A 57,671-nucleotide genomic window follows, 5' to 3' on the forward strand; every position below is an offset into this window, starting at 1 on the left:
CGAGTTCCGGCGCGCAGACGGCGGCTCGGTCTGGGCCCTGCTCAGCTCGCGGCAGATCGAACTGGCCGGGGAGCCTTGCGTGCTCTCGTGGTTCTACGACATCACCGAACGCCGCGCCGCCATGGCCGCGATGCAGCAGGCGCGCCAGATCGCCGAAGACGCGACGAAGATGAAGTCGGACTTCCTCGCCAACATGAGCCACGAGATCCGCACGCCGATGAACGCCATCATCGGCATGTCGCACCTCGCGCTCAAAACCGAACTGAGCCCCCGGCAGCGCGACTACATCCAGAAGATCCAGCAGTCGGGCCAGCACTTGCTGGGCATCATCAACGACATCCTCGACTTCTCGAAAATCGAAGCAGGGAAACTGGCCGTCGAGCACACCGAATTTGAACTGGTGAAGGTGCTCGACAATGTCGCCAACCTCATCTCCGACAAAGCCGCCGCCAAGGGGCTGGAGCTGGTGTTCGACATCGACAAGGCCGCACCGGAAGTCCTGGTCGGCGACCCGCTGCGGCTTGGCCAGATCCTCATCAATTACGCCAACAACGCGGTCAAATTCACCGAGCAAGGCGAAATCGATGTCATCGTGCGCATGCTCGAAATCACCGATGAAGCGGCCCTGCTGCGCTTTGCGGTGCGGGATACCGGCATCGGGCTGAGCCAAGAGCAAGTCGGGCGCCTGTTCCAGTCGTTCCAGCAAGCCGATACCTCGACCACCCGCAAGTACGGCGGCACCGGTCTGGGCCTGGCCATCTGCAAGAGCCTGGTCGAGCTGATGGGCGGCGAGGTCGGCGTCGAGAGCGAACCGGGCAAGGGCAGCACCTTCTGGTTCACCGCCCGGCTCGCCCGAGGCCACGCCGGCGCACGCAAGCTGGTGCCGGAGCCGGACCTGCGCGGCCGCCGGGTCCTGGTGGTGGACGACAACGCCAATGCGCGCAGCGTTCTGAGCGAACAACTCCAGTCCATGACCTTCATCGTCGCGCAGGCGCCCAGCGGCGCCGATGCACTGGAAGAAGCAGGTTCGGCCAACGCGCGCGGCGAGCCCTTCGACATCGTGTTCCTCGACTGGCGCATGCCCGGCATGGACGGCATCGAAACCGCGCGGCGGCTGCGCAGCATGGCGCTGGCGCCCATGCCGCGCCTGATCATGGTGACCGCGTATGGCCGCGACGAAGTGCTGAAGGAGGCCGATGACGTCGGGCTCGACGACATCCTGATCAAGCCGGTCAACCCGTCGATGCTCTTCGATGCCGCAATCCGCTCGCTCGGCGGCAGCGAGCGCACCGCCCCTGCCAGCGTGGCCCCCAATTCATCACGCTACGATCAGCTGGCCACCCGCCGCGGCGCGCGACTCCTGCTGGTGGAAGACAACGAACTGAATCAGGAAGTGGCCACCGAACTGCTGCAGGATGCCGGCTTCATGGTGGATCTGGCCGAAGACGGCTCGATTGCACTGAAAAAACTCGCCGAACAGCGCTACGACCTGGTGCTGATGGACATGCAGATGCCCGTCATGGACGGCATCACCGCAACCCTGGAGATCCGCAAGAACCCGGCCCTTGCGGGCCTGCCCGTCCTGGCCATGACCGCCAATGCCATGCAGGGTGACCGCGAGCGTTGCCTCGCGGCGGGCATGAACGACCACATCGCCAAGCCGATCGAACCCGAAGCGCTCTGGGCCGCGCTGCTGCAGTGGGTTGCGCCGCGTCACGACGCGCCGGCGTCGGCGCCCTCGCCTGCGACCGCCGCCACCCCGCCCGACACCACTGGTCTGCCGCGGATTGCCAATCTGGATGTCGAGGCGGGATTGCGTCGTGTGCTCGGAAAACGCGCGCTCTACGAAAACATGCTGCGCAAGTTCGCAAGCGGCCAGCGCGATGCCTGCGCGCAAATCAGCGCCGCCCTCGACCAAGGCGATAGCGCAACCGCCGAACGCCTTGCGCACACCACCAAGGGCGTCGCCGGCAACATTGGCGCAAGCGTGATCCAGGCCAAGGCCGCCGACATCGAAGCCGCCATCCGAGGCGGGCAGGCGCGGGCGCAGATCGACGAGCTGCTCGCCAGCCTGGCCCCTGAACTCGAAGCGATGATCCTGGCGCTGAACGCCGCGCTGCCGCCCGACGCAGAGGGCACAGCGTACACCGCGCACAGTGCCGACCAGTTGGCGCCGGTGCTTGCACGGCTGGCCGCGCTGCTGGCCGATGACGACTCGGAAGCCTGTGACCTGTTTGACGCCCACGCCGGGCTGCTCAAGCAAGGGCTTGGCGAAAACGTGCGTGAAATCGAGGCCGGCATCCGGGATTTCGATTTCGAGGCAGCCCTGAAGGCGCTGCGTCACGCAGCCGAAAGCACCAACATCAGCCTGATCACAGGAGAAAAACCATGAGCGACACCCTCGCGGCTGACACCCGCCAGACCGTGCTGGTGGTAGACGACACGCCCGACAACCTGACACTGATGAGCGCCCTGCTCAAGGACACCTACAAGGTCAAGATCGCCAACAACGGCGAGAAGGCGCTCAAGATTGCCGAGTCCATCTCGCCACCCGACCTGATCCTGCTCGACATCATGATGCCGGGCATGGACGGCTACGAAGTCTGCACACAGCTCAAGGCCAAGCCCGCCACGCGTGACATCCCGGTCATCTTCCTCACCGCCAAGACCGAGATCGAAGACGAGAAGCGCGGCCTCGAACTGGGGGCGGTCGACTACATCACCAAACCGATCAGCCCGCCGATCGTGCTGGCACGCGTGCATACCCACCTGGTGGTCAAGGCCAGCGCCGATTTTCTGAAAGACAAGAACGCCTTCCTTGAAGCTGAGGTCCAGCGCCGCACCCGTGAAGTGCAGGCCATCCAGGACGTCACCATCATGGCGATGGCCTCACTGGCAGAGACGCGCGACAACGAAACCGGCAATCACATCCGCCGCACGCAGTTTTATGTGGACGCGCTGGCGCGCCACCTGCAGACGCATCCCCGCTTTGCCGCAGAACTCGACGACAAGACGATCGATGTGATCTTCAAATCGGCCCCGCTGCACGACATCGGCAAGGTCGGCATCCCCGATCGCATCCTGCTCAAGCCCGGTCGATTCGAACCGGAAGAGTTCGAGATCATGAAGACGCACCCGGCGCTGGGGCGCGACGCCATCGTGCACGCGGAACAGCAGTTGGGCATGGAAGTGCCCTTCCTCGCCCATGCCAAGGACATCGCGTATTGCCACCAGGAAAAGTGGGACGGCAGCGGCTACCCGCAGGGCCTGGCGGGCGACGCGATCCCACTCTCAGCCCGGCTGATGGCGCTGGCCGACGTGTATGACGCGCTGATCAGCCGCCGCGTCTACAAGCCCGCCATGCCGCATGAAAAGGCGGTGCAGATCATCCAGGAAGGCCGCGGCACGCACTTTGACCCGGATATCGTCGATGCCTTCCTGCAACTGCAGGATCGCTTCCAGGAGATCGCGCATCGCTTTTCCGACAGCGACGCCGATATCGCAGAAAAGGCCGAGCAACTGGCCCGCGCGGTGGGCAGCTGAACGGCACCGGGCGCACTGCGGACTAATCCGGGTCGTCGCGGTGCGGCGCCCGCCTGGGCACCACCAGGGTTACCGTGGTGCCCAGGCCCACGGCGCTCTGCAGATCAACCGTACCGCCAAGCAAGCCGGTGACGATGGTGTGCACGATGTGCATGCCCAGCCCGCTGCCGCCGCGCCCCATCTTGGTCGTGTAGAACGGATCGAACACCCGCCGCAGCGCCGCTTCGCTGATGCCCTGGCCATCGTCGCGCACCTCGATCAGCACGGCATCGGCGCCCTCAGGCGCAACCCGGATGCGGACCTCGCCCGCGGCACGATCCTCAAACCCGTGCAGGATCGAGTTATTGACCAGGTTGGTCAGCACCTGCCCCAGCGGGCCGGGATAGCTGTCGAGCACCACGTCCACTTCAATCGAGGTTTCCACCGTGTAGGGCGTCATCCGCAGACTCGGCCTGAGCATCAGCAAGGTCTCGTCAATCACCTCCGAGACGCGGAACTCACGCCGCCGGGTGGCCGCACGATCCACCGCCACCTGCTTGAAACTGGCCACCAGCTCGGCCGCGCGGGTCAGATTGCGCAGCAGGATGTCGCTCGCCTGCTCGGCGGTGCTCAGGTACTCGTTCAGGCTGGAGCGTCGCAAACCCTGAGCAAGATCGCGCAGCAGGGTGCGGGTGGCGTCCGACAGCGTGGTCGTCACGGTCAGGCAATTGCCGATCGGCGTGTTCAATTCGTGCGAAACACCGGCCACGATGCTGCCCAGCGCCGCCATTTTCTCTGACTGGACCAGGTTGTCTTTCGCGCGTTCAAGCCGCTCCAGCGCTTCAGAGACCTCACGGTTGGCGTCGCGCAACTGCGCGGTCCGCTCCTCAACCCGCTGCTCAAGCGTGGCATTGAGTTCGATCACCGCGCGCTCGTTGCGGCGGATCTCGGTGACATCAACCAGCGAGAGGATCAGCAGCTCCTGCTCGCCATCGCTCACCACCCGCCCCGAGATCGAACACAACAGCGTCTCGCCCCCCTTGCGGCACAGCAGCGCCTCACGCCCATTGCTTTCGCCAAAGCGCGCCAGTTCGCCCAGCAGGCTTTCGCGGTCCGCCAGATTGGCCCACAGCCCAATCTCGGCGCCGTTTCGCCCCAGCACCTCGTCGAGCTCATAGCCGAACTGGCGGCACCAGACTTCGTTGCAGTCGAGCATGCGGTAGTCAGACGTTCGGCTCACCGAAAGCGCCACCGGCGAGGCGTGAAAGAGCTGGCTGAACAACTGCTGGCTGCGGCGCAAATCGCCTTCGGCACGCAAGCGTGCGAATTCCTGCCCGATCCGCTCGGCAACCACTTGCACCAGCGAATGGGCGGTTTCGGCGTATTCGAGCGCATGCGCGAACGCCACCATCAGGGTATCGCCGCCGGCTTCGCCTTCATGACTCACCGGCGCCAGGATCACGCTTTGCGGCCGCAGCTTGAGCACGGCCGCCAGGGCGTCTGCCTCGTGCGGCGTTGGCGTCAGTTGCATGAAGCGCCGCTGGCCGATGGCCGCAAACAAGGCCGGCGCCTCCAGGGTGAGCGCGGTCTCGTGCTCGGCGCCTGCCGGGTAGCCGATCAGGCGCACGGCATCCCCATCCTGAACGCTGACCAGCATGGCGGCACCGGCGCCGACGCCCTCCGCCGCAGCGTCAAGCAGGCTCCGCAGGCCGCCGGAGCTACCCGCCGCCGCCAGGCGCTGAAGGGTTCGCTGGGCGCGCCTGACCTCGGTTTCGTCGCGCACCACGGCAACCATGCAGGCTTCACCGTTGATTTCCGTCAGGCGGGCGCTGACAACCCCTTCAATCAAGATCCCATCGCTGCGCCGGATTGAAATCGGCAAGCGCTCGGCGCGGCCGTCCTGCAGCACGCGCCGGGCAAGCTCCTCGCGCTGCTCAGGCTGTTCGAGGATGCCCAGCGCACGTGATGTGCGCCCGATCGCCTGCTCGCGCGGGATCCCGGTGATCCGCTCGAAGGCCTCGTTGGCGTCGTAGATCAGCCCGTCCGAGGCGCGCGAGAGGGTGACGTAGTCCGGCACCGCGAGGAAGGCGGCCGAAAAGCGCTGCTCGGATTCGCGCAAGGCGCGCTCGGCCTCCACCCGTTGCGTCATGTCATGGAAGCACAGCGCCACCACGCCCTGGTAATGGCGAAAGATGAACAGATCGAGCACGCATGTGCGGTCCCAGACCTCGTACTCGAATGCGGGGAATTCGCGGCTGCCGCCCGCTTCGGCCACCTGGGCGGTTGCGCGCGCCAGCGCCTCACTTTCGAAGCCAGGAAAGGCCAGCTCCAGCGCGCGCCCCAGCACACCATCGTGCGGCGCCCCAAGGACCTTCGCCACAAGGGGATTGGCGGCAATCACCACGCGCTGCCCGTCCGCTTCGACCCGCACCTCGACCACCCCCATCGGGGCGCCCTCGAGCAAGGTGCGAACGCGCTCCGCGCTGGCGCGCACGTCCGCTTCACGCGCACGCAATCGCTTGAAGATCGCGTCGAGCGTTTCGCCAATTTCGGCGAACTCGCGCACGCGAGTAGAGGGCAACCCGCCGACTTCGCCGCCATCGGCGATCGCGCGGGCACGCGAGGCCACCAGCGCCATGCGGTGCGCCATGCGCCGGGCCGAACGCCCGCCCATCATCAGGAGCACGATCGCCGCCATCACGAGGCCAACAACCGTTATCGCCGCCGCCGTGTAGAGCGGGCCGAACACCGCATAGGTGGGCTGGCCGATGAGGGCTACCCAACCAAGTTCCGGAATCGGCACCGCGCTGCCAAAGTAGTCGATGCCGTCAAGCGCAAACGCGCCGGTCGCGAGCCGCCCCTTGAGGCCGCTGCGCACCATCTCAAGGTTGCTCAGGTTGATCTGCTCGGCCGCCTTGTGTTGATCGGGGTGGGCGATGATGCGGCCGGCGCGGTCAACCAGCACTGCCAGCACGCCGCCCTCATCGCGCAACGCTGACACGCTGCCAGAGAGCCGGCCCAGGTCGATCTCCGCCACCAGCACCTGGCCGTCAACCGGCAGCGCCAGCGCAACCGAGATCTTGCCGCTGACCGGCGAGAGGAAGGTTTCCGACCAGACGGGTTTGTCGCGGGCGAGCGCCTGTTTGACGAAGGGGCGCTCAAGCTGCGAGAGGCCGATGTAGTTGTCGCGGAATGCCTGCTTGCCCGCGGGAAGCCCGACGCTGGCAACGAGGCCCTCGTAGTCGATCAGCAGCAGTGCGTCAGACCCTCCTTCGGTGGCCGCCAGCGCATCGAGCATCGCGCTGATCTGGTTGAGCTTGGCGTCGTTGCGCACCATCGTCGCCGCGGTATCGAGCGCCAGCTGCGGTGCCGCAAAGAAACTGAGCACCTGCTCGGTCACCGCAGTGGCCAGCACCCGATCGCGGTCACGCAAGATGCGCTCGAACGAAGGCAGCAGGTACCCGAGCAAGCCCAGGATCAGCAAGAGCAGTGGCACCAGCCCCGCGAGCGCGAACTGCCACGAGAGCAGGCCACGCAGGGTCACCGACAGTTTCATGGACCGAGCACCACCTCGAAATGTCCGTCGCGCACCACGGTGATGACAATCGCGCGCTTGGCATCACCAAAGCGGTCGATCATCAGCGGCCCCTGCGACAGCTCAAAGCGCCCCAGACGCAACAGCGTCTGCTTGAGGTGCTCGCCGCCCTTCTGCGCCTGCAAACCAATCAGCACCAGACGCGCGGCGTCATAACCGCAGACCGCGGCATAGCCAGGTTCTTCGCCGAAACGCTGCAAATAGCGCCGTTTGAATTCGGCATAGGTGGCCGCCGTGCTGTTGCGGTCAAAGTACTGCGACACCAGCATGCCATCGACCGCCCTGCCGCCCATTTCGATCAGCTTCTCCGAACCACCCCATTCGGAAGTCGCCAGTTGAACCGAGGGGGTGCGCTTGCGGATCTGCTGCGCGATAAGGGCGGTGTCGACTGCGTTCGTCACCAGGATGACGAGTTCGGGAGATTTGGCCAGCGCCGCATCCGCCAGTTCGCCAAAGTGAATTTCGGGGCGCGAGGTGAAGGTGCTGACCGAAAGCAGCTGCCCGCCGCCCTGCAGGAAGGGGGTGGCGAAGGCCTTGAACCAGCTTTCGGAGTAAGCCCGGTTGTTCAGATCGTAGATCACGGCCGCACGCTTGAAACCGCGCGCCAGGTAGTAGCCGGCGTTGCGGGCTGCGTTATCGCGGGTGGCTGCCACCACACGGAAGAAGTAGTCGTCGCGCTGGCTCAGTTCGTCGGTGGTGGAAGTCGGGCTCACCATGACCACCTTGCGCTCGCTCACGCGCGCAACCGTCGTGACCGACATGGCGCTGGTGGTATGCCCGACGATCGCGTCGACCGGCAGGGCAAGCAACTCATCGACCGCCTTGAGGGCGAGCTTCGGATCCTGCTCGTCGTTGCGTACCAGCAGTTCGACCGGGCGCCCCTTTACGCCACCGGCGGCGTTGATCTCTTCAACCGCAATCGTTGCGCCGTTGCGTCCGCCAATACCCAGATCCGCCACACGGCCTGAAAGGCCACCGACGAAGCCGAGCCTGACCGGTTCAGGCTTGCCGCAAGCGCCAACACCGCCAAGCAGGACGAGCATGGCAACACAGGCCGCAAAACGCATCGACAACACCATTGGCTTTGCCTCCGTTCTGCCCGTGCCATAACGTCAACGGCGCCCCACAACAAGACTTGAAACCCCCGGCGCCGCGCGCCGCAGGGCTTGCGCCAAAGCAATGCGCGGTGGGCGCAGCAGCGCGATCATGCCACCACGAGCGGCGCGGCGCCACGAGTGCCCGCACCCACGGTACACGGATGGAGACCCAAATGTTCCACAAGATACTTGTCGCAATCGATGGCAGTCAGGCTTCGGCCAACACGCTGGAGGTGGCAGCCCAGATGGCCATCACTCACGATGCGCTGCTGATCGTCGCGCATGCGCTGGACGAAGGTTTGCTGCCCGCCCGCCATGGCGGCGAAGCGCTGATCCCCAAAGTAGACGCCAAGCGCGTCTGGAAGGCAGAAGGCGAAGCCGTGCTGGCCGAAGCGCGCGCAAAGCTCGATCGCCCCGGCTTGCGGCTGGAGACCCTGCTGCTCGAATCCGAGAACGAACGCGCGGATGATCAGATCGCCCACGCGGTCATCGCCAACGGGGTTGATCTGGTGGTGATCGGCTCGCATGGCCGGCGCGGCATCCAGCGCTGGGTGCTGGGTTCAGTGGCCGAGCGCGTTGCGCGCAAGGTCGAATGTTCGGTCTTCGTGGTGCGGGCGCAGCACTGAGCCGCGCCCGCCGGCAAAGCGGTCAGCGCGTCAGCTGGCCGCTCCAGCCACCCCCGAGCGCCTGGTAGACGTTCACCAGTGCAAGCAGACGCTCACGCCGCGCAGTCACGAGTTGCCGTTCGGCCGTCAAGCGCTCGCGCTCGGCGTCGAGCAGATCGAGCCGGCTCGTCTGCCCCGCCTGGAAGGTCTTGACCGCGAGCTCATGCACCTTGACCCGGCTATCGCGCAGATTCACCGTTGCGGCCAGCGCTTCACGCGCGCCGCGTGCGGCCGACAGTGAAGAGAGCGCATCGGCATACGCCTGGCGGGCGGTCTGGCGATAGGCCAGCTCGGCCTGATCACGCTGTGCGGTGGCTTGATCTACATCCGCCGAAATGCGCGCCAGCCCAACCAGGGGCTGCGCCACCATGCCGGCGACGTTCCAGGTGTTTGCCGCGCTGGAGATCAGGTCTGACAGGGAGCCGGTCTCACCGCCGAGAAAGCCGGTCAGGCTGATGGTGGGAAACCACCGCGCCCGGGCCGCTTCCACGTTGGCACTGGCCGCAGCAAGCTGGGCCTCGGCCACGCGCACATCCGGGCGACGCTGGAGCAGCTCGGAGTGCAGGCCGGCAGGCACCTCCGGCACCTGGGCCAGCGCTTCAACCTCGGCGCCGCGATCAGGCTGGCGCTCGGCCAGCTCACGCGGGCTGCGCCCCAGCAGCAGCGACAAGGACACTTCCGCCTGTTCGCGCGCGGCACGAATCACCGGCAAGGCGGCCGCAACGCTGGCGCGTTCTGCCTCAACCAGCGCGTAGGCGTAGGGGCCGATCACCCCGGCGTCGAGACGCCGCTTCTGCAAGACCAGCAACTCGTCGCGGGTGGCCAGGGTGCGGGTGTAGAGCGCCTCATCGGCATCAAGCGCACGCAAGGAAAAGTAGGCGCGCGCCGTTTGCGCCGCCACCGCAATGCGGGTGACTTCCTGGCCGTACTCGCTGGCGGCAAGGTTTTGCGCGGCCACTTCACGTTCGGCGGCGAGGCGACCGAACAGATCGATCTCGTAGGCGACGGTGAAACCGCCGGTGAAGTTATTGCTGATCTTGGGCTGGCCCGGCTGCCGCGTATCGTCCGAAACGCTCTTGCGGGCACCGGCCACCGTCAGATCAACCGTCGGCAGCAGGTTGGTGCGCGCCGCATCCAGCGCACCGCGCGACTGCCGTACCCGGGCTGCGGCCAGTTGCACATCACTGTTGTGGGCAAGCGCTTCGGCCACGTAGGTGTCGAGCACCGGATCGCCAAAGCTCTGCCACCACTGGTTGATGGCGGCCGGCGCGGTTTGCTGCGCCGGCTTGGGCAGATCCATCTGCGGCGGCGCCTTGGGGGCGCCTGCGCAGGCGGCCAGCACCAGGGCTGCGCCCAGCGTCAGCGCAAAGCGGCCGTGGCGAGTCATTTCAGCATTCATGTTTCGTTCAGTCATGGCTCTTCCCTTCCTGCTGAAGTTCAGCAAGCGGGTGGTGCGGGGGGGCAATCAGCTCATCATCAGGCGTGCGCAGACGCCGGTCGATCACCAGTTTGTAGAACAGCGGCACGAAGAAGATTGCAAGGAAGGTCGCTGCGAGCATGCCGCCCATCACGCCGGTACCCACACTCTGCCGGGCTCCCGCGCCGGCGCCGGACGATATGGCCAGCGGCAGCACACCGAGGATGAAGGCGAGCGAGGTCATGATGATCGGGCGGAAGCGCAGGCGCGCCGCTTCGATCGCCGCCGCTGCGGGCGGATAGCCTTCCTGGTTCTTGAGCAAGGCGTACTCGACGATCAGGATCGCGTTCTTCGCGGCCAACCCCAACAGCGTCACCAGACCGATCTGGAAATAGACGTCGTTGGTGAAGCCACGCAGCCACACCGCGGCCAGCGCGCCAAAGGTGCCAAAGGGCAAGGCGAGCAGCACAGAGATCGGCAGCGACCACTTCTCGTACAGCGCAGCGAGGATCAGGAACACCATCACCACCGCCATGCCCAGCGCGAGGCCGGAACTGCCGGACGAGCGCTTTTCCTGGAAGGATGAGCCAGTCCAGTCGTAGCTGAACTCGGGCGGCAGCACTTCCTTGGCGATGCGCTCGACTTCAGCGATCGCCTGGCCCGAGCTGTAGCCCGGCGCAGCATTGCCCAGCAGCTTCACCGCCGGCAGGTTGTTGTAGCGTTCCAGCAAATCGGGGCCTGCTGTGTAGTCGATGTGGGCAAAAGCCGACAGCGGCACCATCCCGCCCTTGCTGCTCTTCACATAGATGCGACCGATGTCGTCGGGCCGTTTGCGATAGCTCGAATCGGCGGACATCAAGACCTGCCAGGCACGGCCAGACTTGTTGAAGTCATTGACGTAGTAAGTGCCCAGCGAAGCTGCCAGGGTGTTGAAGGCCTCATCAAGATTCACGCCCAGCGCCTTGGCCTTGTTGCGGTCCACATCCACGTACAACTGTGGCGAGTTGGCGCGCCAGAGGGTCTGCACCCCGGCCAGCACCTTGCTCTGCGAGGCTGCCGCCTGGAAGGCGCCCACCACCTCGGCCATCTTCTTCGAGCCACCTTCGCCGCGGTTCTGGATGTAGAACTCGAAACCGCCCGTGCTGCCGAGGCCGAAGATCGCCGGTGGCGGGAAGGCCAGCACCAGCGCTTCCTTGATCCCGGCCGTCTTGGCGTATAGCTCGCCGACCAGCGCGGTCACCGGCACCTTGCGCTCGTCCCAGTGCTTCTGGGTCACGAAGAGGGTTGCGGCGCTGTTCTTGTAGCCGCCGCCGATGAAGTCGAAACCGGTGAAGGCCACGACGTCCTGGTTGGCAGGGTTCGATTGCACCGCTTCGATCACCTGCTTGACTACCTTGTCGGTGCGCTCGAGCGAGGCGCCGTCCGGCAGGAACACGGCCGAGATGTAGAAGCCCTGGTCTTCGTCCGGCACCAGCGAGCCCGGCGTGAACTTCCACAAGCCGGCAGTGACCACCACCATGCCGATGAAGAGCAAGGCACCGATGGTGGAACGCTTGATGATCCAGGTCACACCACCGATGTAGCGGCCGGTGGCACGATGGAACCAGTCGTTGAAGCGCAGGAAAAAGCGGTGCGTCTGCTTGTGTTCGTGCTTGAGGATCAGCACGCACAATGCAGGCGTCATTGTCAGCGCGATGATGCCGGAGAGCGTCACCGAAATCGAAATCGTGATCGCGAACTGGCGGAACAACTCGCCGGTCAGCCCACCGAGGAAGGCAATCGGCACGAACACCGAACACAGCACCAGCACGATCGCGATGACCGGGCCGGTCACCTCCTTCATCGCCTGGATCGCTGCCTCGCGGGCGTGCAGCCCCTCTTCATGCATGATCCGCTCGACGTTTTCGAGCACCACGATTGCATCGTCAACCACGATACCGATCGACAAGACCATGCCGAACAGCGTGAGCGTGTTGATCGAGTAGCCCAGCAGATGCAGCCCGGCGAAGGTACCGATCAGCGAGACAGGCACGGCGAGGGTCGGAATCAGCGTGGCGCGCCAGTTCTGCAGGAACAGGAAGACCACCAGGAAGACCAGCACCATGGCCTCGGCAAGGGTCTTGAGTACCTCGCGGATCGACACCTCGACAAAGCGCGTGGTGTCGTAAGGCACGCTGTAGGTAAAGCCCTCGGGGAAGCGCTCGGACATGCCGGCGAGCGTCTTCTTCACCTCATCGGCAACGTCAAGCGCGTTGGCGCCCGGCTGCAGGAAGATGCCGACCAGGGTAGCGGGCTTGCCATTGATGCGGCCGATGAAGTCGTAGTCCTTCGCCCCGAGCTCTACCCGTGCCACCTCCTTGAGGCGCAGCGCAGAGCCATCCGGATTGGCCCGCACAATGATGTTCTCGAACTCTTCAACGCTGGAGAGACGGCCCTTGGTGGTGACGGTGTAGACCATCTCCTGCCCTCCCGCAGTGGGCGCCTGCCCCACCTTGCCGGCCGCGAACTGCGCGTTCTGCTCATTCAAGGCCGCGGCGATATCCGCCACCGTCACCTTCATCTGCGTCATGCGATCCGGGCGGATCCACACGCGCATGGCGTAGTCCTTGGCGCCGAAGATCTGCACATTGGTCGTGCCGGGGATGCGCTTGAGCGCATCGAGCACGTTCAGCGTGACGTAGTTGGAGGTGTAGAGGTCGTCGTAGCGCCCATCAGGCGAGTAGAAGGCCAGCACCTGCAGGAAGGACGACGAGCCCTTCTCCACCGTCACGCCCTGGCGACGCACTTCCAGCGGCAGCTTTGCTTCGACCTGCTTGACGCGGTTATTGACGTTGAGCGCAGCCTGATCGACATCGGTGCCGATCTCGAAGGTCACCGCAATCGTCATCACGCCGCTGGATGTGGAGGTCGACTGCATGTACATCATGCCTTCGACACCGTTGATGGCGTTCTCGACGGTGGCGGCAACGGTCTGCTCCAGCACTTCGGCCGAAGCGCCGGGGTAGACCGCAGTCACCTGCACCACAGGCGGTGCGATTTCGGGGTACTGCGCAATCGGCAATACACGCATGGCCGCCAAGCCCGCCAGAACCATGAAGATGGAAATGACGAAGGCGAAGATCGGCCTGTCTATGAAGAAACGGGAAAACATGGATCAGCGCCTCCGGCTTATTGCTTCGGCGCTTGCGGCGCGGATTGGGCGGCGGGCGCTGCCGCGCCCACCTTGACCGGCGCACCGGGGAAGAAGATGCGGGCGGTGCCATCGACGATCACCTGGTCACCCGGCTTGAGGCCATCGCGAATCACCCAGGCGTTGGCCAGATCACCGTCGAGCTTCACCCACTCACCCACCTGCACCGGACGCGGCTGCGCAATCGTTGCGCCTTCCTTGCCTTGCCCCACGACATACACAAACTTGCCATTCGGCGAATCGAGCACTGCACGCTGCGGCAAGACCACCGCCTGCGGCCGCGTTGCGCCACTGAGGATCACGCGCACGAACTGGCCCGGCGCCAACTTGCCGTCGGCATTCGCAATGCTGGCCCGGGCGGCAAAGCTGCCGGTGTTCGCATCGGCCTTGTAATCGCGGAAATCGACGCGCCCCACACGATCGAGCATCGCGCCGTCAGAAAGCTTGAGCTTCACCGCAAAGCCTTCCTTGGGCAGCACCAGCTTGCCATTGGCCGCTTCGTCACGCAGGCGCAGCGCTTCTTCCTCGCCCACGCCGTAATTGACATGGGCCGGATCGGTTTGCGCCAGCGTCGCCAGCAAGCTGTCGCCACCAGCCGCGACGAGGCCGCCTTCAACCTTGAGCGCACGGCCGGCAACGCCACCGAGCGGCGCGCGGACTTCGGTGTAGCCCAGATCGATGCGCGCCGTGGTCAGGTCTGCCTCGGCCGACTTCACGGCGGCGCGCGCCAATTCGAAGGCCGATGCCGCGTCGTCGCCTTCCTTCTGGCTGACAGCCTGCTCGGCCGCCAGGGGCTTGATCCGGTTGTATTCGCGCTCGGCCTGCTTGAGCCGGGCCTGCGCCTGCGCCAGTGCGGCTTCGGCGGCCGCCACGCGGGCACGGAAGGGCGCCGGATCGATCAGGAACATCGCCTGCCCGGCCTTGAGGACGCTGCCTTCCTCGTAAAGCCGCTTCTCGATGATGCCGGTAACCCGCGCACGCACCTCGATCTCGCGCGAACCTGCAACCTGACCGACGTACTCGAAATCCACCGGCACGTCGCGCAAGGCAACGGTGCTGACGACCACGTTGGCCGGCGGCATTCCGCCGTGCCCCTGTGGCCCGCCCTGCTTGCCGCAGGCCAAGAGAACCATCGAAAGGGCTGCAAGCGCGATGGCGTTGCGAGCCGGCAAGGGACTGATCCGGGAGCGATGCATGTTTGAATCCTCTGCGTGGGGAGCGCGTGCCCCGGCCAGGCGCCGGGACATCATGAATTGACAACGAATGCGAATTTTAGATACATACACGAATGTTTGTAAATCGGTAATCGTGTCATTCTGTGCCGCGCCCGTCACTTCAGCGCATAGCCTGAGTCCGCCGCGTTACAGAGCGCCAAGCCTTACAATAGTTGGAATCATGGTCAGACGAACGAAAGAACAAGCCGAAGCCACGCGCGAGCAGTTGCTCGACGCTGCCGAAGCCCTTTTTTGCAACACCGGCGTCGCCTCGACCACGCTGGACCTGATCGCGCGTGCCGCGGGGGTCACACGCGGGGCGGTGTACTGGCATTTCAAGAACAAGGCTGAGATCTTCGAGGCGGTGTGCGATCGCGCCACCTCGCCGATGGGAACGATGCTCGACACGCTCGCCAATGACCCGGGCGACGATCCGCTGGGTGCGCTCGAGCGCCAGGCCGGAGACATCCTCATCCTGGTTGCGACCGACGCGCGCATTCGATCAGTGCTCGAAATCCTCTTTCGCGGCTTTGACGGCGGGCCGGAGTTTGCCGAGTACCTCGCCCGCGAAGAACAGAACAAAAGGCAGTGCCGCTGCCAGATCCAGTCGATTCTCGAAGTCGCCGTGGCACGAAATCAGTTGCCGCCCCACGTCAAACCCGCGGATGCCGCCGTCGCGGTCACCGCCTTCGTCGGCGGATTGATGCACGACTGGGTGATCGATCAGGACTACGACCTCGCCAACATGGCACGCTGGCTCACAAAGATCTTCTTCAACGGGCTCAGACACGGCTAAGCCGGCGTCGCTCGCCCTACCCCCTCCCCGCTTGCAGCAGCTTGCAACCTGAAGGCTCTGGCTACTCTGCTGCGCACCCTGAAAGTGCCGCACTCGGCAAAGCCCTTGCTGCGCCCCTATCGCGCGTGAGGACAAGGCTTGCTGCATGTTTTCAGAACATGCGGGGCATCCGCAGCCCGTGCGTTGCAAGCAGCGCCTCGAACCGGCCACTGCGATCGAAGATCGCAAACTCGTACTCCGACAGAACAGGGCCGCCCACAAAATCGCCCTGCAGATCGAAAGCGTGACCCGTACGACCAATGAGAACGCCGCAGCCTCGAGCAAGCCTGCCAAAGACGCACGCAACCTTGATACGCTTGCGCCAGGGCTGCTGGCAGCGCCGCCGCAATTGAGGGGCTGATCCAGCGGGCCGCCCTGACCCCGCTGCGCGAAATTCCAGTGCCCGGCGACGTGCGAAGTGCCGCGTCCACGCTAGAATCGCGCACGCTTCACCGGGGCGGACTGCCTCCTCTGCGCAAAGCCTGAGCCTTGCACCCGCAGCGGCCGCAAGTCAGGCCCACCGAACCCCTGCCGGGGTGGTGAAATTGGTAAACACAGCGGACTTAAAGAATTGAGCACCGGGCGGTGAAAGCCCCCGCGTGAATCCCTTCAAATTCGGCGAAACCCCTGGCCCGCGCGCCGAGGCAACGCCGAGCCAAGCCCGGAAACGGGAAGGTGTAGAGACTAGACGGAGGGCACCTAAGGCGGACAACCGCTACGGTGAAGGCATAGTCCAGCGCACGAACCGGCCACTGGGCCGGGCATCGAAAGATGTGGTGTGACGAAAATCCGCCGGAGTAATCCTTGCCGGTTCGAGTCCGGTCCCCGGCACCAGCTATCGCGCCCCGAACGCCACATGCCCCCGCAGCAGTGTCGCGCGCACACCGCGCTTCCGCTTTCGAGGTGCGCCCCAAAAATGTGCGCGGCACACCCACTGGGCTTTGGGGCGAGAACGGATGGCGGCGCCAAAACGAGCGGCGCTGTCAGCAATGCTCCCTCGGTTGTCCGCAGCAGCGCGCGTTCGCGTGGCGACGGCAAGAAATGCGGATAGACGCGGTCACAGGAAGGAACACGGGCATCACGCCCTGACGGGCGCAAACAGCCCTGCACGCAAACCGAAGGTACGGTCTGAACCAGGCCGACACTCAGCCGGCGACGTGCGAAATCCGCGTGCGCAGCGCCGGCTCAGCTTCAAACGGACGTTCGCCGTCGTGCTGTGTAATCGCGTTGAGGGCCCGTTCCGGGTTGTCCGCATCGCGTTGCAACGCAACGCCAACCGCAAGAACGTCAATCACAACGAGCTGAAGAATGCGCACGATCATCGAGACGAATGTCTGGCCATCCTCAACATGATCGAGCCCGATACAGACGGTCGCCTTGCGCGCCAGCGGGCTCTTGCTCGCGGTGATCGCAATCACGTCGGCGCCCGCAGCCAGCGCCGCGTCCACAGCACGCAAGAGGTCGGACGGGCGCCCCGAGGTCGATACGGCAAGCACCACATCGCCGGGCCCGAGGCACTCGGCCGACTGCAACTGCAGGTGCGCGTCGGAGTAGGAAACACACGGCACGCGGAAGCGGAAGAACTTCAGTTGCGCATCGAGCGCAACGACGGCGGAATTGCCGATCGCGTAGAACTCCAGGCGCTTCGCATGCCGCAGCAGGCTGGTCGCCTCTTCGATTGCCGCAACGTTGATCGAATCGCGAAAACGCAGGATCGCCGACGCGGTGTTCTCCATCACTTTGGCACTGATGTCGGGGGCGGAATCACCGTCCTTGACCTGGCTGTGACGGACCGGCACCGTGCCGGTCAGCCCGGAAGCAAGCTTGAGTTTGAAATCTGACAAGCCCTGGAATCCAAGCGAGCGGCAGAATCGGATCACCGTCGGCTGGCTCACCTCCGCCTGGCGCGCGATCTCGATGATCGGGTCGTTGAGCACCGCGCGGGGCCGGGCAAGCACGAGTTGCGCAACCCGCTGCTCAGCCTTTGAGAGCGAGTCTCCCGCCGCGCGGATACTGTCGAGGAGCGAGCTTTCTCCTTCGCCACGGCCGCGCAAGGTATCCGCAAGGATCGCCGACACGCCATGAAAGGCCGGATACGGCGCCGTAATCACGTAGGTGGGAATCGCGGCCAGGTACTCGGCGAATCGCCCCTTGGCTTCGAATCGTGCGCGGAACGGCGAATGTTCAAAGCGCGCACCAAGGCGCGGAACAATTCCGCCGCCGATGTAGATGCCACCGAGCGCCCCCAGTGTCACCGCGAGATTCGATGCCACCGTGCCCAGCATGGAACAGAAGCAGTCAAGGGTTTCCACGCAAACCGGGTCCGTTCCCGCAACCGCAGCCTCTACCACATCCTTGGCTTGGCGCGGCAAGGGTGCCACGCCCGCACGCTCGCACAGGGCACGATAGGTGAGTTCGATGCCCGGCCCTGAGATCAGTCGCTCACCCGACACATGCGGGAGTCGCTTCATGCAGTAGCGCAGAACATCCAGTTCGCGCTCGTCGTTCGGAGCAAAACTGGTGTGCCCGCCTTCGCTTCCGAGCGTGACCCAGCGGTCTTCCGTCGGAATGAGCGCGGACACGCCGAGTCCGGTGCCAGGCCCGAGCAAGCCAATCACCGAGTTCGGTTGCGGTGATCCCCCGCCAATCTGCACCCGCTGATCCGCGTTCAGATGCCGCAAGGCCATGGCCAGCGCGGTGAAGTCGTTCACCACAAGCAGCGTGGAAAAATCGAGCCGTTGCCTGACCTCCTCAATCGAGAACGACCAATTCCGGTTAGTCATCCGTACAAGATCGCCGCCAATCGGGTTGGCGATTGCGATACCCGCGTGACTGACCCGCTTGAGCCCGACGCGCTTCAGATAAGCGCGCATCACGTCGGCCAATCCGGCATAGTCATCGCAGCGGAGGACTTCAATCGCGTCGAAGTGCCCGGGCGCCACCTCAAGCGCAAAGCGCGCATTGGTCGCGCCGACATCGGCAAGCAAGCGCGGACCATCAGCGAAAAACTTGCCGCGGCTCAAAACCGGCAGAAAGCCAGCAACCGAGGCTGCCATTTGCCCCCCGGCTTTGCGATGAATCACGAAACTTCCCGGCCAGCGGCAGCCTCAAGCAAGCGGTACCAATCGCTCCGCTCAAGCTTGAGTTGCGCAGCCGCAGCAGCCAATCGGATGCGCTCCAGCTTCACGGTCTCGATGACCGGGATCGGCTGCGCGGGATGCCGCATGACCCACGCGAGCGCAAGCTGGTCCGCAGTGACATTCGTGCGCTCAGCCAATTCACTCAGCACCGAAGTGACGTAAGGCATCCGGTCACCGGCGAGGCTTGGCGCAAGGTGTTCCGACAAGGCTGAATGGTCATCCAAGACCCCTGTAGCCATCGGCGATATCCGCATCTTCTGGCACTGCGTCAGCACCCCGTCACTGATCGGTGACAGATTCGACAATGAAAACGGGATCTGATTGACCAGCAACGGAAACGGGAGGCGCGACTGCAGCAGTTCGAGTTCGCAGGTACGGAAGTGCGCCACACCGAAACCACGTACCTTCCCCGACTGTTTCAAGGCGCAGAACACCTCTGCAAGCTCATCGGCGTCCATCAACGGATCTGGCCGATGGATCAACAGGGCGTCGAGATGATCGGTATTCAGCGCGCGGAGGGAATTCTCAACCTGCGCGACAAGGTGCGCACGGGAGGCATCGTAGTGACGCGTCGACCCTTCACCCAGTCTGGGTCGCAGCCCACACTTGGTTACGATCTGCAAGCGAGCGCGCAGCGACGTTGAAGAGCGGAAGGCTTCGCCAAGCAGACCCTCTGTGCCGTGATCGCCGTATACATCGGCTGTGTCAACGGTCGACAAGCCGCTTTCAATTGCGCCCTCAAGGAAGGCGACCAGCTCGCCACCACGGAGACCCGACTCCGCAAAGCGACGAGTGCCCAGCACAAGCTGCGAAAACTGTGCGCCGCGAAACGCGTTCATTCTGGCGACTCACCAGCAAGCAAATACGGACCCGCCAGAACCGCCGGAAAACACGTCGCCATAGAAGGGCTGCAGCAATCAGTTAGTGGGTCGCACGGTCACGTTGAACGGTTTCAAGTCAAAGCTTGCCAACCGCAAAACAGATAAAGGAGACCCGGCCGGGTAACCGGTCGGGCCTCGATACTGCGTATTACTTTGCCTGACGGGCAGCGATCGCTTCGGCCTTCGACGTGTAGATCGTCTTGTCGCCGGAGTTCACCCACACCTGCTTGATGGTATTGCCATCAAAGCGCATGTCTTTGCCGCCTTGTTCCTTGGTATCACCCTTGTGAATGATGTAGTTCACAAAGCCGCTCTTGCCGAAGGCTGCGTGCGGAACATGCCAATAGACGCCAGCATCGTCGGTTTTGCCAGCCGGCTTGAGCGGGCCAAACCAATCCACACCGTCAATCGGGGTGCCCGGTTGCCCAGGGTTACCGATCCAGGCGTGCAGGCCCCAGCCGGTGTAGTTGCCATCCGGGCGGAAATAGTTGATTGCGATCATGCCTTCGGCGGGATCGGAAGCTTCTGCCGCAAACGAGGGCAGCGCCGATGCTGTCAAGGCCAAAGCAGCAACAGCCTTCAAAAAGAAACGTTTTGTAGTCATGGGTTGTCCTCCGGTAAAAAAATCGCAGGGTGATTCAATACGCCGAACGCCGTGCCCCAGCATCGGGCGTCGCCCCTCACGCTGAGCGGGACGCCCTTGTCATTAGATTCAATTAACCCTTTACGCCGCCCGCGGTCAGGCCACCCACCATCCAGCGCTGGCTAAGCACGAAGACCAAGGTGATCGGCATCCCCGAAAGGATTGCAGCCGCCGCAAAGTCGCCCCACAAGTACTTCTGCTCGTAAAGGAACAGCTTGGAGCCCACTGCCAGCGTCAGGTTGGCTTCCTGGTGCAACAGCACGGACGCGACCGGGTATTCAATGATCGCCCCGATGAACGCCAACAGGAACACCACCATCAGGATCGGCTTTGCCATCGGCAAGAGCACATACTTGAAGGCCTGCCAATGGGTCGCACCATCAACCACCGCAGCCTCTTCGATCTCGACCGGGATCGTGTCGTAGTAACCCTTGATCGTCCACACGTGCAAGGCGATGCCCCCTGCATAAGCGAGGATCAGGGCCCAGTGACTATCGACGCCAAGCACCTTCACATAGCTGCCCAGGTAATCAAAGATCGAAAAGATTGCGATCAGCGCCAGAACCGTCGGGAACATCTGCATCAAGAGAAGTGCCGTCATCCAGTGCTTCTTTCCGCGGAACTTCATCCGCGCAAAAGCGTAGGCCGCCGTCGTGGACAGCAGAACCGCAATGAATGCCGAGATCAACGCAACCTTGATCGAATTCCACAACCACAGCAGCACGGGGAACGGCGGCGTCACCAAGGAGCCATCCTCGGCTTGATACGAGATCCCTAGTGCAAGCTTCCAGTGCTCAAAACTGATCTGATCTGGAATCAGGCTGCCAACCGCAAAGTTACCGGGGCGGAGCGAGATAGACAGAATCATCAAGAACGGGAACATGCACAGCGAGATGAATGCAATCAGGCCCAAGTGCGCTGCCACAACCCGCCACCTGTGGGACTTGTCGAGAACGATAGCCATACAACCAACCTTTCAATACCGATGCAACCGCTTTGGCCGCTAGAGAATTCAGTCCAACTGCTTCGAGACGCCGCGCACTCGGCGCGGCCCACTGATCAGCGTGCTTCCTGCTGGTTAACCTTTGTCATTCGAAGGTTAACAATCGAGAGGATCGCAACCATCACGAAAATTACCGTCGAGATTGCCGCAGCCAAGCCGAATTGCTGGCCCGAATCGCCAAACGCAATGCGGTAGGTATAAGAAACAAGAATGTCTGTTTCACCCGCCGGGATCTTCGTATCGAGGAAGTCCGGGCGCCCGTTGGTCAGCAGGCTGATCAGCACGAAGTTGTTGAAGTTGAAAGCAAATGACGAAATCAACAGCGGCATCAACGGCTTCAGGATCAAAGGCATGGTGATCTTGAAGAAGTTCGTCAACGGGCCGGCTCCGGCCAGCGCAGAGGCCTCATACAAGTCGGCCGGAATTGATTTGATCAAGCCTTGGCAGAGCACCATCATGTACGGATAACCGAGCCAAGTATTGACGATCAGGATCATTACTTTGGCGAGATTCGGGTCAGTAAACCAGGGCGGCTTGACACCAAACAATTGATCAAGGATCAGATTGATCTCACCAAAGTTATTGTTGAACAAACCTTTGAAGACGAGGATCGAGATGAAGCCCGGCACCGCATACGGCAGGAACAAGAACATCCGATAAACGTTTCTTCCGGCAATCGCCTCCCAATTCAACAGGACGGCGAGGAACATTCCAACGGCCGCTGTCAGCAGCACCGACATGAACGAGAAAGTCACGTTCCATGCAAAGATCCGCAGGAACGGTTGCTGGATCGACTCGTCTCCAAGCACGCGGCGGAAGTTATCGAAACCAACGCCAACCTTGAAACCCGGGGCAAGCTGCTCGCCTTGCGCGGTTTCGTAAAAGCCTGTGGTGAAATTGGGGCGGACGATCTGCTGCGTCTGGACGTTCGTCAGCGAACCATCCGGGTTCTTCGAGTAGAGTTTCTTGACCGGCGCGAATTCACGCAGCCCTGACATGGTCAACTCGCCCCCATCCGGCAGCTTCACGACGACCGCACGCATGGGGTCGCGCAGCGGAATGATATCGCGCAATTCCAAGGCACCGCCCAAAGGCTCAGCAGCATGGGCCGGCGTCGCCAGAGCCACAACACGCTCGGTTTTCTTCAGGGCCAAGGGGCCCGTAATGTAGGCCTGACCAGCTTCTTCGTTCTGCAATTTCAGACGGTATTCGCTGCCCTCGCGGTGCACGGTCATGGCGAACAACAGGCCTTCAGTCTGGTACGTCTCATCAAGCAGGTATTTGGTCGCGCGATCGAATTCAAGAAGGTTCTTGGAGCTGTAATTGGTGAAGCCAATCGCGATGGTATAGACCATCGGGAAGACGACAAATATCAACGCCCCAGCAACACCGGGGAAGAGATAGCGGTACGAATAGGCGCCTGGCGCCGTATAGACGTACACCATCAGCGCAACGACCAGCAGCGCGACACCGGCCACCACCGTCTGTCCCGACACGTACAACAAGAAAACGAGATAAAGACCTGCGAGCGCCACGAGCGCAAGAAGCGCAGGGCCAATCCACTTTGTCTGACGGTCGTTCACGACACAAATCCCCTACGTGCGAACCCGGCACCCACCTCAAGCCAGCAAAAGGAAGCTTGGGAGGGGTGTCTGTCCGATTGAAACCAACATTGACCGCGCTGCACCGCCTGACAACTTCCGCACCGAAGTGCCAGGCGGGAGCGGGCTAACCAGGCGGGCCGAGAAGGCCCGCCGACATGCAACTTACTTCGTCACGATCCGCTTGGCAGCAGCGTCGAGACCATCCTTCGGAGTCTGACGACCCTGAGTGATGTTCTGCAGCGCCGAAGCCATCGATGCCCAGAAGCGGCCCATCTCCGGGTTGTTCGGCATCGGAGCACCGTTCTTGGCGGACTCCATCACAGCCTTGATGTTCGCATCGGCAGACAGTTCCTTGTAGAAGGCCTTGTCAGCAGGCACGCCCATCGGCACGTCCGCGTTACAGGTCTTCAGACCTTGCTGGCTGAGCATGTAGTTCTCGATGAACTCAACAGCGAGTTCCTTGTTCGGGCTTGCCTTGTTGACCATTGCGCCGATCACGCCGACGAACGGAGCACCGGGCTTGCCACCAACCTTGGGAATCGGGGCCGTTCCGAAGTTGATCTTCGACTTCTTCAGGTTGTCCCATGCCCACGGGCCGTTGATCATCATGGCGATCTTGCCCTGGTTCACACCGGCTTCCATGTCAGCGTACGAAGCGCCCTTCGGCATGACGCCGTCGTTGATCATCTTCGTCAGCAGCGTCGCGCCCTGAATTGCACCCTTGTTATTCACACCGGTGTCGTTCGCGTCGTAGGTGCCATCCTTCTTCAGCTTGAATGCGTAGCCGCCATTGGCTGCGAGCACCGGCCAAGTGAAGTAGGTGTTGGTGTAGTCCCACAGAATGGCCTTCTTGCCTTCAGCCGACAGCTTTTTGTCGATGGCGGCGACTTCTTCGAAGGTCTTCGGTGCGGTCGGGACCAGATCCTTGTTATAGATCAGGTGAACAGCTTCAATGGCGAGCGGGTAGCCCCACACTTTGTTGCCCAGCGAGAAGGCGTTCCAACCGAGCTGGTCGATTGCGTCCTTAGCCTTCTTGCTCGGGGCGAGCGGCTGCAGCAGACCACCGGCAATCCACTCGCCGATACGGTCATGTGCCCAGATCCAGATGTCCGGACCCTTGCCTGCGGCAGCGGCTTGCTGGAACTTGCCCGGTGCATCTTCCGGGTGCTCGACGGTCACTTGCACGCCCGTCTTCTTGGTGAACTCCTGGCCGACTTTCGCCCAGCCGTTGTAGCACTTGTCACCGTTGATCCAGATCTGAAGCTTGCCTTGCTCTGCGGCCTGAACCGGAGCGCTCATCACACCCGACAGCGCCACCACCGCGGAAGCGGCGAACAGCTTCACTTGATTACCGACTTGCATACTTCATCTCCTTGTAGTGGTCCACCCCATGATCGCCACGTCACGTGCGCAGCACGCACGCGACCGACACTTCTTCACGCGCTACAGATGCCGATACTTCGGTTTACTTATTCTTATGGCTCGTTCGGTGACGCTTACCACGTCACCGGGCAGGCCTGCCCTTTTTCATCAAAGACGTAGCAGCGCTGCAGCGGCAGCCCCACCACGATGTTTTCGCCAACCTTGGCGTGCTTGTCGCCCGGCGCGCGAACAATGAACGATGTTTCACTTCCAGCCACTTCCAGATAGAAGTACGTGGTATCGCCCAGGCGCTCAACAACCTGAATCTTGCCGGCCATGGTGCTGTCACCCGGCTCGACATCAATCGAAGCGTGTTCAGGACGCACACCAAAGGTCACCGCAGCACCCGGCTTAAGACGGCGCGCATCCACAGCCGCCTTCACAACGGCGCCACTCTTGAGCTTGATCTGGGCAAGCTTCTCGTCCGCCGCAATCAGCTGTCCGGAAACGAAGTTCATCTTGGGCGAGCCGATGAAGCCTGCAACAAAGAGGTTCGCCGGACGATGGTAAAGCTCGAGCGGCGCACCAACTTGCTCGATACGGCCGGCGGAAAGAACCACGATGCGGTTCGCGAGGGTCATCGCCTCGACCTGATCGTGGGTCACATAGATCATGGTGGACTTCAGCTCGCCGTGGAGCTTCGAGAGCTCAACGCGCATTTGTACGCGGAGCGAAGCGTCCAGGTTAGAGAGCGGCTCGTCGAAGAGGAACACGTCCGGCTTGCGCACAATTGCGCGACCGATTGCAACACGCTGGCGCTGACCACCAGAGAGCGCTTTGGGCTTGCGATCAAGCAAGGGCTCAATCTGGAGAATCTTCGCTGCGCGATCGACCGCTGCGTTGGTTTCCTCTTTCGAGGCACCCGCCAACTTCAGCGAGAACGCCATGTTTTCATGCACAGACATGTGCGGGTAGAGCGCATAGCTCTGGAACACCATCGCGACGCCACGCTTGGACGGCGGCTCATCGTTGACCCGCTTCTTGCCGATGTACAACTCACCTGCGCTGATCTCTTCCAGACCAGCGATCGAACGCAAGAGCGTGGACTTGCCGCAACCAGAGGGACCGACAAATACGATGAACTCGCCGTCCTGGATCTCCAGATCGATGCCGTGGAGCGTTTGAACATCTCCGTACGACTTCTTGATGCCTTTGAGTACCAGACCAGCCATCTAAATCTCTCCGATTGCATGAGGGTCGTTGCGACCCAGCTGATCATCATTGATCAGCAAGACGGATGCACATGCATCCACAAGGAATTCGTGGAACCTCCCGGGTGACCCGGGAGGTTCTTCATGCAGTTAGCTCAGAAGAGCAAACCGCTTCTTACCACCAAGCTTCGAACTGAACGCCGTAGGTGCCGCCGCTGTCGGCGCTGGTGTTGCCGTTCTGGATTGCAACGCCGCAATCACGACCGGTGCAACCCTTGTAGCCGGAATTGGCAAGAGCGTCATTCCACGTCGCGTAGGTGTAGTAGGCGCGGATTGCCGGGCGTGCCCAGAAGCTCTTGCCTGCACTGATCTGCGCTGCGAAGGTGATCTTGTCCATCGAACGAGCTTCTTGACCATCGGTCTCCGACGAGTTGTGGCCATATTCGCCACCGATCGAGTACAGATCGTTGAAGTGGTACCAGACGCGAGCGCCCAAGTTCCAGGCGGTCGTATCCTTGCCATCCATGCCCCACGGTGCGTAGGTCTCGTTGGTCACTTGATAGCCGAAGGTGGCCGAACCGTTCCATGCGCCCGAATCAAAGACCAGGTGATCAAGGAAACGCCAGCCTTCAGCTTCGTAACCGTCCGGCGCCCACCACTTGGCGGAACCATCCAGGCCAGCGCCGTCTTGTGCGAACTGCAGCACGACACGGTTGAAGCCACCCAGAACACCAATGGTGTGCTGACCAGTCAGCGCCCAGCCGTCAGCAGTCGACTTCTCGGTGCCGGTGCTGTCCTCACGCCCCTGACCCATGACGAAGTTGGCCATCACATCCAGCGAACCAAAGCCGCCGAGCTGAATCGCTTCGAGACGCATGTCGAGGTTGGTCGTCGAGGTAGCGCCGCCATCTGTGTAGTTGACAGTCTGACCATCCAGCGCCGGCGAACCGTAGCCAGGACCGTAGCGCAGCACCGCAACCGAACCCTTGGCAAAACCGAAGTCCATGTTCTCAAGACCAGCACCCGGACCGGTGACGGCGTTGTAGAAGAAGTCGGTCATGTGGATATCTTGACGCTTGTAGTAGCGCTTGCCAGCCCAGATGTTGGCGGTGGCCAGAACGCCAGAACCAACGTTGGTGGCTTCAGCCCAGACTTGACGCCACGCCGGTGCAGACTGTTCCCAGTCTTGCAGCTGCTGCGTACCCGCTGCAACCATGGTGTGCAGGTTGAACTTGGTGTCGCCCTTCTCAGCCAGATTGGCATCGAAAGCCAGCTCGAAGTAGGTATCGCATTCATTGCCGAGACGGAAGTGGCCAAGGCCGCCCGGGCCCCAGAAACAAGCCATGCTGCCGCCGTCTTGCGACGTACCGATACCACTACGGGCATAGCCGTGGAAGTCAACAGCGGCTGCTTGCGCACCCACTGACAGCGTGGCGGCCGCAACTGCGACAGCGATTGCGCTGAACTTAAATTTCATGTCACCTCTCCTGTGGTTTGTAAGTGACCGGCTTTATCTGGCCGGCCGTTACGAAAAAAACAACTACTCACTCGACTGCAAACTGCTGTATTGATCCGCCCACTCATCACTACCGCGGGCGTCCACCTCCTGCCAGAACAATCGCTAGGACTGCACTTGCAGCGCAGCAGCCTGCTCGGCCAACCGCGTAATTCCATCCCAGTCGCCCCGCTCCATCAGATCGAGCGGCGCGAGCCAGCTTCCGCCGACGCAGGCGACATTGGGGAGTTCCAGATAGCTGGGTGCGGTATCGAAGGTGATGCCGCCCGTCGGGCAGAACATCACATCCGGGAACGGACCCGCCAAGGCGCGCAGCATGCCGATACCACCCGCTTCACGCGCCGGGAAGAACTTGAGGGCATCAAAGCCAAGATCGCGCGCCATCATCAGCTCTGCCGGTGTCATGACGCCCGGCAGCAAGGGAAGTGCAGGCGCTTGCGCGGCTTCAGCAAGTTCGCGCGTCAAGCCTGGGCTGACGGCAAACATCGCGCCGGCGGCCACTGCAGCTTCCAGATCCTTCGGCCGCGTAACGGTGCCCACCCCGACGATCGCATCAGGCACGGCCTCACGCATCGCCGAGACAGCGTCAAGCGCAACTTCAGTGCGCAGCGTGACTTCAAATACACGAATGCCGCCGCGCGAGAGCGCGCGAGCCAGGGGCGCAGCATGATCGAGATTCCGGATCACGATCACCGGCATCACCGGGGCCATTCGCAGGACGTCTTGGAGGTTCATTCGATCTCTCAATGAATAGTGTCAAAGACGCCGGCACCCTGTTCGGCACCACCGACTGAGTTACGGAACACGCCGAACAGCTCGCGCCCCATGCCATATTGATTGGCAGCAAGCTGCCCGACGGCCGCCGAACGTACCGAGAATTCGCTGTCAGGCAGATCCACGGTCAGCGTGCCGCTGTTGGCGTCAAGACGAATCCGATCACCGTCCTGCAAGCGCCCGATTGCGCCACCCGCCACAGCCTCCGGCGTTACGTGAATCGCCGCCGGCACCTTGCCAGACGCACCAGACATACGACCGTCGGTCACCAGCGCAACCTTGAAACCCTTGTCCTGAATGTTCGCGAGGGTCGGGGTGAGCTTGTGAAGCTCAGGCATGCCATTGGCCTGTGGCCCCTGGAAGCGCACTACCACCACCACATCGCGATCGAGCTCGCCGCGCGACGCGGCTGCCATCACTTCGTTCTGCGACGAGAAGACGCGCGCTGGTGCCTCAACGACACGGTGCTCAGCCTTGACGGCGGAAACCTTGATGACCGCCCGGCCAATGTTCCCTTGGAGCAAGCGCAAGCCGCCATCAGCACTGAAGGGCTTGGCGACCGGCGCAAGCACATCCAGGTCACTACTTTCAGGCTTTGAATCCACCCAGACCAACTCGCCGGCAGCGGTCAGTTGCGGCACCTTCGCGTAACGGGAAAGGCCGACACCCACGACCGTCTTGACCTCTTCATGCATCAAGCCTGCGGCAAGCAGTTCGCGGATGACAAAAGCCATCCCGCCGGCCGCGTGGAACTGGTTAACGTCCGCACCACCGTTCGGATACACGCGAGCAATCAACGGCACAACGGCCGACAACTCGTCGAAGTCAGACCAGTTGATTTCGATACCCGCCGCACGCGCTATCGCAACCAGATGCAAGGTGTGATTGGTCGAACCACCGGTCGCGAGCAACCCAACGATGGCATTCACGATGGAACGCTCGTCGATCATCTCGCCAACCGGCGTGTAGGAATCACCTTGGCGCGTAATTTCTGCCGCGCGCTTTGCGGCTGCGCAGGTCATGGCGCGCCGCAAGGCCGTGCCCGGCGGCACAAAGGCCGACCCCGGCAAATGCAGGCCCATCACTTCCATCAGCATCTGATTGCTGTTGGCCGTGCCGTAGAACGTGCATGTTCCAGCCGAGTGATAAGCCTTGGATTCGGCGTCCAGCAGCGCATCCGCGCCAAGCTGGCCCGCCGCATGCAGCTGCCGCACTTTTGCCTTTTCGCTGTTCGACAAGCCGCTCGGCATCGGCCCTGCGGGGACGAACACCGCAGGCAGATGACCAAACGAAAGCGCGCCAATCAGCAAACCCGGAACAATCTTGTCGCAGACGCCAAGATACAAGCCGGCATCGAACATGTTGTGCGACAGCGAAACAGCCGTCGCCATGGCGATGACGTCGCGAGAGAAGAGTGACAACTCCATCCCCGGCTGACCTTGCGTCACACCATCACACATTGCAGGCACACCACCGGCCACTTGCGCAGTGGCGCCCGCCTCGCGCGCGGCATCCTTGATCCACTCCGGATAGTCACGGAGCGGCTGATGCGCGGACAACATGTCGTTGTACGCGGTCACAATCGCAAGATTCGGACGGCGCAGCTCACGGATCACCAGCTTGTCCTGCACAGGCGAGGCAGCAAAGCCGTGCGCAAGATTGGTGCAGGAAAGCTCCGAACGACTTGTAACAGCTGGCGCTGCTGCAAGACGGCTGAGATAACGCGCACGGGTCGTCGCGCTACGGGCGCGGACTCGTTCGGTGATCTCAACTAGTTTCGGATTCAGTGTCATGAGCCTGCTTGGATGTGTTTCAAACTACGTCTGCGGCGGATTGTAGTAATGCTACAAATCAAAAACAAGAAACCACTGATGTTCCGATACAAGAAGTTGATCTAACCCAAGAGCGGCACCCCGCCACATCAATTAAGTCATTGTTTTAATAGAATTTCGCCTCGTCAAGCGTGACCGCCGAGCTGTTGCACATGCGCAACAATGGCGCATGGTAGCCGCGTACTGCACCAGCCCGGGGAGGGAAGCGCCGTGCTTGTTCCTTGAAGGGATGTAGTTTTACTTCTTATACTTTCCTCACATTTTGGTGCAGACGCCTCGGGTCCGACGGCGGTGGCGCACCAGACCGAGGAGTCAAGCATGTCGCGGATACCCGCCCTGGACGTCGTTCTATTTGGTGCTACCGGTGACCTGGTGATGCGAAAGCTGATCCCCGCCCTGTACCACTTGCACCAAGATGATGTCTTGTCGCCCGAGGTCCGCATCATTGGCGTCGCCCGCAGCGATCTGTCACGCGAGGCGTTCATTGACCGGATGCACGCGCAAGCCACCCAGTTTCTTGCGGCGGCCTATGACGACGACACTTGGCAGCGCTTCGCCACGCGAATCGACTACAAAGCGGTTGACGCGACACAGCCCGAATCCTTCAAGGGACTGGCAGCACTCATCGGCAACACGGGGCGTGCGTGCGTGTATTACTTGTCCACCGCGCCCAGCCTGTTTACGCCGACCTGCCGTAATCTCGCCGACGCCGGCCTGATCACGCCCGAGAGCCGCGTGATCCTTGAGAAGCCGCTGGGCACCGACCTCGCCTCGAACAAAGCCATCAATGACGAGGTCGGTCAGTACTTTGCCGAGAAGCAGATCTTCCGTATCGATCATTACCTCGGCAAAGAGCCGGTTCAGAACCTGCTCGCGCTGCGCTTTGGGAATGTGCTGCTTGAGCCGCTCTGGCGCGGCCAATGGGTGCGCGACGTTCAGATTACCGTCGCGGAGCAGCTTGGCGTGGAAGCGCGCGGTGAGTTCTACGAGAAGACCGGCGCAATGCGCGACATGGTGCAGAACCACCTGCTGCAATTGCTTTGCATGACTGCCATGGAGCCGCCCGCATCGCTTGAGCCGGATTCTGTGCGCGATGAAAAGCTCAAGGTGCTGCGCGCACTCAAGCCAATCACCGGGTCAAGCGTTGCAAACAACACTGTTCGCGGCCAGTACCGCGCCGGTGCCGTCAACGGCCAGCCGGTGAAGGGCTACCTTGAAGAGGCCGGCATCGCGCCTGAGAGCGCGACCGAGACATTTGTCGCAATCAAGGCCGAGATTGGCTCCTGGCGCTGGGCGGGTGTGCCCTTCTATTTGCGCACCGGCAAGCGGATGCAGGAGAAGCTGGCCGAGATCGTGATCAACTTCAAGCCGATCCCGCACTGCATCTTCGATACCTGCCATGTCGGCCGACCGGTCAATCGACTCGTGATCCAGATGCAGCCGGACGAGACGGTCCACCTGCACCTGCTCGCCAAGCAGCCAGGCAACACGATGCGCCTGGGTGAAGTGGCACTGGACATGGACTTTTCGGAAACCTTCAAGGCACGCCAGCTCGAAGCCTACGAACGGCTGCTGATGGATGCGATGCTCGGCAACCTGACCCTGTTCGTGCGCCGCGACGAACAAGAGGCAGCCTGGAAGTGGGTCGAACCCATCATGGATGCCTGGGCGGAGAGCGGCGAAAAACCCAAGTCGTACACCGCCGGCACCTGGGGGCCCGCGGCCTCAAGTGCGCTGCTTGGCCGTAACGGGCACGCCTGGCACGAGGAAATCTGATGCCGATCCAGCTTCATCCGCATCGCAACACCGAGGCATTGGACCAAGCGCTGGCGCAGTGGGTCGCCGAGCGGCTTGAATCCGCCATTGCCACGCGCGGAACGGCTACGCTGGTGGTGTCAGGCGGGAAGACCCCGCTCGGATTCTTCCGCCACTTGCGCGAACGCCAACTTGACTGGCAGCGGGTACACGTCACCCTTGCAGACGAGCGCTGGGTTCCGCCCACGCACCCGGACAGCAATGAACGCCTGGTTCGCGAGCACCTGCTGGTCGGCCACGCCAGCGCAGCGACGCTGGTTGCGCTGATGAGCGACGCCGGCACGCCGAACGAAGGCGCCCGCCGGGCCAGCGAGGCGCTGCGCCCGCTTTGCGCGCCGTTTGATGTGGTCATTCTCGGCATGGGCGAAGACGGTCACACCGCGTCGCTCTTCCCCGATTCACCACAAATCGAGGCCGGCCTTCACGACGCGACCGGCGACGCATGCCTCGCAACCGAAAACACCCGCAAACCGCCACGCTGGCGCATCAGCTTGACGGCCCCACGGCTTCTCGAATCCCGCGCGATCGCGGTCCACGTGACCGGAAGCGCCAAATGGTCACTCCTGGGCGAAGCACTCGCCGGGGACACGCTTGAACAACTCCCAATCAGATTTGCACTTAACCAGGAAAGGGTCCCTTGCCATGTCTTCTGGTGCCGCTAACACCTATCCTCGCCTCCTCGGCGACATTGGTGGCACAAACGCACGCTTCGCAATCATCCGCACCGAAGGCGGACCGATCGAAGATATCCGGACCCTCCCTGGCGCGAACTACCCCGGCCCGGCTGAGGCGATTGAGGCCTACTTCGCCGAAGTAGGCGGCGCCCGGCCGACTTCCGGCGCAATCGGCATCGCCAACCCGATCGATGGCGACCGGATCAAAATGACCAACCACACTTGGGCATTCTCGATCGACGCAGTGCGTCAGCAACTCGGGTTCTCGCAACTGGTGTTCATCAACGACTTCACGGCCCTGGCGCTTTCGCTGCCCTTCCTGCCTGACAGCGAGCTCCATCAGGTTGGCGGTGGCGCACGCGAAGCAAACCGCGCGATTGCGGTGCTCGGACCGGGCACCGGACTGGGCGTATCGGGCCTCGTCCCGTCACGTGACGGCTATCTGCCGCTAGAGGGCGAAGGTGGCCATGTCACGATGGTGGCAAGCAATTTGGAAGAGGCCGCCGTCATCCAGAAGGCGCGCGAAACCTTCCCGCATGTTTCGGCAGAGCGGCTGATCTCTGGCCCGGGACTGGTCACCCTGCATGAATCGCTCGCGGCCGTGCGGGGCCTTCCCTCACCCGGCATCGGCGCACCCGAAATCACCAACGGCGCGCTGGACGGTTCAAATGCCCTGGCTTTGGATTCGGTCAACATGTTCTGCGCCATGCTCGGCACAATCGCGGGCAACCTTGCGCTCACGCTCGGCGCCAAGGGTGGCGTGTTTATCGGAGGCGGCATCATTCCGCGCTTGGGCGATCTGTTTGATCGTTCGCCCTTCCGCGCCCGCTTTGAAGACAAGGGACGCTTCCGCAGCTACTTGGAAGGCGTGCCGGTTTTTGTCATCCACTCACCCTACCCTGCCTTCACCGGCGCAGCGGTTGCGCTGGAGCGTGCGCTCGGCAGAGCCTGATCACGTCGATCGAATCGGCGCGTCGACATCGTCGGCGCGCCTTTGCGTTCACATCAGCACTGCGCCTGCCAGGGTCAGGCAGAAGATCCCCCTCAAATCAAAAAAGGAGTAGTCCATGAATCCCACCTCGACCAGCGCATGGAAGGCGCTGACGCAACAGGCCGAACAATGGAAGAAGCGCCACCTGCGCGAAGTCTTCGCGGAAGACCCGGCACGCGCGCAGCGCTACGTTGCCGACGCCTGCGGCATTCAACTCGACTACTCCAAGAACCGCGTCGATGACGCAACGCTCAAGACGCTGGTGCAACTGGCCGACGAAACCGGCGTCGCCGCACGCCGTGACGCCATGTTCAAGGGCGAAAAGATCAACAGCACCGAAGATCGCGCCGTGCTGCATGTGGCCCTGCGCAATCGCAGCAACACGCCGATTTCGGTTGATGGCGAAAACGTCATGCCTGGCGTCAACGAAGTGCTCGAACGCATGTTCGCCTTCGCTGACAAGGTCCGCAGCGGCGCATGGAAAGGCCGTACCGGCGAATCAATCACCGACGTGGTGAACATCGGCATCGGCGGTTCAGACCTTGGCCCGCTGATGGTTTGCGAAGCGCTCAAGCCTTACGGTCACGATCGCGTGAAGCTGCACTTTGTCTCGAACGTCGACGGCGCGCAGATCGCGCAGACGCTGCGCAAGCTCAACCCTGCAACGACGCTGTTCATCATCGCGTCGAAGACCTTCACAACGATCGAAACGCTGACCAACGCGCACAGCGCGCGGGACTGGTTCCTCGCCTCTGGCGCCAGCGAAGCGGACATCGCGCAGCACTTCGTCGCGGTGTCCACCAACGGCGCAGCCGTCAGCAAGTTCGGCATCTCGACCGACAACATGTTCGGCTTCTGGGACTGGGTGGGCGGCCGCTACTCGCTGTGGTCTGCCATCGGCTTGCCAATCGTGCTGTCGATCGGGCCGGACAACTTCAAGGCCCTGCTCGCCGGTGCCCACGCGATGGACGAGCACTTCCGCACCGCGCCGGCCGAGAAGAACCTGCCGATGCTGCTCGGCATGCTGGGCGTGTGGTACGCCAACTTCCTCGGCTCGCCCTCGGTCGTCATCGCCCCGTACAACCAGAACCTGCACCGCCTGCCGGCCTACCTGCAGCAGCTCGACATGGAATCGAACGGTAAGGGCGTGCGCAGCGAAGGCGACAAGGTCGACTACGCCACCGGCCCGATCATCTGGGGTGAGCCCGGCATCAACGGCCAGCATGCCTACTTCCAGCTGCTGCACCAGGGCACCCACCTGATCCCGCTCGACTTCATCCTCGCGCTGGAACAAGCAGACATGGATCCGAAGCACCACGCAGTGCTGATCGCCAGCTGCTTCGCGCAATCGGCAGCACTGATGCGCGGCAAGACGCCGGAAGAGGTGCGCGTTGAACTCGACAAGGCCGGCATCACCGGCGAGCGCGCCGACGTCCTGACCAAGCACCGTACCTTCGACGGCAACCGCCCGAGCAACATGATGCTGCTCGACAAGCTCGACCCTGCGCACCTCGGTGCGCTGATCGCGCTTTACGAGCACAAGGTCTTCGTCCAGGGCGCCGTGTGGGGCATCAACTCCTACGACCAGTGGGGCGTTGAGCTGGGCAAGCAACTGGCCAGCGGCATCGAGCGCGCGCTCAAAGGCGGCGGCGGTGAGCTAGACTACGACGCCTCGACCCAGCGTCTGATCGCCACGGCGCGCAAGCGTCTGTCGATCGGCGCTTGATGGGTCTGCGGCTCCCTGCATGGTGCAGCGGAGCCGCCCAAAGCCCGAACTGGAGGACTTTCAGAAGATGCAACACCCCCGCAAAACGGCGCGTCGCCTTGCCGCGATTGCTTTTTCGGTCGCGACCGCCTTGTCGGCATCCACCGTTCGGGCCGGCCTGATGGATGAGTCCCTGTTCGGCCCCAGCAACGACGAGCGGATCGCCGAATGGTCCAAGGCGCCGGAAAAGAAACTCAGGTGGGGTGATTGGGATTCACTGCAGTTGGTCGCACGCGACGGCGGCTCGAAAGGCAACAGCCACCCGGTTGTGCTCGACCCGGCACAGCTTGCAAAAGCCCTGAGTTCGATCGAGGGCAAGCCTTTCAAGGACACCAAGCCCGTCTTCTCGCAAGCAGAAGTCAAGCGTTTTGCCCCTGCAATCGTCGCGGCCCTCGCCAAAGCCTCACCCGATCAAGAGCTTGTTTTTGTCAGCACAGGTCAGCATGCATGGACCGGGCTTGTCGCCCCGGTCCTTGGCAACGCCGGGCGGATCTTCTACGCAGACGGCAAGCTCAATCTGATCTTTGGCATGCTGCACAGCGACTTCCCGCTGACGCAGGGCAACCGTGACGGCGGATCCGTCGCCACGCGCCCCGATGTCAAGATCAGCTTCGGTTCGCGAACCGCCCCGTCCAAAGACGTCCAGATCATCGGCGTCAAGGAAGGCGAGGCACAGTTGGTCCGCAGTGACTGGATCGCCATCAGCATCGGCACCGGCGCCCCTGCGGCGACCGCAGCGCCTTCGGCGACCTCCAAGCCGGCGGCCCCAAGTGCAAGCGACCCCGGTACCGACGCCTTCTACTCAAAACAGGAAGGCCGCCTCAAGGCGCTGCAGCGACTGCGCGATCAGGGTTTGATTACCGACGCGGAGTTCCAGGCAAAGCGGGCCCAGATCATCAAGGATCTGTAAGCAGTCACACCAGGGCCCTTGGGCTCAGCATCAAAAAGGTCGGCGTCTTCGGACGCCGACTTTCTTTGTCGCGCCAGGCTCGCGCATGGCCGTCAGCGCCCATTTCCAATGTGCGCTTGCGCGCGAAGCATCTGGCGCCGCAGACAAGCGGCCCCTGGGCCACAGCGACGCGGGGCCACGCTACCGCGCAGGAGGCATCGCGGTGAATGTGGCAAGCCCTCGCTGACGTGCCTGCCCCCTCGCGCATCCACTTCACGGCGAGCGCATCGTTCGTCGCGCTTCGAAGACGCCAGTGCGCATGCGACAATCCGGCCGATTCCAGCATCCAGATCCAGATCCAGAACCTTGAACTCCCGCGCCCCGATCCCCTCGCCCGCCGAACTCGACGGCCATACGCCGATGATGCAGCAGTACCTCACGCTCAAGGCACAGCATCCCGATACGCTGCTGTTCTACCGCATGGGCGACTTCTACGAGCTGTTCTTCGACGATGCGGAGAAGGCAGCGCGGCTGCTGGATATCACCCTCACGGCGCGCGGCAAGTCGGCGGGCAAGCCGATCGCGATGGCGGGCGTGCCCTTCCATGCGCTGGAGCCTTACCTTGCGAAGCTGGTCAAGCTGGGCGAGTCGGCGGTGATTGCGGAACAGGTGGGCGACCCGGCGACCAGCAAGGGGCCAGTGGAGCGCGCGATCAGCCGCATCGTCACGCCCGGCACGCTGACCGACGCCGCGCTGCTCGACGACAAGACCGATGCGCCGCTGCTGGCGGTGACGCAGCATCGCGGCCGCCTGGGGCTGGCGTGGCTCAAGCTCGCCAACGGCGATTTCCGCCTGCTCGAATGCGCACCGGAACAGCTGGCGTCACAACTCGAACGCCTGCGCCCGGCCGAAGCGCTGATCCCGGACGGGCTCGCGCTCGAAGGCATTGAAGCGCGCGTGCCGGCAGTGCGCCGCCTTGCCGACTGGCAGTTCGATGCCGCAACCGCACGCCGCGTGCTACCGGAGCACTTCGGCACCCGCGACCTCTCCGGCTTTGGCGCCGACGAATTCGAAGTCGCGCTCGGCGCCGCCGCCGCGCTGTTCGATTACGCGCGCAGCACGCAGCGCCAGAGCCTCAGCCATATCTCGGTGCTCTACGTCGAACGCGAGGAAGAATTCCTGCGCATGGATGCGGCCACCCGCCGCAACCTTGAACTGACCGAAACCCTGCGCGGCGAAGTCTCGCCAACGCTGTTCTCGCTGCTCGACCTGTGCGAGACCTCGATGGGCTCGCGCTGGTTGCGCCACGCGCTGCACCACCCGCTGTCCGACCGCATGCAGTGCGCGCAGCGCCACGCAGCGGTCGAGGCGCTGATCGCCGATCAGGGCCTGACCGGCGAAGGCCTTGCACGCGTGCTGCGCGGCATTGCCGACGTGGAACGCATCACCGCGCGCATCGCATTGCGCAGTGCCCGCCCGCGCGACCTTGCCGCACTGCGCGATACGCTCGCGCGCATGCCGGAGCTGCGCAGCCAGGTGCCGACCGGCGAAGCCGCGCTGCTCGCGCAGATCCATGCCGACATCGACGCACCGCTGGCGCCGACGAGCTTGCTGGCGCGCGCGATCGCACCCGAGCCGGCAACGAACGTGCGCGACGGTGGCGTCATCGCCGAGGGCTTCGATGCGGATCTGGACGAGTTGCGCGGCATCCACGCCAACTGTGGCGCCTTCCTGCTCGAACTCGAAACGCGCGAGCGCGAACGCACCGGCATTGCAACGTTGAAGGTGGAATACAACCGGGTGCATGGCTTCTACATCGAAGTAAGCCACGCCAACACCGCCAAGGTGCCGGACGACTACCGCCGGCGCCAGACGCTGAAGAACGCCGAGCGCTACATCACGCCCGAACTCAAGGCCTTCGAAGACAAGGCCCTGTCGGCGCAGGAACGCGCGTTGGCACGCGAAAAAGGCCTGTGGGACGAACTGATCGAAACCCTCGCGCAGGACATCACCGCTTTCCAGCGCATCGCGCGCGCGATCGCCCTGCTCGACGGGCTCACCAGCTTCGCCCGCGTCGCAGTGCGTTACGACTACTGCAAACCGCAGTTCCGCAGCGAAGCCGGGCTGGCCATCGAAGCGGGTCGTCACCCGGTGGTGGAGCGCCAGGTCGACAGCTTCATCTCGAACGATTGCGCGCTCGCCGCCACGCGCCGGATGTTGCTGGTGACCGGCCCGAACATGGGTGGTAAATCAACCTACATGCGGCAGATCGCACTGATCGTGCTGCTCGCGCACTGCGGCGCCTTCGTACCGGCGCGGCGCGCGGAGCTGGGCCCGATCGACGGCATCTTCACCCGCATCGGCGCGTCGGACGATCTGGCCTCCGGGCGTTCGACCTTCATGGTCGAGATGACCGAAGCAGCGGCAATTCTCAACAGTGGTACCGACAAGAGCCTGGTGCTGATGGACGAGATTGGCCGGGGTACGTCAACCTTCGACGGCATGGCGCTCGCCTTTGCGATCGCCCGCCACCTGCTCGAAAAGAACCGCTCGCTGGCGCTGTTCTCGACCCACTACTTCGAGCTGACGCGGCTGTCGATCGAGCACCCGGAATGCGCGAACGTGCATCTGGGCGCGGTCGAGCATGGTCACCGTATCGTCTTCCTGCACGCGGTGGAGGAAGGCCCGGCAAGCCAGAGTTACGGTATCGAAGTGGCCGCGCTCGCGGGCATCCCGGCGCCGGTGGTTCGCGAAGCACGCCGCCGCCTGCGCGCGCTGGAAAACCGCGAAGCCTCGGGCGGGCCGCAGGCGGATCTGTTCTCGGCGCTGCCACCGGAAGCTGAAGAAGCGCCGCCGCATCCGGTGCTCGAACGCCTTGCCGGCGTTGACCCGGACACGCTTTCACCGCGCGAGGCGCTAGAACAACTGTATGCGCTCAAGGCCCTGACCCGATGATCCGCACGCTGGCCTTGCTGACCGCCCTGCTGATGCAGCCCCCCGCATGGGCAGAGCAGTTCAACTTCGGCGTATTCGGTGACCTGCCCTACAACGACGCCGAGCGCGCCGAACTCCCCGGCCTGCTGGCCGCCATGGCAGCGGCAGAGGTCGCGTTCGCCGTACATGTGGGCGACATGAAGAGCAGCAACACGCCGTGCGACGACATCACCCTGAGCGACTTTCGCGACACCCTTTCGAACACCCCGTTTCCGACGGTGTTCGTCCCCGGCGACAACGAATGGCTCGACTGCGATCGCCGCAGCAGCGGCGGGTTCAAGCCCGAGGAACGGCTCGACAAGCTGCGAAGCCTGTTTCACGCCGCACCGCAATCGCTGGGGACCAAGCCGTTTCCGCTGGTGCGCCAGGGCGATGCCGACTTCACCCACGGTGCGTACATGGAGCATCTGCGCTGGCATCGCGGCCCGGTCACCTTCTTCACGCTCAACATTCCCGGCAGTGACAATAATTTTGGCGCCTTGCGCGAAGCAGGCGCCGAGTTCCGTCACCGCATGAGCGCGGTGCGAGACTGGATCAGCGGCAGCTTTGCCGAGGCGCGCAAACGCAAGTCCGGCGCAGTCGTGCTGTTCATGCATGCGAACCCGGACTTCGAAGCCTTTGCCGCCGGCAGCCCCGCGCGCGGTTACGCCGAACTGCTCAACGCCCTGCGGGCGGAACTCAGCGATTTCGAGGGGCAGGTTCTGGTAATCCACGGCGATACGCATGTGATGCGCATCGACCATCCCTTGCGCGATTTCAGCGGCGTAACCATCGAGCGATTCCGGCGGGCGGAAGTGTTCGGCTCGCCGATTCCCGGCTGGATCGAAGTGTTCGTGAATACCGAGGCGCAACAACTGATCCGGATCGCGCCCCGCCCCTTGCGTAGTGAAGACCTGACCAATGCCCCACTCGATTGATGTGTCCGAAGAAGCAGGCATGCGCTACCTGCACTTTGGTTCGGAATGGGTACAAGGTGCGATGCGGGTGCGCCGCCCCTTTGCCCTTGAGCTCGAATACACCCAGAACATGTGCGCGCCCTTGCTGCTGCGCGCTGCGCCATGGCCGCGCAACGTGTTGCTGATCGGGCTTGGCGCCGGCTCGCTGACCAAGTTCTTCTACCGCAACGTACCGCAGAGCCGGATCACCGTGGTGGAGATCGACGCCCGTGTGGTGGCCGTTGCCCGCGCGCAGTTCAAGCTGCCGAACGAAGACGCACGGCTGCGTATCGTGATCGCCGATGGCGCCGAGGCGATCACCCGCGACAGTGGCCGCTGGGATCTGATCCTGGTCGACGGTTTCGATCACAACGCCCGCGCCGGCATGCTCGACACCGCGCCGTTTTATGCTGCGGCGCGCGCGGCCCTGTCGCCCACGGGGGTGATGGCCTGCAATCTCTTTGGCCACCGCAAGGGCTTTCGCGACAGCTTCGAACGCATCACCCAGGCTTTCGACGGCCGCGCGCTCGCACTGCCGGCCTGCGATACCGGCAACGTGGTGGCGCTCGCCCATGGCGGCGAGGAACTGGCGCTCGGATTCGCCGAACTGAACGAACGCGCCGCCGCCTTCAAGCTTGAAACCGGGCTGGACCTGCGCACGCTGATCAAGCGCCTCGAGACCGAACAACCCGCCACCGATGGCCAGTTACACTTCTGAATCGGTCAGCGTCGACTGCGCCATTGTTGGCGCCGGCGTCGTTGGCCTCGCCTGCGCCAAGCAACTGGCCGAACGCGGCCTGCAAGTGGCGCTCTTCGAACGCGAGCACCACTTCGGGCAAGGGATTTCGAGCCGCTCCAGTGAAGTGATCCATGCTGGGCTCTACTACCCGCAAGGCTCGCTGAAGGCTGAACTGTGCGTCGCGGGCGCGCCGGCCTTGTACGACTACTGCCGCGCCCGCGGCGTAGCGCACCGGCAAGTCGGCAAGCTGGTGGTCGCAACCGGGCCGGAGGATCTGGCCGCGCTTGAGCGCATCGGCGCGCAGGCACGCGCCAATGGTGTGCGCAAGGCAAAGCTCATCAGCGGCGATGAGGCGCGCGCGATGGAGCCGGCCCTGCACTGCTGCGCGGCGCTCTGGTCGCCCGATACCGGCATCGTCGATAGCCACGCGCTGATGCAAGCCCTTGCCGACGACGCCGAGGCGGCCGGCGCCATGCTGGTGTATGGCGCAAACGTCCAGCGCGGCATGCTCCGCGGCCACGGCGCCACCCTGCAGCTGGGCGGTGCCGAGCCCTACACCGTAGCGGCCGACTGGTTGATCAATGCGGCAGGCCTGGGCGCGCAGGCGCTGGCCGGCGCAATCGCCGAGTTTCCAGTCAGCCAGGTGCCTCCCCTGCATCTGGCCAAGGGGCACTACTTCTCACTCGCGGGCCACAGCCCGTTCTCGCACCTGATCTACCCGGTGCCGGAACCGGGCGGGCTGGGCACGCACCTGACACTGGATCTGGCCGGCAGCGCACGCTTCGGGCCCGATGTGTGCTGGGTCGAAACCCCCGACTACGCGGTGCCACTCGAGCGCGCGGCGGCCTTCGCCGCATCGATCCGCCGCTACTGGCCCGATCTGCCGGGCGAACGTCTGCAGCCCGCCTACGCAGGCGTGCGCCCCAAACTGGGTGGCCCAACTGCCGCCGCGGCGGACTTCCGCATTGACGGCCCTGCCCGGCATGGGGTCGCAGGCGTCATCCACCTGTTCGGCATCGAATCGCCGGGCCTCACCGCCTCGCTGGCGATCGCCGCCCGCGTGAGCGAAATGGTAAGCGCCTGAGTCCGCGCAGCAAACGGCCGCCGCGGCGCAATTGCTGATCTATGCTGAAACCATGAGTACCTCGCGGGCTCATCTGCCTTGCAGGGCCCGCCCGGCCGATCGCGTGCCTGCCGCACCCCGCTGCGGGAACACGCAACCCTCACGGGGAGGTTCCCCATCATGGATGCGTCAGATCCCCGCTCCGATCACTCACCATTCCAGACGCCCGCCCTGATCGCTGCACTACTCGCGGCGCTGATCGCTGCGCTGAACCTCGGCCAGACCCCGGTGCCGGACAGCGGCCGCCCCCCACCGAACCCGCAGGCGCCGCAGCTTGAACTGCGCGCCAACGCACGGCTTTGGGAGGATCCCTTCATCGCCCTTCATCAGGATAGCCGCGCCAAGCCAGGCCTCGCCGGCCCGGCGCAGAGCGAGCCGGCAAATCCAGATAGCAAGGCGGTCAGGCCTTGCAAGGGCTTTACCACGGCAATACGCGAGGGCTCAGCGCTGAAGCTCTTTGTCATCGCCAACGATGGCAGTGCCAGTGAAGACGCCGAGCTGCGCATCCGGGCGCGCGCGGCGGTGCTCGCAGCACTCAACCGATGGGGTTACGAACCGAGCGACTCCGAACATCTGCGCGGCCCCTGCCATTTCGCCCAAGGCGCTGCCAATGTTGCCTTCCGGGCGATGAGCGAGCGCTTCCTGCTATCGCGCGAGAAGGATTCGCAAACCGGCCGCAATCAGCGCGGCGAGCTGGGCCCCACCTACGCCGGCCGCGCCAACGTGGTCGATGTGTTCTGGATCAGTGACGGGCCGATGCGCCTTGCCAACGACAATGAGCAAGTCGCCGCGCAGTACCGCGAACTGCTCAAGGCCTTCAGATCTGAGATGGCGCTCGAGCCGGACCAAACGCGGCGACCGGGCTACACGATCATCGGCCCGCTTGACCGTGAAATCACGGATCGACTTGAGCGCGGCCTGCGCTGCTTGCGCAGACCGGCTTCATCCGCAAACGACAACACGCAGCACGCAACGGGCCTGCCACCGTGTGATGCCACGGATGCGCCGCAAGAGGGCTCCGTCGTGCCGCTGATCCTGCGGCCGTTCCGCAGCGTGGCCACCCTGGAAGCCTCCTTGCCCGGGCTGGAGCCTGGCCATCGGGTTGAAGAGTTCGGCCCCTCCGACGACATGCTGGCCAATGCGCTGGTGACCGAACTTGAGCGCCGCGGGCTCAACCTCACGCGCCCCACGACGCGCGTGCGAGTGATTGCCCCCGAGCAAAGCGCCGAGACCAATCGCTACGCCTGCCTGTTCGATCATCACGTCGCGCTGATCAGTGAATGGGATACGCACTTCGCCCGGGACTTTCGCCGCGCCTTCGTTGGCCGCATCCGTGCAGGCGCATCGGAACTCCACGCCGAACTGCGCGCCACCGATACCGCCAACGTTCACGGCTTTGCCTTCACCCGTGGGCTGGACGGCAAGAGCCTGCAAAGCCGGCCCAGTGACTACGCCACCACCCCAGCCACGAGTGTCACCGCAAGCGCCACATCGGGCAGCCCGCCGCCGGACGCGGCTTACGAGCGATCCATGCAGCAAAGCCAGCGCGACTATGTGCGCCGACTTGGCGACCAGATCGCGCTGCGCGATGCCCGGCTCAAGGCAGCGTGCGGCCGTGGCGCAATCGGCATTCGCGCAATCGGCATTCTGGCATCGGACTTCTACGACAAGCGCATGCTGATGCAGAGCTTGCACGGACGGTTTCCGCGGATGCAGTTCTTCACCACCGGCTTCGATGCACGAATGCTTGATCACGAAAACAGCGTGATCATGCGCAACCTGCTGGTTGCCTCGCGTTTCGATACCGCGCTCGCGCCCCCAATTCAGCGTTTCATCATCCCTTTCCGCGATGGCAGCCAGACGGCGCTCTTCCTGACCAGCTCGATCGCGCTGCTCAGCAACAGTGCCAGCGCCGACGAGATCGCGGGGTGGATGGGGCGCTGGAACACACTGCCGCCGCGCCTGCACGAGATCGGCATCACTCGGGCGCATCCGCTGCACGAGTTCTCGGACAGTGAACACTGCCCACTACTCGACTCGACGGAGGCGCCAGAGAATCTGCTGCGATGTCTGGACATCAATCCGCCACGCCACCAGCTGGCCAACCGCACCGTGCTTGCGATTGCGGCAGGCGCGTTTGCGCTGGCGATTTCGCTTTACCTGCTTGGCACTGCCGTGTGGCCACCCAAAGGGCGCCGCACTCTGGCGGGAGTATTCGCTGCGTTGGCCACGCTGCTGCTGGTGCCAGTGTTTTGCTTCAGCTGGATCCGGCGCACCGATGGTGCATGGAAGGAGGAGCCGTTCGCATGGTTCGACGGCATCAGCATCTGGCCCAGCCTGTGGCTTCGTTGGTGTGCGCTTGCGCTGTGCGCATGGCTGTTGTGGCTGGCAGCTACGCGCATCCGCAAGGTTCTGGCGGATATCTCGCAACGCTTTGACTTGCCGGTACTCACGCTGCAAAAGAGCGCTCACCGACGCTTCCGGCGATGGCCTACGCAATGGTGCCTGCTGCGCCGGCGGCTCAAGCGCGCGCTGCTGGGCGCCCGCCCGGAGCCAGCCGCCCTGAGCGCACGGCGCGCCTGGTTCAGGTTCTCATGTGGTGTTACGCCGCGCCCGCTGTTTGCGGCCGGCATGCTGTGGTCCGTGCTGATGATGGGTTTGATTGGGGCTCTGAGTTTGAACTACCCGTCACTGCCGCCCGTGCGCGGCGATATAGCGATCCCCCTGTTCATTGCGATCGCCGGCACCGGCACCCTGCTGTTCCTGCTGCTGGTCTTCGTCTCGCTCAGCGTCGCGCTGCGCTTGAAGGAAATGGCTAGCCAGCTGAGTAACCACTGCTCGAACTGGTCAGCCATTGCAACGAGCGCGGCACTCGATGAGTTGGAGGCGCAACAGTTCGATCAGGAACTGCTCGACGAGGCAAAGTTGGCGCTGACTACCGGCCCAAGCGCCCCGCGCCATTCATGCAGCGGCAAGTGCGCGAGCGGCTCACCCCTGCAAACGATCCTCGACCACTACCTCGACATACTGGTGGTCGAGCATGTATCCGAACACAACGAGTGGTTGTTGTACTTCCCCGGCGTGGTGCTGTCGCTGGTCATCGCGAGTCGCTGGTCGTATCTGGACGCCTGGGAGTTCGACCCGGTCGCCATCGTCATGCTGAGCCTGTTCGGCGCCGGCGCTTTGCTGACGGTGTGGGTGGGCAACCTTGCGGCCACCCGCACCCGACAAACGGCATTGCGGGGGCTCGACAATGTTGCAGCAAAACTGCGCGCCAACGACCAGAAACTTGCTCAGCTCTTGCGCCATGTTCAGCGCAGCATTCACGAGGTGGATTCGGGCATCTTCCGCGCCAGCCACTGGAACATCGTGCGCGCGATGCTGCTGCCGGTTGCCAGCGCGGGCGGCCTGCGGATCGTAGAGGTGCTGCTCAATACGCTGCAGTAATCCGGCTTCAGCCTGCTGCTGCCGGCTCCGTCGGCAGCCACAGGCACTTGCCCTTGTTGGCCTTGGCGATTGCGCCGATCACTTCGTCGTGGGCGGCCAGTTCTTCCGCCGATGCGCGCAGCACCCGCAGCGGCACCCGCACGATCGGGCCGGCATCATCGGCGCCCGCCTGCGGCGCCGGTTCGCTGTCCAGATCCATGATCAGGCTGTCTTGCCCGCGCGTCATCGCGAGGTAGACCTCGGCCAGCAGTTCCGAGTCGAGCAGCGCGCCGTGCAGTTCGCGGTGGCCGTTATCGATGTCGTAGCGGGTGCAAAGTGCGTCGAGCGAGGCCTTCTTGCCCGGATTCTGCTCCTTGGCCATCTTCAGCGTATCAATCACGCCGCTGCACAAGGTGTCGAGCAAAGGGCGGCCGAGCCGATCCAGCTCCATGTTCAGGAAGCCCACATCGAACTGCGCGTTGTGGATCACCAGCTCGGCGCCGGCCACAAAGGCCTCGAAATCGGCCACCACATCCTTGAACTTGGGCTTGTCGGCAAGGAATTCGTCGGTAATGCCATGCACCGCCATCGCGCCGGCATCAACCAGCCGCTCGGGGTTGATGTAGACGTGGTAATGCCGCCCGGTGAGCTTGCGCGCCACCATTTCAACGCAGCCGATTTCGATCACGCGGTCGCCGCTGCGCCAGTCCAGGCCTGTGGTTTCGGTATCCAGCACAATCTGCCGCATCACCGCCCCCTCACCTGGTCCACGCCACGACGCGCCAGTTCGTCGGCGCGTTCGTTCTCGGGGTGGCCGGCGTGCCCCTTGACCCACAGCCACTCGATCTTGTGCAGCGAGGCAAGCTGATCGAGTTCGCGCCACAGGTCATCGTTCTTGACCGGCTTGTTGTCGGCCGTTTTCCAGCCGCGGCGCTTCCAGCCGTGAATCCACTCGGAAATGCCTTTCTGCACATACTGCGAATCGGTATGCACCCGCACGCTGACAGGGCGGGTCAGCGCCTGCAGCGCTCGGATCACCGCCATCATTTCCATGCGGTTGTTGGTGGTGGCCGGCTCGCCGCCGAACAATTCCTTCTCATGCCCGGCGCTGCGCAGGATCGCGCCCCAGCCGCCCGGGCCGGGATTGCCCGAACAGGCGCCATCGGTATAGATATCTACGATTGCTTCAGTCATCTCTTCTTCTACGTTCGATCTGCACCGGCTCGCGTTGGGCGACCGGGGCAAAAGCCTTGGCGCGCGCGCGTTGATCGCGCCACGCCGGCGCAACCAGACGCATGCCGCGCACACGTTTGGTTGCCTGAATGACATACGCGCCGCCCGCAAAAGGCCACCAGCGCGGTCCGGCGCGATCCATGAATCCCCACTGCTCGATCCAGCGTGGCGGCGTCACCGGCGGCACGTAGGCGCCAAAGTCCACCCTGCCGGTTTCGAAGCTGAGCAGTTCCAGCCAGTCCTTGAGACGGCGCACGCTGAGGAACTGCCCCTGCCACGGGAAATCGCCCGCCGAGCGCGCGATCAGCCGCCTCACGCCCCACAGGCTGAAGGGGTTGAATCCGGTGATGAGCACCTGCCCTTCGGGCACCAGCACACGCTCCACTTCGCGCAACACCTGGTGCGGATGGGCGGAAAACTCAAGCACATGCGGCAGCACAACCAGATCCACACTCTGCGAAGCAAGCGGCAATTCGTGCGTTTCACTGAGCAGCGACACACTGCCTGCATTCGAACAGCGAAACTTGAAACCGATGCGATTGTTGCGCAGGTAATCGCATTCGGGCATGCCGATCTGCACCGCATGGAAGCCGAAGACGTCGGCCACCGCACGATCTGCCTGTGCGTGTTCCCACGAAATCAGGTACCGGCCTTGCGGCGTTTGAATCCAAGCTGCACAACCGGGAATTGACATCGTGTTCAAGCTGCCGAGAATGGCCGGGATGCAGATTGTTCCGCTTTCCGCCTTCTCGGACAACTATATCTGGGCCATTGTCGCCCAGGGCCGCTGCGTGGTCGTCGACCCAGGCGATGCGCGGCCGGTCGAGGGCTTCCTGAAAACGCAAGGCCTGGTGCTGGACGCGATCCTGATCACCCACCATCACGGCGATCACGCCGGCGGTATTGGCGCGCTTTGCAGCACAAGCGCCGTGCCCGTGTACGGCCCGGCACACGAGGCGATTGCAGGCATCAGCCATCCCGTGCAAGGCGGCGATTCGCTCACGCTGCTGGACGGCGCGCTCCCGCTATCGGTGCTGGATGTGCCAGGCCACACGGCGGGGCACATTGCCTACGTCACGCCCGGGGCCGTCTTCTGCGGCGACACGCTGTTTTCGGCGGGCTGCGGCCGCCTGTTCGAAGGCAGCCCGGCGCAAATGCACCAATCGCTCGCCACGCTTGCCGCATTGCCGGACGACACAGCGCTGTACTGCGCGCACGAGTACACGCTGGCGAACCTGCGCTTTGCCACGGCCGTAGAGCCGGGCAACCCGGACATCGCGGCCTACACCGTCCAGTGCCAGGCCCAGCGCGCAGCGGACACCTCCACCTTGCCCAGCAGCATTGGCCTTGAGAAACGCGTCAATCCCTTCCTGCGTTGCAGCACGCCAGCGGTTCGCCACGCTGCCGAGGGCTTTGCAGAGGCCCCCTTGCCCGACACGACGGCGGTGTTCGCGGCACTGCGCCGCTGGAAGAACGAGTTCCGTTGAAATCAGTCGTGGTTCAAGGCCAGTTGCGCTCGGTTACGACCGTTGCGCTTGGCTTCATACAAAGCCGCGTCGGCCAGCGCCAGCAAGGCTGCCGGCGTGCTGACTTCGCGCGGCGGCACCGCCGCGGCGGCGCCGAGGCTGATCGTGACGAAAGGTTGCCCGGCCGCCGGGGCGTGCGCTAGGGCCATTTCATTGACGGCGATCCGCATGCCTTCGGCCACCAGCATCGCGCCTTCGGCATCGGTATCCGGCAGGATCGCCGCGAACTCCTCGCCCCCGTAGCGCGCGACCAGGTCGGCCGGCCGCTTCACCTGACCGGCCAGACATGCAGCCACGCGGCGCAGGCATTCATCGCCGCCCTGATGGCCGAAGTGATCGTTGTATCGCTTGAAGTAGTCCACATCACACACCACCAGCGCGATCGGCGCGCCGCGCCGCTGCGCCCGCCGCCATTCGCGGATCAGCGTGGCGTCGTACTGGCGCCGGTTGGCGATACCGGTGAGGCCGTCGATCGACGAAAGACGCTGCAATTCGCGATTGGCATCGTCGAGGCGGCGGGTCAACACCACCAGCGAATAACGCATCTGCGAAATGCGCTGCATCGCGCGAACCTTGGCCGCGAGCACAATCGAACTGAGCGGCTTGAAGAGGTAGTCATCCCCTCCCACTTCGATGCCGCGCCGCAAATCGTCGTCGCCCGTGCGGGCGGAGAGAAAGATGATCGGCGTCCACTCGCCGTGCTGTTCCAGTTGCCGGATGCGCTTTGCGACCTCGAAACCGTCCATGCCGGGCAGGATCACATCCAGCAAGACCAGTTCCGGGCGATGCGCCTTGAACAGCTCTATCCCCGCTTCGCCTTCACGCGCAACCAGCGGCTCGATGCCGATGGCGCGCAACTGATGCGCAATCAAAGTGGCGCTTGTCAGTGAATCTTCGATCAGAAGCGCCTTCATGCCGCCCTCACGGCGCGAAAAGCCCCCGCCTTCACCCAAACCGGTCATCGATCCGCCCTCCGGCGTCTGGCCGCCGCAACCCCATGAAACAAAAGCATTTTGACCCTGCCGTCCGCAGCCCGATACAATCTCGCCTTTGCAAGTCGCCGGACCCTATCCCCATGCAGTCTATCGCGCGCCGAGCCGCTGCGCTGCTCTGTTTTGCAGCCGCTCAGGCCCTTACCACCGCTGGGATCGCAGTTGCCGACGACGCCGAGCTGTCGAGCACGGTCCGGGCCGCCGTCGACGCGCCCGCAGCCAGCCCGGCCGGCACCGACATCAGTGCCGTCTCCAACATCGACCTCTCGCGCCTGGGTACCCCCTCGGTCGCCACGATCGACCTCACCAGCGAATCCTCCGACCTCTGGCAGCGCATGCGCCAGGGTTTTGCCATGCGCGATCTGACCATGGATCTGGTGACCGACCGGCAGATCTGGTATCTGGCGCGGCCGGGCGCCTTGAGGGTGATGTTCGAGCGCGGGCGCAAGTACCTTTTCTACATCGTCGAAGAGCTTGAAAAGCGCGGCATGCCGACCGAACTGGCGTTGCTGCCCATGGTGGAAAGTGCCTTCAATCCGATGGCCTACTCCTCGGCGCGCGCCTCCGGCCTGTGGCAGTTCATCCCCTCCACCGGCAAAGACTTTAATCTGGACCAGAACTGGTGGGTCGACGAGCGGCGCGACGTGATCGCCTCAACCAATGCCGCGCTGACCTACCTGCAGGCGCTCTACGAAATGCACGGCGACTGGCATCTCGCGCTGGCCTCGTACAACTGGGGGGAAAACGCGGTTGCCCGCGCCGTGGCCAAGAACCGTGCGGCCGGCCTGCCAACCGAGTTTGCCTACCTGAGCATGCCGCAGGAAACCCGCTACTACGTCCCCAAGTTGCAGGCGCTCAAGAACATCATCGCCAGCCCGCAATCGTTCGGCTTCACGCTACCGCCAATTCCGAACGAGCCCTACTTCGTTTCGGTGGGGCCGCGCGGGGGCATGGATCTTCACGCTGCAGCCCAACTGGCGGAGATGCCGATCAAGGATTTCCTGGAGCTCAATCCGTCCTTCAACCGGCCCGTCATCCCGGGGCAGTCCGACCAGCATGTGATCCTGCCCAAGGACAAGGCGGACACCTTCATCAGCAACCTTGAGCAGGCCGAGCACCCCTTGCTGAGCTGGCAAACCTACACGCTCCAGCGCAACGAACGGGTGGAGCAAGTCGCACAGCGTTTCGGCATTTCGCCGACAAAACTGCGCGAGGTGAACGGGCTCGGGCCACGCATGCGCCCCACCGCTGGCTACACCTTGTTGGTGCCATCGCAGCAGGGGCTGGGCACCGTCGAGAGCGCGCCGGTGCTGGCCCCCAAACTGGCCTTTGCCGCGACGCCCAAAAGCCCGCCACCACGGCTGGGCAAACAGCCCAACAGCAGCAAGGCCAGAAAGGCCTCTACCCGCAAGGCTTCGGCAACAAGCAGCAAGCAGCGACCAATCACAAGCAAGCGAAAGCGTAAATAGGCGGGTTTTCCGCAATGTAGTGCTACCGGGCAGTCACGGGTATCATCCTGCGCTTTTGCGACTGCCCTGACTGTTACTGCAGATGCTTCGCCCGCTTGCCTCGATTTTCGCTGCGCTCTTGCTCTGGGTGGCGCCCGCCATGGCCGCCGACGGCGTCACCGTTGACGAGGCCTCCCGCCTGCGCAAGCTGGTTCCGGCCGAGCAACTTGAGCAGTCCGCCGGCCAGCAGTACCGCGAAATGCTCGCACAAGCTGCGGCAAAGCGGGCACTCGCCCCCGAAGGCTCACCGGCGCTGCGACGGCTGCGCGGCATTGCGCAGCGCATCATCCCGTACTCGGCCCGCTTCAACCCGCGCGCCCAACAGTGGAAGTGGGAAGTCAATCTGATCGCATCCAAAGACGCGAACGCCTTCTGCATGCCGGGCGGCAAGATCGCGTTCTTCACCGGGCTGATTGATGGGCTAAAGCTCAGCGATGACGAAATCGCCATCGTCATGGGCCACGAAATCGCTCACGCGCTGCGCGAGCATGCGCGTGAGCGCATTGCCAAGACGCAATTGACACAGCTCGGCGTCGGCCTGCTCGGCCAGTTCATCGGCGACGGCAAGTACACCGAAGTGTTCAGCGCGGGCGGCAATCTGCTCACGCTAAAGTTCTCGCGCCAGGATGAGAGCGACGCGGATGTGGTGGGTCTCGATCTGGCGGCGCGAGCCGGCTACAACCCGCAGGCCGGCATTTCGCTTTGGAAGAAGATGGAAAAAGCCGGCGGCTCGGGCGGCTTTGCCTGGCTATCCACCCATCCTGCCGGCAAGGATCGAATCCGGGAGATCGAGCGCCGCCTCCCGGAAGTCATGCCGCTCTATGAGCGGGCGCGCAGTTCAACAACGACGAAAGGCTGAAACGATGGCGAGCGAAGCCCCGATTTTCACCGCGGAGACATACAAGGTGCAGGACAGTTTTGGTTTCATGATCAACGCGCTGCGCGCGCGGATGATGGCGGTGATGGATCGAGAGCTCGCACCGCTGGGCATCACCAGTGCGCAGTGGGCGGTACTGGTGCAGATTGCGGACACCCCCGGCGTGACGGCGGCCACGCTTTGCCGCCGCGTGCACTACGACACCGGATCGATGACGCGCATGCTCGACCGGCTTGAAGAAAAGGCGCTGATCCGGCGCGCCCGGAGCGACCACGATCGCCGCGCGGCCTACCTGCATCTGACCGAAACCGGTAACGACGTATACCAGAAGCTGCCCGAATACGCGGTGAAGGTGCTCAACGCGCATTTCGAAGGCTTCAGCGCCGACGAGGTGACCCTGCTTCGTGGCCTGATGAGCCGCATGCTTGCAAACTCGGAGCGCCTGCTGGCAGGCAACTGAGCGCATCGCAAGCTAAACAAAAACGGGCGCCAAGGCGCCCGTTTTTGTTGCAAGCGGATGAGGTATGCCTCAGCGCTTGGCGAACGCGTCGGCAGCACCGTTGTACACGCCAACGAACTCTTCAACGATCAGCGATGCGCCACCGACCAAGCCGCCGTCGATGTCCGGCATGGCGAACAGGCCCAGCGCATTGCTTGCCTTCACGCTACCACCGTACAGAATGGCGGTTTCTGCAGCAAACGCTTCGCCCGCCTTCTTGATGTAGTTGCGGATGAAGGCGTGGGTTTCCTGCGCCATTTCCGGCGTAGCCGTCTTGCCGGTGCCAATCGCCCAGACCGGCTCGTACGCGATCACGATGGAACCCGGTGCTGCATTCGGAACCGCAGCGAGGATCGCATCCAGTTGCTTGGCCAGCACGGCCTCGGTCTGGTTGCCCACGCGCTCGGCCTCGGTCTCGCCAACGCACACCACCGGCACCAGGCCGCCGGCGAGCGCGGCAACCGTCTTCTTGCCAACCCACTCGTCGGTTTCGCCGAACAGGGCGCGGCGCTCAGAGTGGCCGATCACCGCGTAGGTGACGCCAACATCCTTGAGCATGGACACCGAAATCTCGCCGGTGTAAGCACCCTTGTCGTACTCGGACACGTCTTGCGAACCAACGCCGATCACCGAACCGGCCGTTTCGGCGACAACCGACTCCAGATAGGCAAACGGCGGGCAAACAGCAATGGCCACACCAGCCTTGATGGCCGGCACGCCAGCCTTGAGGCCGTCAAGCAGCGCCTTGTTGGCGGCCTTGGAGCCGTTCATCTTCCAGTTGCCGATGACGTAGGTCTTGCGCATGGGAACTCCTTTTATCGGATTTTTCCGGCCAGGTGGCCGGCGGGGGAAACGCGCGATTCTAATCGCGACGGGGCGCCGACGACACCCGCCAGATCAAATCAGCCACGCATTGCACGTGGAAGGGCAGGCCGCTTGTGCCCGCGCTCAGGCTTCCAGATCGCGCGCTTTGGCAATGGCATCCTCAACCCGGTCGACGCCGATCACCTCAAGGCCCGCGATGGCCTGCTTGGGCATGTTCGCCTTGGGGACCAGGGCGATCTTGAAGCCCAGCTTGGCGGCTTCTCGCAAGCGCTCCTGCCCGCGCGGCGCAGGGCGAATCTCGCCCGCCAGGCCCAGTTCGCCGAACATCGCCAGATCGCGCCTGAGGGGCTTGTTGCGCAGGGACGATACGATCGCCAGACACACGGCAAGGTCTGCCGCGGGCTCGCCGATCCTTACCCCGCCCACGGCATTGACGAATACGTCCTGATCGGCGCACATCACGCCCGCATGGCGATGCAGCACCGCGAGCAGCATCGCAAGACGGTTCTGCTCCAGCCCCACGCAAAGCCGGCGCGGGTTTGGCGCATGGGCCGGGTCCACCAGGGCTTGCACCTCAACGAGCAGCGGCCGCGTCCCCTCCTGCGTCACCAGCACGCAGGCGCCCGAGACATCTTGCTCGTGCTGCGAGAGGAAGATCGCCGACGGGTTGCTCACGCCACGCAAGCCCCGCTCCGTCATGGCAAATACGCCCAGTTCATTGACCGCGCCAAAGCGATTCTTAAACGCGCGCACCAGGCGGAAGCTCGACTGCGTATCGCCCTCGAAGTACAAGACCGCATCGACGATGTGTTCAAGCACCCGCGGGCCGGCAAGCGACCCGTCCTTGGTCACATGCCCCACCAGCACCAGCGCACAGCCGCTTTGCTTGGCGTAACGGGTCAGTTGTGCAGCGCATTCGCGCACCTGGGCCACCGATCCGGGCGCCGATTGAAGGGCCTCGGAGTACAGCGTCTGGATCGAATCAATCACAGCCAGCCGGGGCTTCTGCACCCGCAGGGTTTCGATGATCCGCTCAAGATTGATCTCGGGCAGCATTTCCAGCGCTGAGGCTTCGAGTTGCAGCCGCTGCGCGCGCAAGGCCACCTGCTCGCCCGATTCTTCACCGCTGACATACACCGCACGGCAATGCACCGACATCGACGCAAGCGCCTGAAGCAGCAGCGTCGACTTCCCGATCCCGGGATCACCGCCAATCAGCACGACGCCACCCGCCACCAGGCCACCGCCCAGCACCCGGTCGAATTCGTCGATGCCGGTCGCAAGGCGCGAATGCGCTTGCGGTGTGAAGTCGGCGAGCTTCTTGATCTGGCTGACCTCACCGGCGAGCGCCGCAAACCGGCTGCTGGCAGCACCAGCCGGCGCCGCAACCGTTTCGACCAGTGTGTTCCACTGCCCGCACGCCGGGCATTGCCCCTGCCAGCGTGGCGCCTGCCCACCGCAGTCGCTGCACTGGTAAACCGTCTTGAGCTTGGCCATCAGGGCGCTTCGGTCACCGACACCGGTACGCGCTTGGCGATCGCGCAGAACAACTCGTAGCTGATCGTGCCGGCTGCCGCTGCCACTTCGTCCGCGGGCAGGCCGCGCCCCCAGAGCACCACCTCGGCCCCGACCGCTGCATCGGGAATATCGGTGATGTCACACGCCAGCATGTCCATCGAAACCCGCCCAAGCGTCTGCGTACGCCGCCCGGCAACCAGGATCGGCGTGCCGGTGGGCGCATGGCGCGGATAACCGTCGGCGTAGCCACACGCCACAATGCCCACGCGCGTCGGCCGCTCCGCCACGAAGCGGCCGCCGTAGCCGACCGCCTCGCCCGGTGAAAGTGACTGCACCGCGATCAAGCGGGACTCGAAGTGCATGGCGGGCCGAAGGCCGAGTGATTCGGCGCTGGCCAAGGCAGGCATCGGCGATCCGCCGTAAAGCATGATGCCGGGGCGCACCCAGTCGCGCGCCGCTTCCGGGAAGCGCAGGATGGCGGCCGAATTGGCCACGCTATGGGGCAGGTTCAGGGAGTCGCACGCGGCATCAAAACGCGCGAGTTGCGTGGCAATACCCGCTTCGTCGTCGGCGCGGGCAAAGTGCGTCATCAAGGTCACATTGGCCACGTTGCGGGCGCCCTTCAAGCGCGACACCAGGGCAAGGGCTTGCTCGGGCGCAAAGCCGAGACGATTCATCCCGGTATTCAACTTGAGGAAGACCTCAATCGGCTGATCGAGCGACTCGGTTTCAAGCATGCGGATCTGCTCGCGGTCATGCACGGTCAGCCCCAGGCGCAAGCGCCCGGCAAGGCGGGTGTCGGCCGCGTCGAATGCACCTTCGAGCATCAGCAAGGGGTGATCGATGCCGGCGGCACGCAAGGCCTCAGCCTCGGCGAAGTCGAGCATCGCAAACCCGTCCGCCACCGGCGCGGCCGCCTTCGCGCAGCGCAGCAGGCCATGACCGTACGCGTCAGCCTTGATGACTGCCCACGCGCGCGAGGCCGGCGCGGCGGCCTTGGCCCGCAGGTAGTTCGCACGAAAAGCGGCTGGATCGACCGTGACGCGAATCGGTCTAGGCATCGCGTTGCAGGCCTTTCGCCTTGAGGTGTTCGGTCGCGAAGTCGGCAAAAATGGTCACCACGCGCGAACGGAACTTGTCTTTGGGCAGCAGCACCGAAATGGTTTCGTAGAGTTGCGGCTCCAGCGGCAAGGCGACCAGCCGGCCGGACTGGATGTCCTTGTCGATCGACGCGCGCGCGGCAATCGCGAACCCAACCCCTTGCTGCACCAGATGCTTGATCGTCGAGAGGCTGGAAAGCTCCGCCGTCACATCCAGGTTCTCCGGCGGGAAGCCGGCCTCGCGGAAGAATCGCTCGGCCGCCTCGCGAATCGCCGCGCCCGGGTCACGGTCGATGAAGGGCAAGCTCACCAGATCGTCGGCGCGCACCCGCACATGGCGGGCCAGCACATGCCCCGGCGGCACGATGGCGAAGAGCTCGTCCCGGCCGACTTCACGGCACTCGATGCCCGCGTCGAGAGATTCAATCTCGACCAGACCAACATCCAGTTCCTTGTCCGCGACACGCCGCTCAACCCATTCCGAGTTACCGACGAAAACACGCGGCACCACTTTCGGATACTGCCGCTTGAAACCATCCAGCAAGGAAGGCAGCCAGTACGAGGCAATCGTGGGCGACAGGCCGACCGATACGACGCCATTGGGCTCCTGCGTCAGGCCGGCGACCTGATCCTCCATCTCGGCGCTCATGCCGAGGATTCGCTCGGCGTAATCGAGCACGATCTCACCGGCCGGCGTCATGGTGACCTTGCCGTAACCGCGGTCGAGCAAACGCGTATTGAAGTGCTCTTCAAGCTGCTTGATTTGAAACGTGACTGCCGGCTGTGTCATGTACAGGGCCTCGGCGGCACGAGTAAATGAACGGTGTTTTGCGACAGCGAGGAAGACTTGCAGCCGACGATCGGCCATGGTTGCCATGGTGATAGCTCCTGGCGGGCGGCAGCAAACTATGACAGCAGCGTGATGCAGTGCAGCAAGTTGCGCCCAGAGGCCCGTCAAATTGGGGTTTTAGCAATAGTCGATTGCATCACAAATCGGCCGGAGCCGCCAGCGACGCCGCTTCCCGCATCGCGCCAACACGGCCGCGCAATGGGTTCGTGATATAAAGCCGAGTCCCTCCGGGGCCCAACGAATAGAGATAAATGACCCGAGGCTTTTACATCATCATGGCGGCGCAGTTCTTTTCTGCGCTTGGCGACAGTGCACTGCTCATCGCGGCAATCGCGATCCTGCGTGACATGCAAGCCCCCGCCGCCTACGAACCTTTATTGAAACTGTTTTTTACAGTTTCGTATGTCGTACTCGCTGCGCTGGTCGGCGCGTTCGCCGATTCGATGCCCAAGTGGCGAGTCATGCTGATCAGCAACGGCATCAAGATGCTCGGTTGCAGCATGATGTATTTCGGCGTCCATCCGCTGATCGCCTACGCGATCGTGGGCCTTGGCGCGGCAGCCTACTCGCCGGCAAAGTACGGCATCCTGACTGAGTTGCTCCCACCGCGTCTGCTGGTGGTTGCGAACGGTTGGATCGAGGGGCTGACTGTCGGCGCAATCGTCATCGGCACACTCGCGGGTGGCTTCCTGATCGACCCAGGCTTCGTTGAGCGTGCCCTGGCACTGGACATCCCCGGGCTAGAAACCGGCATCGACACCCCGGCCGAGCTGGCGATTTCGATCATCGGCATGCTCTACGGCATTGCGGCACTGATCAATCTGAAGATCCCCGACACCGGCGTCGATCACAAACCGCTGCGCAGCAACCCCGTTTATCTGGTGCACGAATTCATCCACTGCAGCAAATTGCTATGGCGCGATCGCCTTGGCCAGATTTCATTGGCCGTCACCACCCTGTTCTGGGGCGCCGGGGCAACCTTGCAGTTCATCGTGATCAAGTGGGGCGAGACGAACCTGAACCTGAGTCTTTCGAAGGCATCAATGATTCAAGGGGTCTTCGCAATCGGCGTGGCCGTCGGCTCGGTGCTGGCTGCGCGCATGATTTCGCTGCGCAAGTCGATCAGCGTCCTGCCGCTGGGCATTGCGATGGGCTTGATCGTAAACGTCATGGTGTTCGTACACGACCTGAAACTCGCGATGGTGCTGATGATCATCATTGGCGCGCTTGCCGGCTTCTTTGTGGTACCGATGAACGCGCTGCTCCAGCATCGCGGCCACATCCTGATGGGCGCGGGCCACTCGATCGCGGTGCAGAACTTCAATGAAAACCTGAGCATCCTCGCCATGACCGGGCTCTATGCCCTGCTCATCTGGGGCGGGCTCTCGGTGCATGCGGTGATCGTGATGTTCGGCATGTTCGTCGCCGGCACCATTTTCCTGGTCAAGCTGCGGCACGAAGCCAACCAGCGCGAGTACGATTCAGTCAGCCAGCTTGAAGACTGCCGCCACTGATCCTGGCGGCTATTCGGCGCGCGCGGGCTGATCGCGCAAGGCCTCGCGCGCAAAGCAAAAATCTTCCCAGGCCTTGAATTTCTCTTCCGGGTTGCGCAGCAAGTACGCCGGGTGATAGGTCACCACGACCGGTATCGCATCGAAGCGAAACAGCTTTCCTCGCGCCGCGCCGATCCGTACTTCTTGCTTGAGCAAGGCCTGCGCAGCGGGGCGACCGAGCGCCACGATGATTCGCGGCTTGATCAACTCGATCTGTCGGCGCAGATACGGAAAACACGCATCAATCTCGTCCGGCTCGGGCGTCCGGTTGTTGGGCGGCCGACACTTCACCGCGTTAGTAATATAGACACCCGCGCCACGCACCAAGCCGAGCGCCG

At 63.5% G+C, this 57,671-nt stretch carries 43 protein-coding genes (2 of these 43 cut by a window edge); 19 read left to right on the forward strand and 24 right to left on the reverse strand.

Features of this window, described 5'->3' with window-relative positions; all coding sequences use genetic code 11:
- Both OPU71_RS13060 and OPU71_RS13065 read left to right on the forward strand, forming a co-directional pair.
- Positions 1-2,392: the 3' portion of a PAS domain S-box protein gene (locus OPU71_RS13060; protein WP_267728440.1), read on the forward strand. The gene continues 2,705 nt to the left of window position 1, outside the view; 2,392 of the gene's 5,097 nt are visible here — the last part of the coding sequence; the start codon falls outside the window, past its left edge; it ends in the stop codon at positions 2,390-2,392.
- On the forward strand, positions 2,389-3,543 hold the full coding sequence (locus OPU71_RS13065; RefSeq protein WP_267728441.1) for a response regulator: 1,155 nt from the start codon (positions 2,389-2,391) through the stop codon (positions 3,541-3,543). Before OPU71_RS13060 ends, OPU71_RS13065 begins: the two co-directional genes overlap by 4 nt.
- A 22-nt stretch (positions 3,544-3,565) precedes the next feature.
- Here the strand turns inward: OPU71_RS13065 and OPU71_RS13070 are convergent, their stop codons facing one another.
- Entirely contained in the window at positions 3,566-7,078 is a 3,513-nt protein-coding gene (locus tag OPU71_RS13070; protein ID WP_267728442.1) for a PAS domain S-box protein, read from the reverse strand.
- Positions 7,075-8,196, reverse strand: a complete 1,122-nt coding sequence (locus tag OPU71_RS13075; RefSeq protein ID WP_267728443.1) for an ABC transporter substrate-binding protein — start codon at positions 8,194-8,196, stop codon at positions 7,075-7,077. Before OPU71_RS13075 ends, OPU71_RS13070 begins: the two co-directional genes overlap by 4 nt.
- 191 nt (positions 8,197-8,387) lie before the next feature.
- On the opposite strand from OPU71_RS13075, the gene OPU71_RS13080 reads away from it, so the two are divergent.
- A complete protein-coding gene (locus OPU71_RS13080) occupies positions 8,388-8,840 on the forward strand; it encodes a universal stress protein (protein WP_267728444.1) in 453 nt (150 codons plus the stop codon).
- Between the two features lie 22 nt (positions 8,841-8,862).
- On the opposite strand, the gene OPU71_RS13085 is transcribed toward OPU71_RS13080, so the two are convergent.
- Genes OPU71_RS13085 through OPU71_RS13095 form a run of 3 tightly spaced genes read right to left on the reverse strand, consistent with a single transcriptional unit; the run spans position 8,863 to position 14,682 of the window.
- Entirely contained in the window at positions 8,863-10,293 is a 1,431-nt protein-coding gene (locus tag OPU71_RS13085; RefSeq protein ID WP_267728446.1) for an efflux transporter outer membrane subunit, read from the reverse strand.
- Positions 10,286-13,447: an efflux RND transporter permease subunit gene (locus OPU71_RS13090; RefSeq protein ID WP_267728447.1), complete on the reverse strand. Its 3,162-nt coding sequence runs from the start codon at positions 13,445-13,447 to the stop codon at positions 10,286-10,288. The genes OPU71_RS13085 and OPU71_RS13090 overlap by 8 nt, the downstream gene beginning before the upstream one ends.
- 17 nt (positions 13,448-13,464) lie before the next feature.
- Positions 13,465-14,682 (reverse strand): efflux RND transporter periplasmic adaptor subunit, encoded by a 1,218-nt coding sequence (locus OPU71_RS13095; protein ID WP_267728448.1) that lies wholly within the window; start codon positions 14,680-14,682, stop codon positions 13,465-13,467.
- 199 nt (positions 14,683-14,881) lie between these two features.
- On the opposite strand from OPU71_RS13095, the gene OPU71_RS13100 reads away from it, so the two are divergent.
- Complete coding sequence (locus OPU71_RS13100; protein WP_267728449.1) at positions 14,882-15,496, forward strand: TetR family transcriptional regulator; 615 nt, start codon at positions 14,882-14,884, stop codon at positions 15,494-15,496.
- A 1,184-nt stretch (positions 15,497-16,680) separates the two neighbouring features.
- On the opposite strand, the gene OPU71_RS13105 is transcribed toward OPU71_RS13100, so the two are convergent.
- The 10 genes from OPU71_RS13105 to edd all read right to left on the reverse strand — a co-directional run bounded on the left by OPU71_RS13105 (position 16,681) and on the right by edd (position 29,456).
- Complete coding sequence (locus OPU71_RS13105; RefSeq protein ID WP_267728450.1) at positions 16,681-18,591, reverse strand: glucokinase; 1,911 nt, start codon at positions 18,589-18,591, stop codon at positions 16,681-16,683.
- Positions 18,592-18,614: 23 nt separating this feature from the next.
- Entirely contained in the window at positions 18,615-19,514 is a 900-nt protein-coding gene (locus OPU71_RS13110; protein WP_267728451.1) for an aldo/keto reductase, read from the reverse strand.
- A gap of 190 nt (positions 19,515-19,704) precedes the next feature.
- Positions 19,705-20,223, reverse strand: coding sequence for a pullulanase-associated domain-containing protein (locus OPU71_RS13115; protein WP_267728452.1), 519 nt, complete (start codon positions 20,221-20,223; stop codon positions 19,705-19,707).
- Between the two features lie 49 nt (positions 20,224-20,272).
- Positions 20,273-21,163: a maltose ABC transporter permease MalG gene (malG, locus tag OPU71_RS13120; protein WP_267728453.1), complete on the reverse strand. Its 891-nt coding sequence runs from the start codon at positions 21,161-21,163 to the stop codon at positions 20,273-20,275.
- A 95-nt stretch (positions 21,164-21,258) separates the two neighbouring features.
- On the reverse strand, positions 21,259-22,785 hold the full coding sequence (gene malF, locus OPU71_RS13125) for a maltose ABC transporter permease MalF (protein WP_267728454.1): 1,527 nt from the start codon (positions 22,783-22,785) through the stop codon (positions 21,259-21,261).
- Between the two features lie 183 nt (positions 22,786-22,968).
- Positions 22,969-24,168, reverse strand: a complete 1,200-nt coding sequence (gene malE / locus OPU71_RS13130) for a maltose/maltodextrin ABC transporter substrate-binding protein MalE (RefSeq protein WP_267728455.1) — start codon at positions 24,166-24,168, stop codon at positions 22,969-22,971.
- Positions 24,169-24,302: 134 nt separating this feature from the next.
- Positions 24,303-25,400 (reverse strand): ABC transporter ATP-binding protein, encoded by a 1,098-nt coding sequence (locus OPU71_RS13135; protein WP_267728456.1) that lies wholly within the window; start codon positions 25,398-25,400, stop codon positions 24,303-24,305.
- A 154-nt stretch (positions 25,401-25,554) separates the two neighbouring features.
- Positions 25,555-26,856, reverse strand: a complete 1,302-nt coding sequence (locus tag OPU71_RS13140) for a maltoporin (protein ID WP_267728457.1) — start codon at positions 26,854-26,856, stop codon at positions 25,555-25,557.
- A gap of 144 nt (positions 26,857-27,000) precedes the next feature.
- Positions 27,001-27,630: a bifunctional 4-hydroxy-2-oxoglutarate aldolase/2-dehydro-3-deoxy-phosphogluconate aldolase gene (eda, locus tag OPU71_RS13145; protein WP_267728459.1), complete on the reverse strand. Its 630-nt coding sequence runs from the start codon at positions 27,628-27,630 to the stop codon at positions 27,001-27,003.
- Between the two features lie 8 nt (positions 27,631-27,638).
- Positions 27,639-29,456 (reverse strand): phosphogluconate dehydratase, encoded by a 1,818-nt coding sequence (gene edd, locus OPU71_RS13150; protein ID WP_420712384.1) that lies wholly within the window; start codon positions 29,454-29,456, stop codon positions 27,639-27,641.
- Positions 29,457-29,819: 363 nt separating this feature from the next.
- Here edd and zwf point away from each other — a divergent pair, with 363 nt between their 5' ends.
- The 10 genes from zwf (at position 29,820) to OPU71_RS13200 (ending at position 44,873) form a co-directional block, all read left to right on the forward strand.
- Complete coding sequence (zwf, locus tag OPU71_RS13155) at positions 29,820-31,277, forward strand: glucose-6-phosphate dehydrogenase (protein ID WP_267728462.1); 1,458 nt, start codon at positions 29,820-29,822, stop codon at positions 31,275-31,277.
- Positions 31,277-31,978, forward strand: a complete 702-nt coding sequence (gene pgl, locus OPU71_RS13160) for a 6-phosphogluconolactonase (protein WP_267728463.1) — start codon at positions 31,277-31,279, stop codon at positions 31,976-31,978. Before zwf ends, pgl begins: the two co-directional genes overlap by 1 nt.
- Positions 31,959-32,942 (forward strand): glucokinase, encoded by a 984-nt coding sequence (locus OPU71_RS13165; protein WP_267728464.1) that lies wholly within the window; start codon positions 31,959-31,961, stop codon positions 32,940-32,942. Before pgl ends, OPU71_RS13165 begins: the two co-directional genes overlap by 20 nt.
- Before the next feature lie 115 nt (positions 32,943-33,057).
- Entirely contained in the window at positions 33,058-34,707 is a 1,650-nt protein-coding gene (pgi, locus tag OPU71_RS13170) for a glucose-6-phosphate isomerase (protein ID WP_267728465.1), read from the forward strand.
- Between the two features lie 67 nt (positions 34,708-34,774).
- Positions 34,775-35,656 (forward strand): SHOCT domain-containing protein, encoded by an 882-nt coding sequence (locus OPU71_RS13175; protein WP_267728466.1) that lies wholly within the window; start codon positions 34,775-34,777, stop codon positions 35,654-35,656.
- 402 nt (positions 35,657-36,058) lie between these two features.
- Positions 36,059-38,590, forward strand: coding sequence for a DNA mismatch repair protein MutS (gene mutS, locus OPU71_RS13180; protein ID WP_420712385.1), 2,532 nt, complete (start codon positions 36,059-36,061; stop codon positions 38,588-38,590).
- Positions 38,587-39,546 carry a hypothetical protein gene (locus OPU71_RS13185; protein WP_267728467.1) on the forward strand — a complete coding sequence of 320 codons (960 nt, stop codon included), beginning with the start codon at positions 38,587-38,589 and terminating at the stop codon, positions 39,544-39,546. The genes mutS and OPU71_RS13185 overlap by 4 nt, the downstream gene beginning before the upstream one ends.
- Positions 39,530-40,282 (forward strand): fused MFS/spermidine synthase, encoded by a 753-nt coding sequence (locus OPU71_RS13190; RefSeq protein ID WP_267728468.1) that lies wholly within the window; start codon positions 39,530-39,532, stop codon positions 40,280-40,282. The genes OPU71_RS13185 and OPU71_RS13190 overlap by 17 nt, the downstream gene beginning before the upstream one ends.
- Positions 40,263-41,387, forward strand: a complete 1,125-nt coding sequence (locus OPU71_RS13195; protein WP_267728469.1) for an NAD(P)/FAD-dependent oxidoreductase — start codon at positions 40,263-40,265, stop codon at positions 41,385-41,387. The genes OPU71_RS13190 and OPU71_RS13195 overlap by 20 nt, the downstream gene beginning before the upstream one ends.
- A gap of 159 nt (positions 41,388-41,546) precedes the next feature.
- Positions 41,547-44,873 carry a hypothetical protein gene (locus tag OPU71_RS13200; protein WP_267728470.1) on the forward strand — a complete coding sequence of 1,109 codons (3,327 nt, stop codon included), beginning with the start codon at positions 41,547-41,549 and terminating at the stop codon, positions 44,871-44,873.
- Positions 44,874-44,880: 7 nt separating this feature from the next.
- On the opposite strand, the gene dnaQ is transcribed toward OPU71_RS13200, so the two are convergent.
- From dnaQ to OPU71_RS13215, 3 genes are read right to left on the reverse strand one after another with little or no spacing between them, the layout of a single operon-like run.
- Positions 44,881-45,600 carry a DNA polymerase III subunit epsilon gene (gene dnaQ, locus OPU71_RS13205; protein ID WP_267728471.1) on the reverse strand — a complete coding sequence of 240 codons (720 nt, stop codon included), beginning with the start codon at positions 45,598-45,600 and terminating at the stop codon, positions 44,881-44,883.
- Positions 45,600-46,046 (reverse strand): ribonuclease HI, encoded by a 447-nt coding sequence (gene rnhA / locus OPU71_RS13210; protein ID WP_267728472.1) that lies wholly within the window; start codon positions 46,044-46,046, stop codon positions 45,600-45,602. Before rnhA ends, dnaQ begins: the two co-directional genes overlap by 1 nt.
- A complete protein-coding gene (locus OPU71_RS13215; protein ID WP_267728473.1) occupies positions 46,039-46,779 on the reverse strand; it encodes a class I SAM-dependent methyltransferase in 741 nt (246 codons plus the stop codon). The genes rnhA and OPU71_RS13215 overlap by 8 nt, the downstream gene beginning before the upstream one ends.
- Positions 46,780-46,807: 28 nt before the next feature.
- Between OPU71_RS13215 and gloB the strand changes: the two genes are divergently transcribed.
- Entirely contained in the window at positions 46,808-47,572 is a 765-nt protein-coding gene (gene gloB, locus OPU71_RS13220; RefSeq protein ID WP_267728490.1) for a hydroxyacylglutathione hydrolase, read from the forward strand.
- Between the two features lie 2 nt (positions 47,573-47,574).
- On the opposite strand, the gene OPU71_RS13225 is transcribed toward gloB, so the two are convergent.
- Positions 47,575-48,573, reverse strand: coding sequence for a diguanylate cyclase (locus tag OPU71_RS13225; RefSeq protein WP_324256064.1), 999 nt, complete (start codon positions 48,571-48,573; stop codon positions 47,575-47,577).
- 113 nt (positions 48,574-48,686) lie between these two features.
- Between OPU71_RS13225 and OPU71_RS13230 the strand changes: the two genes are divergently transcribed.
- The 3 genes from OPU71_RS13230 (at position 48,687) to OPU71_RS13240 (ending at position 51,448) form a co-directional block, all read left to right on the forward strand.
- Complete coding sequence (locus OPU71_RS13230) at positions 48,687-50,072, forward strand: transglycosylase SLT domain-containing protein (protein ID WP_267728474.1); 1,386 nt, start codon at positions 48,687-48,689, stop codon at positions 50,070-50,072.
- Between the two features lie 82 nt (positions 50,073-50,154).
- Positions 50,155-50,970: a M48 family metallopeptidase gene (locus OPU71_RS13235; protein WP_267728475.1), complete on the forward strand. Its 816-nt coding sequence runs from the start codon at positions 50,155-50,157 to the stop codon at positions 50,968-50,970.
- 4 nt (positions 50,971-50,974) lie between these two features.
- Complete coding sequence (locus OPU71_RS13240; RefSeq protein WP_267728476.1) at positions 50,975-51,448, forward strand: MarR family winged helix-turn-helix transcriptional regulator; 474 nt, start codon at positions 50,975-50,977, stop codon at positions 51,446-51,448.
- A 69-nt stretch (positions 51,449-51,517) separates the two neighbouring features.
- Here the strand turns inward: OPU71_RS13240 and tpiA are convergent, their stop codons facing one another.
- The 4 genes from tpiA to OPU71_RS13260 all read right to left on the reverse strand — a co-directional run bounded on the left by tpiA (position 51,518) and on the right by OPU71_RS13260 (position 55,807).
- Positions 51,518-52,291, reverse strand: coding sequence for a triose-phosphate isomerase (gene tpiA, locus OPU71_RS13245; protein WP_267728477.1), 774 nt, complete (start codon positions 52,289-52,291; stop codon positions 51,518-51,520).
- Between the two features lie 144 nt (positions 52,292-52,435).
- Positions 52,436-53,809 carry a DNA repair protein RadA gene (gene radA, locus OPU71_RS13250; RefSeq protein ID WP_267728478.1) on the reverse strand — a complete coding sequence of 458 codons (1,374 nt, stop codon included), beginning with the start codon at positions 53,807-53,809 and terminating at the stop codon, positions 52,436-52,438.
- Complete coding sequence (alr, locus tag OPU71_RS13255) at positions 53,809-54,891, reverse strand: alanine racemase (RefSeq protein ID WP_267728479.1); 1,083 nt, start codon at positions 54,889-54,891, stop codon at positions 53,809-53,811. The genes radA and alr overlap by 1 nt, the downstream gene beginning before the upstream one ends.
- A complete protein-coding gene (locus OPU71_RS13260; RefSeq protein ID WP_420712381.1) occupies positions 54,884-55,807 on the reverse strand; it encodes a LysR family transcriptional regulator in 924 nt (307 codons plus the stop codon). The genes alr and OPU71_RS13260 overlap by 8 nt, the downstream gene beginning before the upstream one ends.
- Positions 55,808-56,031: 224 nt before the next feature.
- Between OPU71_RS13260 and lplT the strand changes: the two genes are divergently transcribed.
- Positions 56,032-57,294 (forward strand): lysophospholipid transporter LplT, encoded by a 1,263-nt coding sequence (gene lplT / locus OPU71_RS13265; RefSeq protein WP_267728480.1) that lies wholly within the window; start codon positions 56,032-56,034, stop codon positions 57,292-57,294.
- A gap of 9 nt (positions 57,295-57,303) precedes the next feature.
- On the opposite strand, the gene OPU71_RS13270 is transcribed toward lplT, so the two are convergent.
- On the reverse strand, positions 57,304-57,671 hold the end of the coding sequence (locus tag OPU71_RS13270) for a uracil-DNA glycosylase (RefSeq protein ID WP_267728481.1). The gene runs 415 nt beyond the window's last position; the window shows 368 of its 783 coding nt (coding positions 416-783); the start codon falls outside the window, past its right edge; it ends in the stop codon at positions 57,304-57,306.

This window comes from Niveibacterium sp. 24ML, assembly GCF_026586805.1.
In the GTDB taxonomy this organism is placed as follows: Bacteria; Pseudomonadota; Gammaproteobacteria; order Burkholderiales; family Rhodocyclaceae; genus Niveibacterium.

What these genes read in the sequence shown, in the direction of transcription:
- dnaQ (WP_267728471.1), bottom strand. Translation starts at nt 45,600, where the DNA reads ATGCGGCAGATTGTGCTGGATACCGAAACCACAGGCCTGGACTGGCGC.
- zwf (WP_267728462.1), top strand. Translation starts at nt 29,820, where the DNA reads ATGTCGCGGATACCCGCCCTGGACGTCGTTCTATTTGGTGCTACCGGT.
- OPU71_RS13225 (WP_324256064.1), bottom strand. Translation starts at nt 48,573, where the DNA reads ATGACCGGTTTGGGTGAAGGCGGGGGCTTTTCGCGCCGTGAGGGCGGC.
- rnhA (WP_267728472.1), bottom strand. Translation starts at nt 46,046, where the DNA reads ATGACTGAAGCAATCGTAGATATCTATACCGATGGCGCCTGTTCGGGC.
- OPU71_RS13200 (WP_267728470.1), top strand. Translation starts at nt 41,547, where the DNA reads ATGGATGCGTCAGATCCCCGCTCCGATCACTCACCATTCCAGACGCCC.
- OPU71_RS13075 (WP_267728443.1), bottom strand. Translation starts at nt 8,196, where the DNA reads ATGGTGTTGTCGATGCGTTTTGCGGCCTGTGTTGCCATGCTCGTCCTG.
- OPU71_RS13230 (WP_267728474.1), top strand. Translation starts at nt 48,687, where the DNA reads ATGCAGTCTATCGCGCGCCGAGCCGCTGCGCTGCTCTGTTTTGCAGCC.
- OPU71_RS13190 (WP_267728468.1), top strand. Translation starts at nt 39,530, where the DNA reads ATGCCCCACTCGATTGATGTGTCCGAAGAAGCAGGCATGCGCTACCTG.
- mutS (WP_420712385.1), top strand. Translation starts at nt 36,059, where the DNA reads ATGCAGCAGTACCTCACGCTCAAGGCACAGCATCCCGATACGCTGCTG.
- OPU71_RS13240 (WP_267728476.1), top strand. Translation starts at nt 50,975, where the DNA reads ATGGCGAGCGAAGCCCCGATTTTCACCGCGGAGACATACAAGGTGCAG.
- OPU71_RS13105 (WP_267728450.1), bottom strand. Translation starts at nt 18,591, where the DNA reads ATGGCAGCCTCGGTTGCTGGCTTTCTGCCGGTTTTGAGCCGCGGCAAG.
- OPU71_RS13095 (WP_267728448.1), bottom strand. Translation starts at nt 14,682, where the DNA reads ATGCATCGCTCCCGGATCAGTCCCTTGCCGGCTCGCAACGCCATCGCG.
- OPU71_RS13175 (WP_267728466.1), top strand. Translation starts at nt 34,775, where the DNA reads ATGCAACACCCCCGCAAAACGGCGCGTCGCCTTGCCGCGATTGCTTTT.
- OPU71_RS13165 (WP_267728464.1), top strand. Translation starts at nt 31,959, where the DNA reads ATGTCTTCTGGTGCCGCTAACACCTATCCTCGCCTCCTCGGCGACATT.
- OPU71_RS13215 (WP_267728473.1), bottom strand. Translation starts at nt 46,779, where the DNA reads ATGTCAATTCCCGGTTGTGCAGCTTGGATTCAAACGCCGCAAGGCCGG.
- alr (WP_267728479.1), bottom strand. Translation starts at nt 54,891, where the DNA reads ATGCCTAGACCGATTCGCGTCACGGTCGATCCAGCCGCTTTTCGTGCG.
- OPU71_RS13260 (WP_420712381.1), bottom strand. Translation starts at nt 55,807, where the DNA reads ATGGCAACCATGGCCGATCGTCGGCTGCAAGTCTTCCTCGCTGTCGCA.
- OPU71_RS13135 (WP_267728456.1), bottom strand. Translation starts at nt 25,400, where the DNA reads ATGGCTGGTCTGGTACTCAAAGGCATCAAGAAGTCGTACGGAGATGTT.
- OPU71_RS13140 (WP_267728457.1), bottom strand. Translation starts at nt 26,856, where the DNA reads ATGAAATTTAAGTTCAGCGCAATCGCTGTCGCAGTTGCGGCCGCCACG.
- pgl (WP_267728463.1), top strand. Translation starts at nt 31,277, where the DNA reads ATGCCGATCCAGCTTCATCCGCATCGCAACACCGAGGCATTGGACCAA.
- malG (WP_267728453.1), bottom strand. Translation starts at nt 21,163, where the DNA reads ATGGCTATCGTTCTCGACAAGTCCCACAGGTGGCGGGTTGTGGCAGCG.
- OPU71_RS13235 (WP_267728475.1), top strand. Translation starts at nt 50,155, where the DNA reads ATGCTTCGCCCGCTTGCCTCGATTTTCGCTGCGCTCTTGCTCTGGGTG.
- OPU71_RS13115 (WP_267728452.1), bottom strand. Translation starts at nt 20,223, where the DNA reads ATGCTGGGGCACGGCGTTCGGCGTATTGAATCACCCTGCGATTTTTTT.
- malE (WP_267728455.1), bottom strand. Translation starts at nt 24,168, where the DNA reads ATGCAAGTCGGTAATCAAGTGAAGCTGTTCGCCGCTTCCGCGGTGGTG.
- OPU71_RS13080 (WP_267728444.1), top strand. Translation starts at nt 8,388, where the DNA reads ATGTTCCACAAGATACTTGTCGCAATCGATGGCAGTCAGGCTTCGGCC.
- gloB (WP_267728490.1), top strand. Translation starts at nt 46,808, where the DNA reads ATGCAGATTGTTCCGCTTTCCGCCTTCTCGGACAACTATATCTGGGCC.
- radA (WP_267728478.1), bottom strand. Translation starts at nt 53,809, where the DNA reads ATGGCCAAGCTCAAGACGGTTTACCAGTGCAGCGACTGCGGTGGGCAG.
- eda (WP_267728459.1), bottom strand. Translation starts at nt 27,630, where the DNA reads ATGAACCTCCAAGACGTCCTGCGAATGGCCCCGGTGATGCCGGTGATC.
- OPU71_RS13070 (WP_267728442.1), bottom strand. Translation starts at nt 7,078, where the DNA reads ATGAAACTGTCGGTGACCCTGCGTGGCCTGCTCTCGTGGCAGTTCGCG.
- OPU71_RS13085 (WP_267728446.1), bottom strand. Translation starts at nt 10,293, where the DNA reads ATGACTGAACGAAACATGAATGCTGAAATGACTCGCCACGGCCGCTTT.
- OPU71_RS13100 (WP_267728449.1), top strand. Translation starts at nt 14,882, where the DNA reads ATGGTCAGACGAACGAAAGAACAAGCCGAAGCCACGCGCGAGCAGTTG.
- OPU71_RS13185 (WP_267728467.1), top strand. Translation starts at nt 38,587, where the DNA reads ATGATCCGCACGCTGGCCTTGCTGACCGCCCTGCTGATGCAGCCCCCC.
- lplT (WP_267728480.1), top strand. Translation starts at nt 56,032, where the DNA reads ATGACCCGAGGCTTTTACATCATCATGGCGGCGCAGTTCTTTTCTGCG.
- tpiA (WP_267728477.1), bottom strand. Translation starts at nt 52,291, where the DNA reads ATGCGCAAGACCTACGTCATCGGCAACTGGAAGATGAACGGCTCCAAG.
- pgi (WP_267728465.1), top strand. Translation starts at nt 33,058, where the DNA reads ATGAATCCCACCTCGACCAGCGCATGGAAGGCGCTGACGCAACAGGCC.
- OPU71_RS13195 (WP_267728469.1), top strand. Translation starts at nt 40,263, where the DNA reads ATGGCCAGTTACACTTCTGAATCGGTCAGCGTCGACTGCGCCATTGTT.
- OPU71_RS13090 (WP_267728447.1), bottom strand. Translation starts at nt 13,447, where the DNA reads ATGTTTTCCCGTTTCTTCATAGACAGGCCGATCTTCGCCTTCGTCATT.
- OPU71_RS13110 (WP_267728451.1), bottom strand. Translation starts at nt 19,514, where the DNA reads ATGAACGCGTTTCGCGGCGCACAGTTTTCGCAGCTTGTGCTGGGCACT.
- OPU71_RS13065 (WP_267728441.1), top strand. Translation starts at nt 2,389, where the DNA reads ATGAGCGACACCCTCGCGGCTGACACCCGCCAGACCGTGCTGGTGGTA.